54 protein-coding genes (1 of these 54 only partly in view) are annotated in these 56,556 nt (G+C 64.3%); 28 read left to right on the top strand and 26 right to left on the bottom strand.

Features of this window, described 5'->3' with window-relative positions; translation table 11 throughout:
- A protein-coding gene (locus BM374_RS34025) for a DUF4112 domain-containing protein (protein WP_092302847.1) crosses the window boundary here: on the bottom strand, window positions 1–307 show its 5' portion. 224 nt of this gene lie to the left of the window's left edge; only the first 307 of its 531 coding nucleotides appear in the window; it begins with the start codon at window positions 305–307; its stop codon lies beyond the left edge, outside the window.
- Between the two features lie 60 nt (window positions 308–367).
- A complete protein-coding gene (locus BM374_RS34020) occupies window positions 368–793 on the bottom strand; it encodes a DUF5413 family protein (RefSeq protein ID WP_092302845.1) in 426 nt (141 codons plus the stop codon).
- A gap of 139 nt (window positions 794–932) precedes the next feature.
- Between BM374_RS34020 and BM374_RS34015 the strand changes: the two genes are divergently transcribed.
- The 3 genes from BM374_RS34015 to BM374_RS34005 all read left to right on the top strand — a co-directional run bounded on the left by BM374_RS34015 (window position 933) and on the right by BM374_RS34005 (window position 1,977).
- Window positions 933–1,178, top strand: a complete 246-nt coding sequence (locus tag BM374_RS34015; RefSeq protein WP_092302923.1) for a cysteine rich repeat-containing protein — start codon at window positions 933–935, stop codon at window positions 1,176–1,178.
- 35 nt (window positions 1,179–1,213) lie between these two features.
- The gene (locus BM374_RS34010) at window positions 1,214–1,444 is read left to right on the top strand and encodes a hypothetical protein (RefSeq protein WP_177248728.1); all 231 of its coding nucleotides are present in this window, start codon (window positions 1,214–1,216) and stop codon (window positions 1,442–1,444) included.
- A 257-nt stretch (window positions 1,445–1,701) separates the two neighbouring features.
- Window positions 1,702–1,977, top strand: coding sequence for a hypothetical protein (locus BM374_RS34005; RefSeq protein WP_244552795.1), 276 nt, complete (start codon window positions 1,702–1,704; stop codon window positions 1,975–1,977).
- A 128-nt stretch (window positions 1,978–2,105) separates the two neighbouring features.
- On the opposite strand, the gene BM374_RS34000 is transcribed toward BM374_RS34005, so the two are convergent.
- The 5 genes from BM374_RS34000 to BM374_RS33980 all read right to left on the bottom strand — a co-directional run bounded on the left by BM374_RS34000 (window position 2,106) and on the right by BM374_RS33980 (window position 8,380).
- Window positions 2,106–3,683 carry a hypothetical protein gene (locus BM374_RS34000; protein WP_092302843.1) on the bottom strand — a complete coding sequence of 526 codons (1,578 nt, stop codon included), beginning with the start codon at window positions 3,681–3,683 and terminating at the stop codon, window positions 2,106–2,108.
- 37 nt (window positions 3,684–3,720) lie between these two features.
- The gene (locus tag BM374_RS33995) at window positions 3,721–5,013 is read right to left on the bottom strand and encodes an adenylosuccinate synthase (RefSeq protein ID WP_092302841.1); all 1,293 of its coding nucleotides are present in this window, start codon (window positions 5,011–5,013) and stop codon (window positions 3,721–3,723) included.
- Window positions 5,014–5,212: 199 nt separating this feature from the next.
- Window positions 5,213–5,896 (bottom strand): ABC transporter ATP-binding protein, encoded by a 684-nt coding sequence (locus BM374_RS33990; protein WP_092302839.1) that lies wholly within the window; start codon window positions 5,894–5,896, stop codon window positions 5,213–5,215.
- On the bottom strand, window positions 5,889–7,115 hold the full coding sequence (locus BM374_RS33985) for an ABC transporter permease (protein WP_092302837.1): 1,227 nt from the start codon (window positions 7,113–7,115) through the stop codon (window positions 5,889–5,891). The genes BM374_RS33990 and BM374_RS33985 overlap by 8 nt, the downstream gene beginning before the upstream one ends.
- Entirely contained in the window at window positions 7,112–8,380 is a 1,269-nt protein-coding gene (locus BM374_RS33980; RefSeq protein ID WP_092302835.1) for an efflux RND transporter periplasmic adaptor subunit, read from the bottom strand. Before BM374_RS33980 ends, BM374_RS33985 begins: the two co-directional genes overlap by 4 nt.
- Window positions 8,381–8,571: 191 nt before the next feature.
- On the opposite strand from BM374_RS33980, the gene mgtA reads away from it, so the two are divergent.
- On the top strand, window positions 8,572–11,070 hold the full coding sequence (mgtA, locus tag BM374_RS33975) for a magnesium-translocating P-type ATPase (protein ID WP_092302833.1): 2,499 nt from the start codon (window positions 8,572–8,574) through the stop codon (window positions 11,068–11,070).
- A 155-nt stretch (window positions 11,071–11,225) separates the two neighbouring features.
- A complete protein-coding gene (locus BM374_RS33970; protein WP_092302831.1) occupies window positions 11,226–12,158 on the top strand; it encodes a DMT family transporter in 933 nt (310 codons plus the stop codon).
- Here the strand turns inward: BM374_RS33970 and BM374_RS33965 are convergent.
- Window positions 12,155–12,544, bottom strand: coding sequence for a DUF1330 domain-containing protein (locus tag BM374_RS33965; protein WP_177248726.1), 390 nt, complete (start codon window positions 12,542–12,544; stop codon window positions 12,155–12,157). The two genes, BM374_RS33970 and BM374_RS33965, sit on opposite strands and share 4 nt — an antisense overlap.
- A 105-nt stretch (window positions 12,545–12,649) precedes the next feature.
- Between BM374_RS33965 and BM374_RS33960 the strand changes: the two genes are divergently transcribed.
- Window positions 12,650–13,585: a DMT family transporter gene (locus tag BM374_RS33960; RefSeq protein ID WP_177248725.1), complete on the top strand. Its 936-nt coding sequence runs from the start codon at window positions 12,650–12,652 to the stop codon at window positions 13,583–13,585.
- 162 nt (window positions 13,586–13,747) lie between these two features.
- Complete coding sequence (locus BM374_RS33955) at window positions 13,748–14,725, top strand: Bug family tripartite tricarboxylate transporter substrate binding protein (protein ID WP_092302827.1); 978 nt, start codon at window positions 13,748–13,750, stop codon at window positions 14,723–14,725.
- A 132-nt stretch (window positions 14,726–14,857) separates the two neighbouring features.
- Here BM374_RS33955 and BM374_RS33950 read toward each other — a convergent pair whose 3' ends face one another.
- Window positions 14,858–16,543 carry a methyl-accepting chemotaxis protein gene (locus tag BM374_RS33950; RefSeq protein ID WP_092302825.1) on the bottom strand — a complete coding sequence of 562 codons (1,686 nt, stop codon included), beginning with the start codon at window positions 16,541–16,543 and terminating at the stop codon, window positions 14,858–14,860.
- 260 nt (window positions 16,544–16,803) lie between these two features.
- On the opposite strand from BM374_RS33950, the gene BM374_RS33945 reads away from it, so the two are divergent.
- The 4 genes from BM374_RS33945 to BM374_RS33930 all read left to right on the top strand — a co-directional run bounded on the left by BM374_RS33945 (window position 16,804) and on the right by BM374_RS33930 (window position 21,289).
- A complete protein-coding gene (locus tag BM374_RS33945; RefSeq protein WP_092302823.1) occupies window positions 16,804–17,847 on the top strand; it encodes a C-terminal binding protein in 1,044 nt (347 codons plus the stop codon).
- Window positions 17,848–17,937: 90 nt separating this feature from the next.
- The gene (locus BM374_RS33940) at window positions 17,938–19,281 is read left to right on the top strand and encodes an ABC transporter substrate-binding protein (RefSeq protein WP_092302821.1); all 1,344 of its coding nucleotides are present in this window, start codon (window positions 17,938–17,940) and stop codon (window positions 19,279–19,281) included.
- A gap of 156 nt (window positions 19,282–19,437) precedes the next feature.
- A complete protein-coding gene (locus BM374_RS33935; protein WP_092302819.1) occupies window positions 19,438–20,394 on the top strand; it encodes a carbohydrate ABC transporter permease in 957 nt (318 codons plus the stop codon).
- Window positions 20,395–20,446: 52 nt separating this feature from the next.
- Window positions 20,447–21,289 carry a carbohydrate ABC transporter permease gene (locus BM374_RS33930; protein WP_502689484.1) on the top strand — a complete coding sequence of 281 codons (843 nt, stop codon included), beginning with the start codon at window positions 20,447–20,449 and terminating at the stop codon, window positions 21,287–21,289.
- Between the two features lie 211 nt (window positions 21,290–21,500).
- Here BM374_RS33930 and BM374_RS33925 read toward each other — a convergent pair whose 3' ends face one another.
- Complete coding sequence (locus BM374_RS33925; protein WP_092302919.1) at window positions 21,501–23,183, bottom strand: mucoidy inhibitor MuiA family protein; 1,683 nt, start codon at window positions 23,181–23,183, stop codon at window positions 21,501–21,503.
- 182 nt (window positions 23,184–23,365) lie between these two features.
- Entirely contained in the window at window positions 23,366–23,986 is a 621-nt protein-coding gene (locus BM374_RS33920) for a response regulator transcription factor (protein WP_092302815.1), read from the bottom strand.
- Between the two features lie 202 nt (window positions 23,987–24,188).
- Here BM374_RS33920 and BM374_RS33915 point away from each other — a divergent pair, with 202 nt between their 5' ends.
- Window positions 24,189–25,229 (top strand): AraC family transcriptional regulator, encoded by a 1,041-nt coding sequence (locus tag BM374_RS33915; RefSeq protein WP_092302813.1) that lies wholly within the window; start codon window positions 24,189–24,191, stop codon window positions 25,227–25,229.
- Here the strand turns inward: BM374_RS33915 and BM374_RS33910 are convergent.
- The gene (locus BM374_RS33910) at window positions 25,201–26,412 is read right to left on the bottom strand and encodes an NnrS family protein (protein WP_092302811.1); all 1,212 of its coding nucleotides are present in this window, start codon (window positions 26,410–26,412) and stop codon (window positions 25,201–25,203) included. The two genes, BM374_RS33915 and BM374_RS33910, sit on opposite strands and share 29 nt — an antisense overlap.
- A gap of 128 nt (window positions 26,413–26,540) precedes the next feature.
- On the opposite strand from BM374_RS33910, the gene BM374_RS33905 reads away from it, so the two are divergent.
- Complete coding sequence (locus BM374_RS33905) at window positions 26,541–27,251, top strand: Crp/Fnr family transcriptional regulator (RefSeq protein ID WP_092302809.1); 711 nt, start codon at window positions 26,541–26,543, stop codon at window positions 27,249–27,251.
- Window positions 27,252–27,339: 88 nt separating this feature from the next.
- Here BM374_RS33905 and BM374_RS33900 read toward each other — a convergent pair whose 3' ends face one another.
- Together BM374_RS33900 and hemN are read right to left on the bottom strand one after the other, a co-directional pair.
- Window positions 27,340–27,537, bottom strand: coding sequence for a DUF1858 domain-containing protein (locus tag BM374_RS33900; protein ID WP_092302807.1), 198 nt, complete (start codon window positions 27,535–27,537; stop codon window positions 27,340–27,342).
- Between the two features lie 130 nt (window positions 27,538–27,667).
- The gene (hemN, locus tag BM374_RS33895; protein ID WP_092302805.1) at window positions 27,668–29,020 is read right to left on the bottom strand and encodes an oxygen-independent coproporphyrinogen III oxidase; all 1,353 of its coding nucleotides are present in this window, start codon (window positions 29,018–29,020) and stop codon (window positions 27,668–27,670) included.
- A 157-nt stretch (window positions 29,021–29,177) separates the two neighbouring features.
- On the opposite strand from hemN, the gene BM374_RS33890 reads away from it, so the two are divergent.
- The 3 genes from BM374_RS33890 (at window position 29,178) to BM374_RS33880 (ending at window position 31,655) form a co-directional block, all read left to right on the top strand.
- Window positions 29,178–29,384 carry a hypothetical protein gene (locus tag BM374_RS33890; protein ID WP_092302803.1) on the top strand — a complete coding sequence of 69 codons (207 nt, stop codon included), beginning with the start codon at window positions 29,178–29,180 and terminating at the stop codon, window positions 29,382–29,384.
- A 242-nt stretch (window positions 29,385–29,626) separates the two neighbouring features.
- Window positions 29,627–30,724: a copper-containing nitrite reductase gene (nirK, locus tag BM374_RS33885; RefSeq protein WP_092302801.1), complete on the top strand. Its 1,098-nt coding sequence runs from the start codon at window positions 29,627–29,629 to the stop codon at window positions 30,722–30,724.
- A 52-nt stretch (window positions 30,725–30,776) separates the two neighbouring features.
- Window positions 30,777–31,655: an SUMF1/EgtB/PvdO family nonheme iron enzyme gene (locus BM374_RS33880; RefSeq protein ID WP_092302799.1), complete on the top strand. Its 879-nt coding sequence runs from the start codon at window positions 30,777–30,779 to the stop codon at window positions 31,653–31,655.
- 242 nt (window positions 31,656–31,897) lie between these two features.
- On the opposite strand, the gene BM374_RS33875 is transcribed toward BM374_RS33880, so the two are convergent.
- Window positions 31,898–32,548 carry a CoA transferase subunit B gene (locus BM374_RS33875; RefSeq protein ID WP_092302797.1) on the bottom strand — a complete coding sequence of 217 codons (651 nt, stop codon included), beginning with the start codon at window positions 32,546–32,548 and terminating at the stop codon, window positions 31,898–31,900.
- Complete coding sequence (locus BM374_RS33870; RefSeq protein ID WP_092302795.1) at window positions 32,548–33,276, bottom strand: CoA transferase subunit A; 729 nt, start codon at window positions 33,274–33,276, stop codon at window positions 32,548–32,550. Before BM374_RS33870 ends, BM374_RS33875 begins: the two co-directional genes overlap by 1 nt.
- Window positions 33,277–33,539: 263 nt before the next feature.
- Here BM374_RS33870 and BM374_RS33865 point away from each other — a divergent pair, with 263 nt between their 5' ends.
- Complete coding sequence (locus BM374_RS33865; RefSeq protein ID WP_092302793.1) at window positions 33,540–35,429, top strand: AsmA family protein; 1,890 nt, start codon at window positions 33,540–33,542, stop codon at window positions 35,427–35,429.
- 33 nt (window positions 35,430–35,462) lie between these two features.
- Here the strand turns inward: BM374_RS33865 and dctA are convergent, their stop codons facing one another.
- Together dctA and BM374_RS33855 are read right to left on the bottom strand one after the other, a co-directional pair.
- Window positions 35,463–36,845, bottom strand: coding sequence for a C4-dicarboxylate transporter DctA (gene dctA, locus BM374_RS33860; protein WP_092302791.1), 1,383 nt, complete (start codon window positions 36,843–36,845; stop codon window positions 35,463–35,465).
- A gap of 54 nt (window positions 36,846–36,899) precedes the next feature.
- Complete coding sequence (locus BM374_RS33855) at window positions 36,900–37,973, bottom strand: 4-oxalomesaconate tautomerase (RefSeq protein ID WP_092302789.1); 1,074 nt, start codon at window positions 37,971–37,973, stop codon at window positions 36,900–36,902.
- Between the two features lie 119 nt (window positions 37,974–38,092).
- Here BM374_RS33855 and BM374_RS33850 point away from each other — a divergent pair, with 119 nt between their 5' ends.
- The 4 genes from BM374_RS33850 (at window position 38,093) to BM374_RS33835 (ending at window position 42,487) form a co-directional block, all read left to right on the top strand.
- A complete protein-coding gene (locus tag BM374_RS33850; protein WP_092302786.1) occupies window positions 38,093–39,031 on the top strand; it encodes a LysR family transcriptional regulator in 939 nt (312 codons plus the stop codon).
- A 242-nt stretch (window positions 39,032–39,273) separates the two neighbouring features.
- Entirely contained in the window at window positions 39,274–40,659 is a 1,386-nt protein-coding gene (locus BM374_RS33845) for an ABC transporter substrate-binding protein (RefSeq protein ID WP_092302784.1), read from the top strand.
- Between the two features lie 92 nt (window positions 40,660–40,751).
- Window positions 40,752–41,624, top strand: coding sequence for a carbohydrate ABC transporter permease (locus BM374_RS33840; protein WP_092302782.1), 873 nt, complete (start codon window positions 40,752–40,754; stop codon window positions 41,622–41,624).
- A complete protein-coding gene (locus BM374_RS33835; RefSeq protein WP_092302780.1) occupies window positions 41,621–42,487 on the top strand; it encodes a carbohydrate ABC transporter permease in 867 nt (288 codons plus the stop codon). The genes BM374_RS33840 and BM374_RS33835 overlap by 4 nt, the downstream gene beginning before the upstream one ends.
- On the opposite strand, the gene BM374_RS33830 is transcribed toward BM374_RS33835, so the two are convergent.
- From BM374_RS33830 to BM374_RS33805, 6 genes are read right to left on the bottom strand one after another with little or no spacing between them, the layout of a single operon-like run.
- Window positions 42,484–42,984, bottom strand: a complete 501-nt coding sequence (locus tag BM374_RS33830) for a DUF6622 family protein (protein ID WP_092302778.1) — start codon at window positions 42,982–42,984, stop codon at window positions 42,484–42,486. The two genes, BM374_RS33835 and BM374_RS33830, sit on opposite strands and share 4 nt — an antisense overlap.
- Window positions 42,985–42,998: 14 nt before the next feature.
- Window positions 42,999–43,811: an ABC transporter permease gene (locus BM374_RS33825; RefSeq protein WP_092302776.1), complete on the bottom strand. Its 813-nt coding sequence runs from the start codon at window positions 43,809–43,811 to the stop codon at window positions 42,999–43,001.
- A gap of 1 nt (window position 43,812) precedes the next feature.
- Window positions 43,813–44,724, bottom strand: coding sequence for an ABC transporter permease (locus BM374_RS33820; RefSeq protein ID WP_092302774.1), 912 nt, complete (start codon window positions 44,722–44,724; stop codon window positions 43,813–43,815).
- A complete protein-coding gene (locus tag BM374_RS33815; protein WP_092302772.1) occupies window positions 44,721–45,890 on the bottom strand; it encodes an ABC transporter ATP-binding protein in 1,170 nt (389 codons plus the stop codon). The genes BM374_RS33820 and BM374_RS33815 overlap by 4 nt, the downstream gene beginning before the upstream one ends.
- Window positions 45,891–45,943: 53 nt before the next feature.
- Window positions 45,944–47,413, bottom strand: a complete 1,470-nt coding sequence (locus tag BM374_RS33810) for a glycerol-3-phosphate dehydrogenase (protein WP_092302770.1) — start codon at window positions 47,411–47,413, stop codon at window positions 45,944–45,946.
- Between the two features lie 38 nt (window positions 47,414–47,451).
- Window positions 47,452–50,130 (bottom strand): sensor domain-containing protein, encoded by a 2,679-nt coding sequence (locus BM374_RS33805; protein WP_092302768.1) that lies wholly within the window; start codon window positions 50,128–50,130, stop codon window positions 47,452–47,454.
- 205 nt (window positions 50,131–50,335) lie between these two features.
- Here BM374_RS33805 and BM374_RS33800 point away from each other — a divergent pair, with 205 nt between their 5' ends.
- Window positions 50,336–51,439, top strand: coding sequence for an NAD(P)/FAD-dependent oxidoreductase (locus BM374_RS33800; protein ID WP_092302766.1), 1,104 nt, complete (start codon window positions 50,336–50,338; stop codon window positions 51,437–51,439).
- A gap of 112 nt (window positions 51,440–51,551) precedes the next feature.
- Here the strand turns inward: BM374_RS33800 and BM374_RS33795 are convergent, their stop codons facing one another.
- Window positions 51,552–51,734 carry a YdcH family protein gene (locus BM374_RS33795; protein ID WP_092302764.1) on the bottom strand — a complete coding sequence of 61 codons (183 nt, stop codon included), beginning with the start codon at window positions 51,732–51,734 and terminating at the stop codon, window positions 51,552–51,554.
- A 328-nt stretch (window positions 51,735–52,062) separates the two neighbouring features.
- On the opposite strand from BM374_RS33795, the gene BM374_RS33790 reads away from it, so the two are divergent.
- The 3 genes from BM374_RS33790 (at window position 52,063) to BM374_RS33780 (ending at window position 52,905) form a co-directional block, all read left to right on the top strand.
- Window positions 52,063–52,269, top strand: coding sequence for a YdcH family protein (locus tag BM374_RS33790; protein WP_018641547.1), 207 nt, complete (start codon window positions 52,063–52,065; stop codon window positions 52,267–52,269).
- Between the two features lie 143 nt (window positions 52,270–52,412).
- Window positions 52,413–52,631, top strand: a complete 219-nt coding sequence (locus tag BM374_RS33785) for a hypothetical protein (RefSeq protein WP_092302762.1) — start codon at window positions 52,413–52,415, stop codon at window positions 52,629–52,631.
- Window positions 52,632–52,653: 22 nt separating this feature from the next.
- Complete coding sequence (locus BM374_RS33780; RefSeq protein ID WP_092302760.1) at window positions 52,654–52,905, top strand: hypothetical protein; 252 nt, start codon at window positions 52,654–52,656, stop codon at window positions 52,903–52,905.
- Between the two features lie 109 nt (window positions 52,906–53,014).
- Here the strand turns inward: BM374_RS33780 and BM374_RS33775 are convergent, their stop codons facing one another.
- Window positions 53,015–53,734: a GGDEF domain-containing protein gene (locus tag BM374_RS33775; protein ID WP_177248724.1), complete on the bottom strand. Its 720-nt coding sequence runs from the start codon at window positions 53,732–53,734 to the stop codon at window positions 53,015–53,017.
- Window positions 53,735–53,875: 141 nt separating this feature from the next.
- On the opposite strand from BM374_RS33775, the gene purE reads away from it, so the two are divergent.
- The 3 genes from purE (at window position 53,876) to BM374_RS33760 (ending at window position 56,546) form a co-directional block, all read left to right on the top strand.
- Window positions 53,876–54,364: a 5-(carboxyamino)imidazole ribonucleotide mutase gene (purE, locus tag BM374_RS33770; protein ID WP_092302756.1), complete on the top strand. Its 489-nt coding sequence runs from the start codon at window positions 53,876–53,878 to the stop codon at window positions 54,362–54,364.
- A complete protein-coding gene (locus BM374_RS33765) occupies window positions 54,361–55,467 on the top strand; it encodes a 5-(carboxyamino)imidazole ribonucleotide synthase (RefSeq protein WP_092302754.1) in 1,107 nt (368 codons plus the stop codon). The genes purE and BM374_RS33765 overlap by 4 nt, the downstream gene beginning before the upstream one ends.
- 130 nt (window positions 55,468–55,597) lie before the next feature.
- Window positions 55,598–56,546 (top strand): IS630 family transposase gene (locus tag BM374_RS33760; RefSeq protein ID WP_092299871.1). Its coding sequence is split into 2 segments (ribosomal slippage): window positions 55,598–55,933 and window positions 55,935–56,546, totalling 948 coding nucleotides; the frame shifts between segments, so codons are not numbered across the junction.
- The last annotated feature ends 10 nt before the right edge of the window (window positions 56,547–56,556 follow it).

Raw genomic sequence — 56,556 nt, 5'->3', positions numbered from 1 at the left:
TCACAGGGATCAGGCCGATCAGCCCGTCGATGCCGTAGCGGATATTGGTGCCCGGCAGGATGAAGGCGACGTCGAGCAGTCTGGCGATCGCCTCGAAGCGCGCGATGCGCTGCTCGCGCGTCAGATTGCCGAACGGATTTCCTTGCCCGAACTCGAAGCGAAACTCGCGAAAGCCCTGCTCCAACGTCTCGGGGCGGATCTCATGACCTTCCTGGTCGATGATCGGTCCCGTGGAAAAATCAGAGCGCGAATGCGGCCCGGAACGGAACTTGCGTGGTGCGAGAATATCGTCGTCTGGCATGGTCATGGCCATTGGGGAACGCACGAGCGCAGCAGAAGGTTGCTGCGCCGCGTCTGACGGTCGCGCTCAGCTCGCAGCCGCTGCCGGCTGCGGCTCCTCGACATAGTGATGCACGAGCCAGGATGAAATCACCGTCGGAATGAAGCCGACCATGCCAAACAGGATGAACTGCACCGCGCCCGAATCCGACCCGCGCGAACCGTAGGTGAACGCGGCGAGGATGAAGGCAAACAGACCCACCAGCAGCATCCGTAAGCCCGGCCGGATCCGCCGGACATGGGCCAGGATGTCGTCGACAGCACCGATCATCAGCGAGGGCAGGAAGCCGAACAGATAGCTGTATTGCAGGCTCTTGAAGAACACGACGAACAGCTTGCCGACCTCATTGAGGCTGGTCTGGGACCAGTAGCCGGACTGGTAGGTGGTGGTCAGCAGCAGCAGGAAGCCGCCCACGAAGGGACCAACGAGCGCGAACACCAGATAGCGTTTCATCACGGACTCCTCATAGCCGCGAGCTTTTATAGCAGCGCGGCGGGAACCTTGGATAGCGGTTACGGCCTTCAAGGGAACAAGTGGCAAAGCGACGAGTTCTGACAGCACCTGAAATTGACCTGGCAGATTGGAGCGGCCGATGTCTCGTAAAGTGTTCTTGCTGGCGACGATCACCCTCCTGTCCCTTGGCGGCCTGTCCAGCGCACCCGCCTTCGCACAAGGTCATATGGGCACGCCACAGGAGCAGAACGCCTGCTCGCGCGACGCCTCTCGGCTGTGCCGCAAGGATCTCGGCAACGATGGTGCGGTGCAGAGCTGTCTGCAAGCCCACCGCGCCAAGCTGTCGCGATCCTGCAGCAAGGTATTTCAGAGCCACGGCATGTGAGGATCCGGCGATCCCGGCGAATGGAGGACGAAGCGATGTTGCGGGATGAACAGCTTTCGATCCTCAAGGACATCAGCCAGTCCGTCGCCTTCGCCGACGATCGTCACGGCAAGATCGGCGAACTGATCGCGGACGGCTACGTGATGAAGGACGGCGATCTGTTCGAGCTCACGGCGAAGGGCATCACCGCTGTCGAGGAACACGCCGCTGCGCTTGCGGCTGATGACATGGAACAGGCCGACGCATCCTGCGATCGACCGATCTGAGCGCTTGCCCAAAGCGTTTTGCGTGACGCTCGCGCAACAGCTGCGAATTCCTTCGCGTCTCCCATTGAAGCTTCGCGACTTTGGCGCATACTCGAATCGGGCGGCGCAGCACTTTTCGATTCGAACATCAGGAAATCGAGCGACCACACACGGGATTGAGCTCCCGGCGTGAAGGCTGTGACATGCGGCAGATCAAGCCACGTGCGGCGCCCCAAAACCAAGTGGTTCAATCCACGGAACTCGGGGACGCATTGTTCATGACACGCTACCACACCATCGCTTCACTACTGGCCTTCACCGCCACCGCCTTCACGCTCCAGACATCACCCGGTCTCGCCTTTTCGCCCGAAGCCCAGCAGATGTGCTCGGGCGATGCGATGCGGCTGTGCTCCAATGAAATCCCCGACATCCCGCGCATCACCGCCTGCATGGTCCGCAACCGGTCGCAGGTCAGCCCCGGCTGCCGCGCCGTAATGGACCGCGAGCACGCCGCCGCAGCAGCGGCCCGCAAGCGGGAAGCGGCGGCGCAGTAGATCAGCCCTTCAGGATGTCATTCCGGGGGGGTGCGCAGCACCGAACCCGGAATCCATTTCTCTACGTCACGTGCTGCGCAATGGATTCCGGGTTCGCGCTTCGCGCGCCCCGGAATGACACAAGCGGGCTAATCGCCCCACTGCGCGAAGGCGTCGTTGAAGGCGCGCTCGCCGGGAGCGCCCTTCTCAATGGCGATGATGGCGCGGCGCTGATTGGCGTAGACCAGCGGCACGTCGAACCACGAGCGCTCCTTCAGGAGCTGGACGTTGCGGCTGCGGTCGGCATCGACGTTGGAGAGGCCGACCAGGAAGAAGCCGTCGGTGACCTTGACCGCGAGGCCGGCGAGCGGCGTGCCGCGCGCCTGCTCGTTCGACTTCATCAGGATGCCCGGCACGTTGGAGACACTGCCACCCGGAAAGTCCGGCGGCAGAACGAAGGTCAGCTCGGCCGTATGGCTCGCCGGCAGCGACGAGTCGGTGTTACGGCGGAACGACATCGTCATCTTGAACTTGCGATCGGGGATCTCGATGTCGGCGCGCACCGCGACGTCGGCCTTCTGGTTGCCCGACGCCTTGATCGGCTCGAGCCGCCACACCACCGAGCCGACATATTGCTTGCCCTTCGGATCGGACGGATCCTCGTCATAGAGCACGACCTTCTGCGCTACCGGCGCGACCGGCTGGTCGCTCGCCGAGGGCTGGCCGACGCGATCCGGAATCTTCGGCTTGGTCTGCGGCTGCGACGTATCCTTCGGCGCCTCCACCACCTGGGTGGGCGAGGGTTTGAGCAGATTGGTCGCAGTCTTGACCAGCGGCTCGCGCGCGACGATTCCGACGCCAACCAGGATCAGGATGATGCCAAGGGCGATCGCGCTCTTGAACGGGAACATCGAGCCTCTACCGGCGCGCTTCTTGACGTCACGGTCGGGCGCAATGCGCGGACGCGGCGACGGCGGCTGCGGCGTGTAACGCTCGGCCTCCTCGATCGACTCGTCATAGGAATAGGGCGCCTCACCTTCGGCGGCGCGGTTCTCCAGGCTCGGCTCGAGCCGGTCGAATTCCGGCGAGGGCGAGGGCACGTTGGCGTAGGTGCGGCGCGCGGCACGATTGGCCTGCGCGGCAGCGCCGCCGAGATCGTTGGCGTCGGCGGTGATGTCGCGGAAGCCGCGGACGCCCGGCGCCGGCGGCATCGGCGGCGGCAATCCGCCCTCCGGCGGACGGCGTGGAGCGGAGCGATCGCGCGCCGCCGGCGGCTCCGGCGGGCGCGGCACATCGAAACGCGGGGCGCGCGGCGGACGCGGGGCATCGCCCTGGTCGTCACCGCCGAGCGGCGGGCGATCGTTGCGCGGCGGCGGTGCGGCGGGACGAGCCCGCGGCGCGGCCGGCTGAGCGGATGCGTTGCCCTCGGCCGCCCGGGTGCTTGCCCTTCGGAACGCATCGCCGCTGCCACCAGCCTTGGCGCCGCCACCGGGGCGCGACGCCTCGCGGGCACGCTGGGCGGCCTCCGATTCGACCTTGCGGACGGCCTCTTCCAACGACAGCCGTTCGCGGGTGATTTCGGATTCGGAGAGCGGCGGCTGCACGCTGCGCAGCTGCGCGATCAAGGCCGTGCGCGCCCGTTCATAGAGCGCGCGCCGGCTTTCGCCGGGAGCGTTGGGGTCCAGGGCGGCAATAGCGCGGGCGATCAGCGGATAGTAATCAGCCATTTCTACTCAACTATACCCGCGTCCTAGTAAGAGATCGTTAAGCCTCAAACGGATTTTGCACCAGGATAGTATCCTCGCGTTCGGGGCTGGTGGAAAGCAGCGCGACCGGGCACCCCACCAATTCCTCGATCCGACGAACATATTTGATGGCCTGGGCCGGCAGGTCGGCCCAGGATCGCGCGTTGGCGGTCGGCTCCTTCCAGCCCTCGATGGTCTCGTAAATGGCCTCGACCCTGGCCTGGGCGCCCTCGCCGGCCGGGAAATGGTCGATCTCCTTGCCGTCGAGCTTGTAAGCAGTGCAGACCTCGATCGTGTCGAAGCCGTCGAGGATGTCGAGCTTGGTCAGCGCCAACCCGTTGATGCCGCAGGTCCGGACCGCCTGGCGGACCAGCACGGCGTCGAACCAGCCGCAGCGGCGCGGACGGCCGGTGTTGGTGCCGAATTCGCGGCCGCGCTCGCCGATCTTGCGGCCGGTCGCGTTGTCCTGCTCGGTCGGGAACGGGCCCTGGCCGACCCGGGTCGTATAGGCCTTGCAGAGACCCAGCACGTAACCGACCGCGCCCGGACCGAGGCCGGCGCCGGTCGCGGCCTGCGCCGCCACCGTGTTGGACGAGGTGACGTAAGGATAGGTGCCGTGATCGACGTCGAGCAGCGCGCCCTGCGCGCCCTCGAACAGCATGCGCTTGCCGGCGCGCCGCTCGATGTCGAGCAGGCGCCACACGGTCTCGGCGTAAGGCAAGAGCTGCGGCGCCAGCGCGCTCAGCTCCTTCAGGATCTCCTTGCCGTCGAATTCCGGCAGATTGAGACCGCGACGCAGCGCGTTGTGGTGGGCCAGGAGGCGATCGATCTTGTGCGGGAGCGTGCTGAGGTCGGCGAGGTCCATCAGGCGGATGGCACGGCGGCCGACCTTGTCCTCATAGGCCGGCCCGATGCCGCGGCGCGTGGTCCCGATCGCGGTCGCCGCATTGGAGGACTCGCGCAAGGCGTCGAGCTCACGATGCAGCGGCAGGATCAGGGTGACGTTCTCGGCGACCCGCAAGTTTTCCGGCGACACCGCGACGCCCTGCGCGCGCAGCTTGGCGACCTCGTCGAGGAAGGCGGCGGGATCGAACACCACGCCGTTGCCGATCACCGACAGCTTGCCTTCGCGCAGCACGCCGGAGGGCAGCAGCGCCAGCTTGTAGGTCTTGCCGTTGATGACCAGCGTATGGCCGGCGTTATGGCCGCCCTGGAAGCGGACGACGATGTCCGCCTGCTCCGACAACCAGTCGACGATCTTGCCCTTTCCTTCGTCGCCCCACTGGGCGCCGACGACGACAACATTGGCCATTCGCGGGGATTCCCTTCGAAGATTTTAGATGCGCCCAGCCAATCCACAGCCCAAGGCCGCTCGCACGCGAGGCAGCCAACCGGATAAAGGATGCAGCCCCTCTAGGCAAGCAAGAACGGGGCTTTTTTCGGGCCCATTACGCGATCCAAGCCTTTGATATCCCCTAAAAATCCGTCCTGCCGGGCCGGCGTCTACGACGTTAGGCGCGGATGCGGCCGTCGATCACTTCGATGATGCGGTCGCAGCGCTGCGCCAGGTCCATATTATGGGTCACGAGCAGGAAGCTCGTTCCGCTGACGCGATTGACCTGCCGCATCAGCTCGAACACGGCATCGGCCGATCGGGTGTCGAGATTGCCGGTCGGCTCGTCCGCCAGCACGAGGTCCGGACCCATCGCCAGCGCGCGCGCCACGGCCACCCGTTGCTGCTGGCCGCCCGACATGTTGTTGGCGAGGTTGCCGGCGAATCTCTCCAGCCCCACCTGCGCCAGCAAGCGATCGGCCCGCGCCTCGATCTCCGCGCTCGCAAAGCCGCGATCGACCAGCATCGGCATCATGACGTTCTCCCGCGCCGTGAAGGCCGAGATCAGGAGGTGATACTGGAACACGAAGCCGATGGTATGGCCGCGCAGGCGGGTGATTTCGGCGTCACCAAGCGAGGCGGTGTCGTGGCCCTTGATCGAGAGCCGGCCCGATGTCGGCTGATCGAGCAGGCCCACGATATTGAGCAGCGTGCTCTTGCCGGAGCCCGATGGGCCGATCAAAGCGAGAAACTCGCCATGGTCGAGCTCGAGATCGATGTCATGCAGCACTTCAGTCTCGGTCGGCAGGCCGACATTATAGGCCTTGCACACACGTTCGAGCTTCAGGATCTCATTAGCCACGGATCGCCACCACCGGGTCGAGTTTGGCCGCACGGATCGCCGGCGCCATCGCGGCCAGGATGCCGGTGCCGGTCGCAAGCAATGCCGTGTAGATGAACAGGGATCGCTCCAGGATCAGCGGAAACAATTCGGTGCCGTCGGCCTGGCGGGCCACCGAGTGCCAATAGACCAACGCAAATGCGCCCATGGCGGCGCCGACCAGCGAACCGACGAAGCCGAGCAGGCCGCCCTGAACCAGGAAGACGCGCAGGATCTTAGCTCGCGAGGTTCCCATCGCGCGCAGGATGCCGATGTCCTTGGAGCGCTGGATCACCGAGACGATGAGCACCGCCGCGATGCCGAACGCCACGGAGAGTCCGACGAACAGGCGGATCAGTGTGTTGGTATTCTGCTGCGCCTGCACCGCGGTGAAGAACTGCGCATTGGTCTTGATCCAGCTGTCGGCTTCGACCACGTTGGCGGCCTGGATGCGCTGGGCGATCTCCTCGGCCGCATAGATGTCGGCGACGGTGATGTCGATCGTGGTGACGCCGCCGATCATGCCGAGCAGCGACTGCGCGGTCCGGAGCGCGGCATAGCAGACGCGCTGGTTGACGCCCTTGTTGCCGAGATCGACGATGCCCGAGATCGTGAGCACGCGCGTGGCGCCGGTCGCGGCGCGAACGTTGAGCTTGTCGCCGACGGTCGCACCGAGATCCTTCGCCAGCTCGGTGCCGATGATGATGTCCTCGCTGGTCAGGCGAGGCTCGCCGGCGACGATATAGTCCGGCACCTTCACGATCTTGAAGTAGGAGTCCGGCTCGACACCCGACAGGTTCACCGAGCGGCTGGCATCGCCGCGCACCGCGAGCACCGAGCCCAGGATCGTCGGGGATACCGTGACCACTTCCGGCATCGCCTGCATCTGCGCCCTGATCTTCGGCCACTGATCGATCGAGATCACCCGCTGGCTCGGGCGCTGGACAATTGCATCTTCGATCTCGCCTGCACTGTTGCGCAGCAGGCGCGCGATCTGGTCCGGCGAGAGCAGCTGGATCTGCGGCTGCGAGGTCAAGACTCGCTTGATGAAATTCGCCTGAAGCCCGGCGAGCATCGCCGACATGAAGACGATGACGCCGACCCCGATCGAGATGCCGCCGATGATGAAGATGGTCTGCAGCCGGCCTTCGCGCAGGAAACGCACGGCCATGACCCATTCGATCGGCAGCCAGCGGTTCATTGCAGCACAGGCCGCACGCGCTGCCCGGTCAGGACGCCGGAACTCTGCGGGATCGCAACGTCGCGGGCGGCAAGGCCGTTGGTGATCTCGACCTGGCTGTTGCCGTGCAGCCCGATCTTCACCGGTCGCTGACTGGCGCGTCCATCCTTGATACCGAGCACCCAGGGATTTCCCGACAGGACGTCGTGCACCGAGCGCAGCGGCAGGATCAGCGCATCGTCGCGTGCGGCGACCTCGACATCGACCGAGACGGTCATGTCCTGGCGCAGATAGTCCGGCGGATCGGCGACGGTCAGCTTGACCTCGACGGAGGCGCGCGAAATATCGATACCGGGATTGATATAGGTGATCGTCGCGGGGAAACGCCGGTCCGGATAGGCATCGGCAGACGCAAGCGCCTTCTGCCCGAGCGAGATCTTGCCAAGATTGCGTTCGTCGATCTGCAAGACGAGCTGCACGTCGCCGGCCGGCGCCAGCACCAGCAAGGTCTTGCCGGGCTGCACCACCGTGCCGCGCTCGACACTGCGCGAGATCAGGACACCGTCGCGAGGAGCCATGATCGTCGCATAGCCGAGCCGCGACTCCGCGGTGTCGAGATTGGCGCGCGCCTGGTTGGCCTGGGTCTGCGCCATCACATAGTCGCTGCCGCCGGGACTGGCCGTATAGACCTGGAATTGCACCGAGCGCATCGCCGCGCGCGCGACGTCGAGAGTCTTCTGGGCATCATCGAGCGCGGCCCGTGTCGCATAGCCGTTGCGTTCGAGCTGGGCGGTGCGGTCATAAGTCTGCTGGGCATTGAGCAGCGTCGCCTGCGCCTGCGTCAGCGCCTCCCTGGCCGAAGGCAAGGTCAGCTCCTCGAGCTGCTTGATGCGGGCCTCTGCCTGCGCCACCGCGCCCTGCGCCTGCACCATGGTCGCCCTCAGCTCGCGGGACTCCAGGGAGATCAGAGGCTGGCCCTTGGCGACCTTTTGCCCTTCCTGGACCAGCACGTCCTCGACCGTGCCCGTGATCTGGCTGCCGATCTCCACGCGATATGGCGTTTCGACATGGCCGCTTGCCACGACCGTCTCGACGAGGCGGCCGAGCTTGACCTGGTCCACCACAATCGCGGGCCCGAGCAGCACCCGCGCCCCCTGCCAGGCGCCGAGCCCGAGCAGCGCCGTCACCGCGAGAATGAACCATTTGTGACTGAGAAATCCCGACCACAGCCTGGTGACGGAAAACCATCGCCTGTGCTGTGTCAGGACGATAGCTTGTTCGGCCATGACATCGTCCCGCAACGCGCGCAGCGCCGGCCGCTGAATCCGGATCCCAGCCCCCGAGAACACGGCGCAACCCGACTGATTGGCCGCGACGCTAACGTGCGGTCGAAAATCGAGATTGTCCTAGGTCAAGAGGTTACGCCGAATTTAGATGCATCTGCCGACATGAGACGCCCTGACACCGGGAGCTGTGTTTGCTGGAAAATCCAAACCGTCCTGACACCCATTTCTGGCGTCTGACCCCTCCCGATCTCTGCAGCCGCCTCGGCTGCGGGCTGACGGGCCTGACCGCGGCCGAGGCGGCCGAACGGCTCGACCGGTTCGGGCCGAACAGCGATGCGCCGCCGCGCATCGAAGGCGCGGCGCGCGCGATCCTGCGCCGGCTGCTCGAGCCGCTGTCGCTGATCCTGCTGGTCGCCGGCATCATCTCGATGCTGACCGGCGACGACATCGGCGGGCTCATCATCGTGCTGATTCTCGCGCTCTCGATCGGGCTCGACACCGTCCAGGAAGGCCACGCGGTCCGCGCCGCCGAGATCCTGCGCCGCTCCGTCGCGCTCAAGGCCGAGGTCAGGCGCGATGGCGGCTTTCGCGAGGTGGAGGTGGATCAGGTCGTGCCCGGCGACATCCTGCGCGTCCGCGCCGGCGACATCATTCCCGCCGACGCGCTGATCCTGGAAGCTACGGCCTTCACCGCGGGCGAAGCCGCGCTTACCGGCGAACCCTATCCCGTGCAGAAGCAGGCCGGCGCCGCCAGCGGGCCCGACGACACATCGAATGCGCTGTTCCGCGGCGCCGTGGCGCAGACCGGCGAAGCGATCGCACTCGTGGTCCGGACCGGTCGCGACACGGTGTTCGGAGCGGCGGCCTCCGCGCTTGCCGAAACGCAGGCGCCCTCGCCCTTCGAGCGCGACTTGCGCGAATTCGGCCTCGTGATCGCGCGCGCCACGCTGGCGCTGGTGCTGGTCGTGCTCACCATCCGCGTCGTGTTCGGCCGACCCGTGCTCGATTCCCTGCTGTTTGCCGTCGCGCTCGCGGTCGGGCTGACGCCCGAACTGCTGCCGATGATCACCACGGTGACGCTGTCGCGCGGGGCGCTGCGCATGGCCGGGCGCAAGGTGATCGTGAAGCGGCTTGCCGCGATCCACGATCTCGGCGCCATGACCGTGCTCTGCACGGACAAAACGGGCACGCTGACCTCGGCCGAGATCACGCTTGCAAGAAGCCTCGATGCCGCCGGCAAGGACGACGCTCGCGCCGCGCAGCTCGGAGCCATCGCGGCATCGCTCGGCGGCGACCGCGGCGCGCTCGATGCCGCGCTCGTCGCCGGCCGGCCGGACGCCCCCCAAGGCTGGTCGCTGGCCGGACGACAGGCGTTCGACTTCTCGCGCCGCTTGGGATCGGTGCTCGCAACCGGTCCCGAAGGCGCGCTCCTGATCGTCAAAGGCGCGCCGGAGGCCGTGCTCGCATTGTGTGCGATCGACGAGCAGGCGCGCGACGCAGCGACGGCTCGCGTGCATGAGCTCGCGACCGCGGGCCTGCGCGCCGTGGCCGTTGCTTCCCGGCCTTGGAACGGCGCGCTCCGCGACGTCGAAACGGACGACGAAACCGACCTCGTCTTCGACGGTTTTTGCGCCTTCGCCGATCCACCGAAGCCCACGGCGGCAGCCGCAATCGCCCGCCTCGCGGCGAGCGGCATCAGCCTCAAGATCCTGTCGGGTGATGATCCCGTGGTGGTGAAGCGGCTTGCCGGTCTGGTCGGCCTCAACGCCGAACGCGTGCTGTCGGGTGCCGAGATTGCCGAGCTGAGCGACGAGGCGCTCATCGTGCAGGTGCGTTCCACCGATGCGTTCGGCCGGCTCGCGCCAGACCAGAAGTCGCGCATCGTCAAGGCGCTGCAGGCGGGCAAGGAGGTGGTCGGCTTCCTGGGCGACGGCATCAACGACGCGCCGGCCCTGAAGGTCGCCGATGTCGGCCTGTCGGTCGACGGCGCAACCGGCGTGGCGCAGGCCGCCGCAGACATGATCCTGCTCGCGTCGGATCTCGAGGTCGTCGCCGACGGCGTCGAGGAAGGACGGCGGACCTTCGCCAACATACTCAAATATGTCCGCATGGGCGCGAGCTCGAATTTCGGCAATATGCTGTCGATGGCGGCCGCCTCGATCGCCCTGCCGTTCCTGCCGATGCTGCCGACGCAGATCCTGCTCAACAACCTGCTCTACGATCTCTCCGAACTCGGCATTCCCTTCGACCGCGTCGCGGCCCAAGCGACCGCGCAGCCGCAGGTGTGGAGCATGTCGCGACTGGTGCGCTTCGCCGCGATCATGGGACCGCTGTCGTCGCTGTTCGACTTCCTGACCTTCGGCGCGCTGCTGTACCTGTTCAAGGCTTCGCCGGACGAATTCCGCACCGCCTGGTTCGTCGAATCCATGGCGACGCAGATCCTGGTCATCTTCGTCATCCGCACCAACGGGCGGCCATGGCGCAACTGGCCGGATCCCGCGCTCGCGGCCTCCTCGCTGGTCGCACTGCTCGTCGCGATGGTCCTGCCATTCACGCCGCTCGGAGCCTGGTTCGGCTTCGTCGCACCGCCACCGATCATGACGGCAGGCATTGCTGTTCTCGTCGTCGTCTATCTCGCCTGCGCCGAGCTCTTGAAGCCGTTCGCGATGCGCGCGGGGCGGAGTGGTTGAAGTTCCCCGGCTCGCCCAACGCATGGAGGCGATGCGCCCCGCCCCATTGATATCAGGCCGATTTCCGTGTCTTTGGATCCTGCCGGGCCATGGGACGGCCCGAACATCCGCCGGGCCGAAGGCTCGGCGCATGACGCGGGGCCACAACAATCACAATGTCCGCCACCGGCCAGACCACGAACGCCGAAACATCCGGCCAGCACTGGATTGCCAACCAGCCATATCTCCTGCTCAGCATCACCGCGCTGTGCTGGGCCGGCAATGCAATCGTCGGGCGGCTCGCCGCCGGCCACATCCCGCCGGTGACGCTCTCGTTCCTGCGCTGGTTCTTCGCCTTCCTGCTGGTGCTGCCGTTCGCCTGGAAACATCTCGCGGAGGACTGGCCTGCGATCCGTGACAAGCTCGGTCTGATGATCGTGCTGTCGATCACCGGCATCGGCGCCTTCAATACCCTGCAATATTGGGCGCTGGAGCACACCCAGGCGCTGAACACCCTGCTGCTGCAGTCGGCCGCGCCCCTGATCGTGGCGCTGTGGTCGCTGGTCATCCTCGGCATCCGCCTCACCGCCGCGCAGGCCTTTGGCGTAGCTCTGTCGATGTGCGGCGTGCTGATCATCCTGCTGCACGGCGATATCACCACGCTGTCGAACATCGCCTTCAACAAGGGCGACCTGATCTTCATCGTCGCGCTGATCATCTTCGCGCTCTATTCGGTGCTAACCTTGAAGCGGCCGCCGATCCACGGCCTGTCGTTCCTCGCCTTCACCTTCGGCGCCGGCGCGGCCTGCCTCATTCCGCTGGAGATATGGGAGATATCGGCCCGCCCCGTCATGAAGCTGGACGGGCCGAACCTGCTCACTTTGTTCTACGTCTCGGTGTTCCCCTCGACGCTCGCCTATCTCTGCTTCAACCGCGGCGTCCGGCTGATCGGCGCCAACCGCGCCGCGCCGTTCTTCCACGTCACGCCGATGTTCGGCTCGATCATGGCGATGGTGTTCCTCGGCGAGCTGCCGCAAGTCTTCCACTTCATCGGCTTCGCGCTGGTGCTGTCGGGCGTGATCGTGGCGTCAAGGAAGCAGACGAGCTAGGTCGTCCTGAATTTGCTGTACGCCTCGCTCGTCGCGATGATGACATGCTCGGCACAGCCGTTGAGGCGATGCGGATCTGCCTCTCGCTCGTAAGCCTCCGACGTCATCATGTCGAGGAACGCCGCGGCCGAGGGATAGTAGACCAGCGCGACGAAATCCCAGTTGTTGCCGCCATGCGGGCCGAGTGCGATGGCCTTGGCCTCGCCGGTCCACAGCAGGGTGCCGCCGCGCGCCTTGATCATGGGCACGGTGATCGCGCTGTAGCGCAAATAGGCGTCCCAGCCGGAGCCGTCACCGTCACGCGAGCGCGCGTGGAAACGCATCAGATTCAGCATCACCACCGGCGCATGCCGATCGAGCGCCTCGAGCCCCTGAATGTTCAACATATTGACCGCCAATGGCACCTCCTCTGGTCGCACCTGCATTGTAGCATTGCGGCGGCGTGACTTGTGTCGCGGCGGCAATCCAGCGCAAGGTCGCAACCGACGCCCATGACGATCGCTTCGCCCGCGCCACCGGCCACGAATCCCGCCAGTTGGCTCAACAACCAGCCTTATCTGCTGCTCAGCCTCAGTTCGCTCTTCTGGGCCGGCAACATCGTGCTCGCGCGCCATGTCGGCGCACACGTGCCGCCGCTGACGATCACCACCATCCGCTGGTTCGGCGTGTTCCTGATCCTGCTGCCGTTTTCCTGGCCGCATCTGAAGCGTGACTGGCCGGCGTTGCGCAAGAGCCTGCCCTTGATGCTGTTTCTGTCGCTGGTCGGCTTTGCCTTCAACAACGCGATCTCGTACTGGGCGATGCAGTATACGGAGGCGCTGAACGCGCTCCTGATCCAGTCGGCAGGTCCCCTGTTCGTGGCGCTATGGTCGCTGGTGCTGTTCGGCGTGCGGCTGACCGCCGCGCAGCTTGCCGGGATCGCGATCTCGCTGGTCGGCGTGCTCATCATCATCCTGCGCGGCGATCTCGCGGCGCTGGCCAGCATCTCGTTCAACAGGGGCGACATCATGTTCGCCTCCTCGCTGGTGGCATTCGGCCTCTACTCCGCCTTCATCCCGCGCCGGCCGAAGGTCCACCAGCTGTCGTTCCTGTCCTTCACGACCTGCTGCGGCGCCACGATGCTGCTGCCGACGGCGGTCTGGGAGACCTTGCACGGCAATGTCATTCAATTCGACGCCGTGACGCTGATGACGCTCGGCTACATCCTGGTCTTCCCCTCGACGCTGGCCTATCTCTTCTTCAACCGCGGCGTCGCGTTGATCGGGCCGAACCGTGCGGCGCCGTTCTTCCATCTGGTGCCGGTGTTCGGCTCGGCGATGGCGATCCTGCTGCTTGGTGAACAACTGCAGCCGTTCCATTTGATCGGCTACGCGCTGGTGCTCGCCGGCGTCGTCATCGCCTCGCGCCAGGGCTCGGCGGTGAAGTAATTCCGCGTTGCGGACGAAGGTGAGTCTCGTGTCCCGGGCGCAGCGCAGCACGCAGTGATGCGCTGCGTCCGGGGCACGAGAGCGAGCGACAACTCGCGCCTTTCGATTCTCATATGAACCGGCTAGGTTCCCCGCCAACGAAAAAAAAGGGAACGTCCAACCATGCTGTCATCACTTGTGCGCGCGCTGCGCACCGTCGGCGCCGCTGTGCTGTGTCTTGCCGCCGCATCCACCGCGCAGGCCGATTCCTGGCCGAGCCGCAACATTACGCTGGTGCTTCCCTTTGCGGCCGGGAGCGGCACCGACACCACGACGCGGTTGATCTCGCAGCACCTGTCGCAGGCGCTGGGCGTCGGTATCGTGATCGAGAACAAGGCCGGCGCAAATGGAATGATCGCGGCGACCTACGTCGCGAAGGCCGCCCCGGACGGCTACACGCTGCTGGTGACGACCAATACGACCCATTCGGCCAATCCCTATCTGCTCAAGAGCCTCACTTACGATCCGGTGAAGGATTTCACCCCGATCGCGCGGACCGGCGATTTGCCCTTCATGCTGGTCGTCAATCCGGACGTGCCCGCCAAGACCGTCGCCGAGCTCGTCGCCTACGGCAAGGCCAATCCGGGCAAGCTGAGCTATGCCTCGGGCTCGTCTTCGGCGATCGTGTCGGGCGCGACCTTCGCGCACAATGCCGGGCTCGACCTGTTGCACGTGCCCTACAAGAGCTCGCCGCCCGCTCTCAACGACGTCATGGGCGGGCGGGTCTCGATGATGTTCGTCGACATCCTGACCGGCCTGCCTCATGTCCAGGGCAACGCATTGCGGGCGCTCGCCGTCACGACCAAGGACCGCTCGCCGCTGGTGCCCAGTCTTCCTTCGATGCAGGAGGCGGGCGTGCCTGACTTCGATATCTCGTCATGGCAGGGCTATTTCGGCCCCGCCGGCCTGCCGAAGGAGATCGTGACCCGGCTCAACGCCGAGATCCGCAAGATCGTCGAGAAGCCGGAGATCAAGACCCAGCTCGCAACACTCGGCATGGACGCGTTTTCCGGCACGCCCGAGGAGCTCGGCACGTTCGTGAATGAGCAGCTGGTGCTGTGGGAGAGGCTGATCAGGGACGCGGGGATCGAGAAGCAGTAGGAGCGCGTGAGCCGGGACACAAAAGCTGTAAGGTGGGTTAGCCGAAGGCGTAACCCACCTCTTTAATCTCCGCGGCGACAGAAGTGGTGGGTTACGCTGCGCTAACCCACCCTACGAATTCAGTGCAAGAATTTAGGCCGCGCGCACCTTGGCGAGGAAGCCGTCCACCGCGCTGCGCAGCGCGCCGGACTGGTGGTCCAGCTCGCGGGCATTGGTCAGCACGTCGCCGGCGGCGGTGCCGGTCGCTTCCGCGGCCGAGGCGACGCTGCCGATATGGGCATTGATCTCGCTCGAGCCGGTCGCGACCGACTGGATGTTGCGGGCGATCTCGCGCGTCGCTTCGCCCTGCTGCTCGATCGAGGCGGAAATGCCGGCGGTGATCTCGCTCATCTCGGCGATGGTCTGGGTGATGCCGCCGATCGCAGCGACCGCGTCGCTGGTCGAGGTCTGCATCGCTGCGACTTGCGCGGAGATTTCCTCGGTCGCCTTGGCGGTCTGGTTGGCCAGCGCCTTGACCTCGGAGGCGACGACGGCGAAGCCGCGGCCGGATTCACCGGCACGCGCCGCCTCGATGGTGGCGTTGAGCGCAAGCAGATTGGTCTGCGCCGCGATCGAATGAATCAGCTTGACCACCTCGCCGATCTTCTCGGCGCCGGTCGAGAGCTCCTGCACCGTGGCGTTGGTACGCTCGGCGTCGCTGACGGCGCGGCTCGCCACTTCCGTCGAGCGCGTCACCTGGCGGGAGATTTCCGCAACCGAGCTCGAAAGCTCTTCCGCGGCGGCTGCAACCGTGCCGACATTGCCGGACGCCTTCTGCGAGGCAGCACCAACAGTTGCCGCGCGCGACGAGGCGTCGCTGGCGGTGGCCGTCATCGACTGCGCCGTGGTTTGCATGCCGGCGGCGGCCGTGGAGACCGAGCGGACGATGCCGTTGACGCTGCGTTCGAAATCGTTGGCAATATCTTCCATCGCGCGGCGACGTTCCGCTGCGGCGCGCTCCTTCGCCGCAGCTTCGGTCTGCTCGAGGTCGCGGATGCGGACCGCGTTGTCCTTGAAGATCTGTACGGTCGCCGCCATCGCACCGACCTCGTCGCCACGGCCGACGCCGGGGATGTCGCCGTCGAGCTTGCCGTCAGCGAGATCCTTCATACGGCCACCAAGCAGCCCCAGCGGCCGGCTGATGCTGCGACCGAGCATCCAGGCGACACTGCCGGCAATGATGACGATGCCGAGCATCGCAAAGCCGAGCAGCCAATAGACCGGAACCATCTTGGTGTCGATGTCCTCGAGATAGCCGCCGGTGCCGAGATACATGTCGAAGCCAGGAACGGCCACGGCATAGCCGATCTTGCGGATCGGCGTTTCCTGGCCGGGCTTCATATATTCGTAGAACAACAGCATCTCGCCGTTGGCCTTTACACCATCCATCCATTCCTTGGAGAGGTTGCGGCCGTTAGTGAGAGTGTTCATGCGGTTCTGGCCGACCTGCTTCGGGTCCGGCGCAAGCTGGGTGATGCCGTCATACGAGGTGCCGAACAGATATCCCGCCCCCTTGTCGTATGTCATGGCGTTGCCGAGCAGGCGAAACTCGGCCATCGCCGCGTCCTTGGTCATCTCGCCGGCATCGACCTTCTTCTTCAAGGCGAGCGCCATGTTGCGGGCCAGCTCGACGATCGCCTTGGTCTGATCGATGCGCGCGTTCACCATCTCGCGCTTCATCACGTAACCGGCCAGGACTCCGGAGATGCACAGGCCGAACAAGGTGACGCCGACAAGGATGCCAAGCTTGGGGGCGATCTTCAGATTGCTCAACTTCACGAGATGGCTCCGGAGAAAAAGGGATGCGGGCACGCGACTGAATCGATCGAAGTTGAATCAACTTTAGTCGGATATCCCTTAGCAAGTTCCTTACACAGCCTCGTAGAAGCCCGTACGCTGCCGGGAAAAACGGTAAATAATCGCCGTTGCGGCAACCGGGAATTGTACGCGGTCGCGTCGATTTCGCGTAAAAGACGCAAAGGCCCGTCCAGAAGGCCGGGCCCGCAACAAGAACCGACAAACCAAATCGGGAGCAGGAAATGCCGAAATACAAGGTGGTGACGCCGAAGGGCGCAAGCTTCACGGTCGCCGGCAGCGACTATTCCTACGAGCGCGAGGCGCTCGATCCGATCGATGCCGAGATCGTCGAGGCGCCGGCCAACGAGGCCGAGTTCATCGCCGCCGCGAAGCACGCCGATGCGATCTACGCCAAAGGCATCCCGATCACCAAGACCATCATCGACGCGCTTGAGAACTGCAAGGTCATCACGCTCGGCTCGGTCGGCGTCGACAGCGTCGACGTCAAGGCTGCGACCGCGCGCGGCATTCCCGTGACCAACATCCCCGACACCTTCATCGAGGAAGTCGCCGACCACGCCATGATGCTGCTGCTGTCGGGCTTCCGCCGCCTGGTCGAGCAGGACAGGATGGTGCGCACCGGGCGCTGGGCCGAGGGCCGGCCGGCGCTGCTCAAGATCCCGCGGCTGATGGGCCAGACGCTCGGATTCATTTCGTTCGGCCGCGTCGCGCGCGCGGTTGCGAAGCGTGCAGCACCGTTTGGCCTGCGCATGATGGCCTATGATCCCTTCATCCAGGAAACACTGATGTGGGACCACGGCGTAATCCCGGCGACGCTGAACGAGGTGCTGTCGCAATCCGACTTCGTCTCGATGCACGCGCCCGCGCGGCCCGAAGTGCATCACATGCTGACCGAGAAGCATTTTCGGCAGATGAAGAAGGGTTCGATCTTCATCAACACGGGACGCGGCGCCACTGTGGACGAGGAAGGCCTGATCAAGGCGCTCCAGGAGGGCTGGATCGCGCATGCCGCGCTCGACGTGCTGGAGAAGGAGCCGCCTTCGCACAACAACCCGATTCTGAGCATGGAGAACGTGACCCTGACCGCCCACGTCGCCTCGGCCTCGGCACGGTTCGACGAGGCGCGCAAGCGCCGGGTGGGCTACGAATTGTCACTGGTGCTTCAGGGCATGTGGCCGGTAAGCTGCGTCAACCCGTCGGTGCTGCAAGACACCGCGCTCCGCCGCTGGCAGCCGGTCGGCATGGACCGCGGTCCGAACAGCTAAGGCGGTCCCGCGCGGCAACCGCGCAGGGAAACCGAACGGCCCTTCACCGGCGATCAACGCCGGGAAGGGAGACAACATAGGGAGGAACTAATGAGGAACGACATCACACGTCGTGATGCCTTGGCGCTGGGTCTGTCAGCTGCAACGGTCGCTGCCACGGGTGTTGCAGCGCACGCTCAATCCGCGATCAAGGCCGCGGACGTGCCCGCACCGAAACTGCCGATCGAGAAGGGCGCAAGCTTGCGCATGCTGCGGCCGGTGCGCTTCGTCCAGGCCGACGAGGACGTGTTCCGCGCCAATGCAGCCAAATTCACCAAGGAGACCGGCGTCGAGGTCAAGGTCGATTTCGTCGGCTGGGAGGACATCAGCCAGCAGACCGCGGTCACCGCCAATTCCGGCGCAGGCCCCGACATCATCATCGGCTTCTCGGACGCACCGCACATTTATATCGACAAGCTGATCGAACTGACTGACGTCGCCGACTATGTCGGCAAGCGCTATGGCGGCTGGCTGCCGCTGGCACAGCGCTACGGCAAGAAGAACAAGAGCGACACCTGGATCGGCCTGCCGTTCGGCGCCTCAGGCGGGCCGCTGGTCTACCGCAAATCGATCCTGCAGTCGGTCGGCTTCGACAAGGTGCCCGAGGACCACGCCGGCATTCTCGACCTCTGCCAGAAGCTGCAAAAGGCCGGCAAGCCCGCGGGCTTCGCGCTCGGCAACGCCAAAGGCGACGGCAACGGATTTGCCAACTGGGCGCTGTGGTCACACAACGCAGCCCTGCTGGACGAAGAGGGCAATGTCACCATCAACAGCAAGGAGACGATCGCCGCGCTAAACTGGGTCAAGCAGCTCTACCCGACCTTCATCGCCGGCACGACGTCCTGGAATGACGTCAGCAACAACCGCGCCTATGCCGCACAGGAGATTTCGCTGACCGCCAACGGCGTCTCGCTCTATTTCGCGCTGAAGAACGATCCGGCGACCAAGGCGATCGCCGACGACACCGAGCATCAATTCCTTCCAAAGGGCGTGGCGAAGATCTCGCCGATGGCGGGCCTGACGCTGAACGCCATGGTGTTCAAGCACAGCCAGTACCCCAATGCCGCAAAGGCCTTCCTGCAATACATGCTGGAGAAGGACCAGTACGAGCCGTGGTTGAATGCCAATTCCGGCTATTGGGCGCAGCCGCTCGCCGCCTATGCGGAGGCCGCCGTGTGGAAAGGTGATTCCAAGGTCGCCATCTTCAAGGACACCATGAACAGCAGCTATTACGACGGCTACAAAGGTCCGATCTCGACGGCGACCGGTGCCGTCAGCGCCGACTACGTGCTGATCCAGATGTTCGCTTCCGTTGCGACCGGCGCGGCCACGCCGGAGGCCGCGGCCGCAGAAGCCGAGCAGCGTTGCAAGCGGTATTTCAGGCGGCAGAGGTGACGGCCGGACACAAACGGCCGTCATTCCGGGATGGTGCGCGAGCACCAGACCCGGAATCTCGGGATTCTCAGGTGCGCGAGAGCGCACCGTAGTTCGATGCTGCGCATCGAACCGGAATGACGATGTGGTAACAGCCGAGAACAGGACAACGACCAAATGTCCGTGACGACGCTTCCCGCTCCCGCCCTGATCCACCGCCAACCCAACTGGCTCGTTCGCCTGTTCGACTACAAGCCGTTCCTGATCGCGATGTGCCTTGCACCCGCGATCGGGCTGCTGACGGTGTTCCTGACCTACCCGCTCGGCCTCGGAATCTGGCTCGCCTTCACCGACACCACGATCGGCCAGAAGGGCATTTTCGTCGGCCTGGATAACTTCCAGTATCTGCTCAGCGATCCACTATGGTGGGGCGCGGTGTCCTACAGCGTGATCTACACGGGCATCGCGACCTTCGGGAAGTTCGCGCTCGGCTTCTGGCTGGCGCTGCTGCTGAACAACCATTTTCCGTTCAAGAGCCTCTTGCGCGCAATCATCCTGTTGCCCTGGATCGTGCCGACGGTGCTGTCGGCGCTGGCGTTCTGGTGGATCTACGATCCGCAATTCTCGATCATCTCCTATCTGCTGGTCGACGTGCTGCACTGGAAGTCGAGCAATATCGACTTCCTCGGCTCGCCCTGGCCGGCGCGGTTCTCGCTGATCGCCGCCAACATCTGGCGCGGCATTCCCTTCGTCGCGATCTCGCTGCTGGCGGGCCTGCAGACCATCTCGCCCTCGCTCTACGAGGCCGCGATGCTGGACGGCGCCAGCGCCTGGCAGCGCTTCCGCTACATTACCTTCCCGATGATGATGCCGATCCTCGCCATCGTCATGACCTTCTCGATCATCTTCACCTTCACCGACTTCCAGCTGGTCTACGCCATCACCCGCGGCGGGCCGGGCAACTCGACCCATCTGCTGGCGACGCTGGCGTTCCAGCGCGGCATCGCCGGTGGCGAGCTAGGCGAAGGCGCCGCGATCGCGGTATCCATGATCCCGTTCCTGGTGTTCGCGACGCTGTTCTCCTATTTCGGCCTGGCGCGCCGCAAATGGCAGCAGGGAGAGGCCAATGACTGACAGCGTCGCGCAAGCCTCCACCATCGCCAACGCCAAAGCCGCGCCAGAAGCCATGGCGTGGGATTCCGGGTTGCGGCGGCTGATGATGATCTATCTGCCGCTCGGCTGCTTCGTGCTGATCCTGCTGTTTCCGTTCTACTGGATGGCGATCACCTCGTTCAAGCCGAACGCAGAGCTGATGAATTACCGGGAGCACAACCCGTTCTGGATCTCTTCGCCGACGCTGGCGCACGTCAAGCACCTGTTGTTCGACACCGCCTATCCGCGCTGGCTGTGGACGACGATGATGGTCGCGATCGGGGCGACCACGCTGTCGCTGATCGCGAGCACGCTGGCCGCTTACGCGATCGAGCGCCTGCGGTTCCGCGGCAGTCCTTATGTCGGCCTCGGCATTTATCTGGCCTATCTCGTGCCGCCGTCGATCCTGTTCATTCCGCTCGCGACCGTCGTGGTGCAGTTCGGCCTGTTCGATAGTCCGCTGGCGCTGATCCTGGTCTATCCGACCTTCCTGGTGCCGTTCTGCACCTGGCTATTGATCGGCTATTTCAAGTCGATCCCCTACGAGCTCGAGGAATGCGCGCTGGTCGACGGCGCGACGCGGCTGCAGATCCTGCGCCGGATCACGCTGCCGCTGGCGGTGCCCGGCCTGATCTCGGCCGGCATCTTCTCCTTCACGCTGTCCTGGAACGAGTTCATCTACGCGCTCGCCTTCATCCAGAGCGGCGCCAACAAGACCGTGCCGGTCGCGATCCTGACCGAGCTCGTCACCGGCGACGTCTACCAGTGGGGCGCCCTGATGGCGGGCTCGCTGCTCGGCTCGCTGCCGGTTGCGGTCTTCTACTCGCTGTTCGTGGACTATTACGTCTCTTCTCTCACCGGCGCGGTCAAGGAGTAGCTTTCTCGTTCTCCCGGCGAATGGCCGTCAGAACAGTCAGACTGGCTCAAAACATTAACCAGGAAGACGGTCCTCTCCCTCCCCGCTTGCGGGGGAGGGTTGGGGAGAGGGTCTCTCGACAACGAAGACTCCCCAAGAGGAAAGAGCCCTCACCCCTGCCCGCTCCCGCAAGCGGGAGAGGGAGCGCACGTCCTTTGCGGCGCGATCGCCGCTAGCCCGAGGGCACGATCACCATGGTCTTGTCTTTGGGCCAGCGGACACGCCAGGCGAAGTTGATGTCCTTGACCTCACCAGGCTTGGCGTCGAACGACCATTCCAGCACGCCGCGCTTGTCGCGGATATCCTTTGCCGTGGGCGGCGTGGTCGCGGGCAGCATCTCGACCACGATGTCCTCGACCTCACTCACCGGCAGCTGATCCTCGATCGTGACGTGGATGGGGAAGTCGTGGCCGTTGCGTACGGTGGTCTTGAAGGCTCGCTCGTCGGTTTTAGAGGTCGTGACCAGAAGACCGGCCGAGCCCTCGTTGCGCTTGATCACCGCGCGTTCGATCTTGACCTTGTCGTCGGCGCCGAAGCCGAGCCGCACGATATCGTCCTTGACTGATGCCGACAGCTTGCCACGGCCGACGAAGATGCCATCACGATAGATCGCGACCTTGCCTGGCAACAACGTCGTGTCGTCGGTCTGCCTGAAGCTGGCTTCGAGGAAAGCGGTGGGGTCCTGCACCGGCGCGGCACGGACCGCGAGATCGGCGGGCACGCTCGTCGAGGCAATGCGCAGGCTCTTGGCGCCTTCGGCGGCGCCGAGACTGACGCGGCCGGGAATCCTGAACGTGGCCTGGAAGTCGCCGATCTCGGCAATTGCCTGCTGTTCATCGGCGCGTTCGCGCGGCTCGACTGCTTCCGCGACCTTGGCCGCGAAGGCCGGAGCCTGCATCTGACGCGATACGGGAGCAGGCCTTGCCAGATCCGAGGCCGCACCGAGGGCCATTGGCTTAGGCACTTGCGGATATTGCGCCACCAGCGAACCCAGCTCCGGCGCGCTGCCGCCACGGGCGATGCGCACGGTAGAAACGCCGAGCGTGACGTTCGACCAGTCCTCGCCGGTCGACTGCGTCACCTCGGCGCGGCGGACCAACTCGAGCTGCGGCTTGCGGTCCTTGCCGCCGGTATCGAGCCGGGCGTCATAGAGCGGGAGCCAGCGCGCGTTGCGGACGGCGTAAGTCACGCGCAGCGTGGCCTTGGTCGCGGCTGCGGAGGCGACATCGATGCGCACCTCGAGCTTGCTCGGCGGCTTGGCGGATCGGTCGGATTCGAGCTGCGCGATCTGGCGATCGACCTCGCGCTGTTTTCGCGCGGCGTCACGTATCGCGGTGTCGGCGGCCGCGACTTCCTCGGCCACGGCGGTAAAGGCCGCGCGCCACTCGGTGATCGGGCGCGCCTCGCCTTTCTCGCCGAGGCCGGCGGGGGAAGCTTCGGCAAAGCGCTCCGCGAATTTGCGCCGGGCGGTGGCCGCATCGATCTCGCCTTGCAGATCGGCGCGCTGGTCCTTGAGCGCTTCGATGCGCTTGTCGAGCTCGGTCAGATTGACAGGTGCCATCGCGCGCGGCGGGCGCGCATCGATGGTGCCGATGGTGAGTTTTGCGCCCGCCTCACCCTCGACCCGGAGGGAGGACGGATCGAGCGAGAGCGGAAAATCCTTCACAACAAGAGTGCTGTCCCCGGAGGCCAGATCAATCGCGATCACACGGGTGACGGTCGCACCGTCAGGGTAGACCGTGACGGCATCGATGGCCGATGTGGCGTCCACGTCAGTGGCCCATGAGGGCGAGGCGAGCGTCGCGGTCACCAGCACAAGGCTCGTCGTCACCAGACATATTGCGATCGTGCGCATCAAATTTCTCCCTGCCGATATCGCCGCGCCGCCAGCCGGACGCGCGAACACATGCCACGCCATCGTGATGAGACGCGGCGGGGAAGGAACCGGTTCGATTGGGGTTTCCGTTGGGCGCCGCTGCGGCAGCACCATGGCCGCGGAACGCCTCGCTGGCCGCGGCGGGAATCAACGTCGGGCGGTCAGAGCTGGCTGGGCGAACCCTGGCCGTAGATGCGGCGGAGCAGGTCGGTCACGTTCTTGGCGCCGGCTTTCTTCAAGATGCTGGCGCGATAACCCTCGACCGTGCGTGCGCTCAGATGCATGCGCCGGGCGATCCCCTTGTTGGTGAGGCCAGCCGCGAGAAGTGCGAGCACATCGCCTTCGCGCGCGGTCAGGGGGTCGCAACCCGGCAACCAGCGCTGACGCCTCGAAGCGGGCTGGGCGGATTCGTCGATCGCGGCATTGATCCTGCCGACGATATCGTGGGTCCGAAACGGCTTCTCGATGAAATCGGCAGCTCCGCTCTTGATGGCATCGACTGCCATGGCGATGCTGCCGTTCGCCGAGGTCACCAGCACCGGCACCATGCAGTTTTCCTCGCGCAGACGCCTGAGCACATCGAGGGCCGAGCGATCCGGCGGCATCTCCAGCAGCACACAGGCCGGCATCCGCGCCTTCGCTTGCGACAGCAGCGATGCGCCGTCGGCAAAGCAGATCACGTCATAGGCGCTCTGCTGAAGCGCCGTCGAAAGTTGTTCGCGCGAGGTGGCGTCGGTGTCGATGACGAATACCTCGCCCTTGGAAAGCATGTTCCCCGGCATAATCCCGATCCAGCAATGTCTTGGTCAAATGATGCGAGACGGCTGGGGGCCTCATCGCGCCCCGCTGTCACGAGCATGGCATTCGCGCCAGTGCATCGCTTTCCTCTTATGTACGGTCCGCCGTGTTCCCGGATTTGACGGATCGGGACAGAAACTTTACATTTCGGGACATCTGCGGGAATGACCGGCAGGATCTGGTCGCATGGCCGACCTCATTCGCAGCGCAAGCTTGAGCTATTACCCGGAGGTGGCCCGGTCGGTCGGGCTCGACCCCAAACAGCTGATGCGCAAGGCCAGGCTGCCCCTGTCCGTGCTCGACAAGCCCGATACTCCCATCGCCGTCGCAAGCCTGCGCCGCTTGCTCGAGATATCGGCGGAGGCCTCGGGCGCCGAAGATTTCGGCTTACGGCTGGCCGAGCGCGGGGGCCTGACCAATTTCGGCTCGGTCGGCCTCATCGTGCGCGAACAGGCGACCGTGGGCGAGGCCATCGAAGCTTTCTCCCGCTTCATCCATGTCCATCACGACGGCATGAAGCTCGACATCATCAGGGACAAGCAAACCGTGACCGTCAGGTTGCATCTGCGGGGACGGCGACCGACCGCGCCGCGTCAGTCGATCGATACCGCGCTGGGCAGCATTCACCGCATCATCCAGTCCCTGTTCGGCAGCGATTGGCGGCCGCAGGAAGTTCACCTGCACTACCCGCCGCCGCGCGACCGCCAAAGTTACCGCGACTTCTTCGGCTGCCGCGTGATCTTCAACGCGGATGACGATGCAATCCTGCTCTCGGCGCACGACATGGAGCGGCGGATTCCGAGCGCGCATCCCCTGATCGCGAACTATCTGCGCAAGCGGATCGAGGCGATCGAGAACCGGCCGGCAAGCTGGGAAGAGAAGGTCGAGGACGTCGTGCGCAGCCTGCTCGCCGGCGGCGACTGCACGGTCGAGCGGGCCGCCGAGCATCTCGCCTGCACCCGCCGCACTGTCCACCGGCACCTGGCCGCATCGGGCACCAGCTTCTCGGCCATCCTTGACGCGCAGCGCGCCGATCTCGTGATCCAGCTGATCGAGGACCCCGGCCGGCCGCTGGCCGATGTCGCCGCACAGCTCGGCTTCTCCGCGCAGAGCGCCATGGCCCGCTGGTTCCGCGGCCGCTTCGGCTGCACCATCACCGACTGGCGCAAGGGCACACGCCCGCTGGCGCAGCCCGATTTCAGCGTGCCGGAGCCGGCACGCCCATGATGGCAATCGCGCGCCGGGGATTGCCGGCGAGTAGTGGTCCGAACGCGGCGGCAAAGCCGAGGAACGCCACGATCCAGCCGCAGGCGGCAATGTGCAAGAGCAGATCGCCATGGACGGGCAGCAACACCGCCGACACCCGCGCCAGCGCCGCAATGATGATCGCGGCATAGATGCCTTGCGTCACGGGCGAAGCCGTCAGCGCCTGCCCGGTGTGGCCGAGGCTCGCGCGCGTCATCACCGCAAGCGTCATGATCCCGGCCGCTCCCGCCATCCAGGCATGAATGCCCGCGCTCGGCGGCAGCACGCCGAAACCGGCCAAGGCGTTCAAGAGGAAACCAAGCGGCACGAAGGCGTAACCGACGTGAAGGATCACGAGCAGCCGCTCGCGCCAGGTGCGATCACCGGCCCAACGCGCGAGCCGCACCAGGTGCAATGCGCCGACGAAGCCCATGACCACACCGGTGATCATGGTCAGCGGTGCCGCGATCCACGCGATCAGCCCGAGCGCACTCAGCCCGATCACCGCACCGTCAAACCGCGCGAACGGCACCGGCCGGCGGCCCGGATTGAACTTGACCAGCCAGTTGCGGGTGAAGCTCGGGATGATCCGGCCCCCGATCAGCGAGATCAGCAGTATGACCACGCCGATGCCGACGCGAATGCTGACATCGGCCGCACCCTCGCAATGCGCCTCGAGATGGAAGGCGATATTGCCTGATAGCAGCACCAGCACGAGCACCACCACCGGCAAATTGCGCCAGTTGCGGCCCGCGATGATCTCCCGCGTTGCGGCCGCGACGACCAGCGTCAGGAAAGCGGCGTCGATGAGAAGCGCGAATGCCCAGCCGATCTCGGCCGACAGCGCCACCGCGGCACGCCCGGCGAGCCAGACCACCAGCAGCGCTCCCAGCGACTTGCCCTGGATCGGCAGCCGCCCGGTCCAGTTCGGGATCGCCGTGAACAGGAATCCGGTGATAACTGCGGGCAGGAACCCATAGAGCATTTCGTGGACGTGCCAGTCCCGTGGCGCGAAGGCTGACGTCACCGACAACTCGCCATAGAACATCGGCAGCCAGACCAGGATCGATAGCCCGGCCTGGATCGCTGCGGCCAGGAAGAAGGGCCGGAAACTGTTCGCAAACAACGGCCAGCCCGCAAACTTGCGGGATCGGGCACCAGCCATGGCGCAACTCCTGTGAGTTCAGACGGTTGTCTGGAAAAATACTGCCGCACGGCCAGCCTGGTTTGCGCTATCGCAAACTGTCCGACGATTGCAGGTGCCATCACACTCCCAAGCGCGGAGGAGGCAGAATGGCCAAGGTCGACACATCGCTGGTTGCGCATTTGCCGCTGTTCGCCGGCGTCAAGCCGGAGGAACTCGATGAGATCCTGCGCGAGGCCCGCTCGGCGCGCTATCCCAAGAACACCGCCATTTTCGAGCAAGGCGCGGACGCGCAGTCCTTCTTCCTGCTGCTGCACGGCCATGTCCGCGCGGCCAAGACCACGCCGACCGGCGAGCAGATCGTGGTGCGCTATGTCGCGCCCGGAGAGACCTTCGGGCTCGCGATGGCGATTGGCTCCGCCCATTATCCCGCCACCGCGATGGCGGTCGACGACAGCGTTGTGCTGATCTGGCCGACCTCGGCCTGGCCGCGGCTGATCGAGCGGTTTCCCGCGCTTGCCGCCAACACGATGCAGACCGTCGGCAAGCGGCTGCAGGAAAGCCATACCCGCATCCTGGAAATGTCGACCCAGCAGGTCGAGCAGCGCGTCGCGCATGCATTGCTGCGGCTCGCCAACCAATCCGGCAAGAAGCTCGACCGCGGTATCGAGATCGACTTCCCGATCAGCCGGCAGGACATTGCACAGATGACCGGCACCACGCTGCACACCGTGAGCCGCATCCTCAGCGGCTGGGAAAGCCAAGGACTTGTCGAGAGCGGCCGGCAACGCATCATCCTGCGCGAGCCGCACCGGATCGTCGTGCTGGCAGAGCGAAACCCGGATAGCGGGGCGGCCTGAAGATACGGGTGAGGGCACTCTCGCTTGCGGCGAAAGCTCGCCCTCACCCTGGAATCCCCGTGCCCTCCGCGCAGACTCCGATCCGCCCTCACGCCGGCACGCAATCGCCCAGCGCGGCCAGGAATTTGTCTCGGTCGATACCGTGCTCGCGGCAGGCGTCATCCACGGTGTGGAAGGTCGCGATCGGACAGCCAACACAGGCCATCTTGAAGGCGAGGAACACGCGGATCGTGTGCGGCGCCATACGCATGATGTCATCGACCAAATCGTCAGATCGGAAAGGCATGGACAACTCCGTTCCGAAATCACGATAGCGGAGGTGGCCATAGCTTCTTTGTGGAAGCGCAAGCTGGTGGTTGCTTCTCTGCCGTCATTCCGGAGCGCGCGAAGCGCGAGCCAGGAATGACAGCGAGCGTTTACACCGCCCGGCTATGCAGTTGCTTGCCCGGGTCAAGATGCGCATCGAACGCGGCAGCGACGCTGCGGACCAGGAAGCGCGAGTCGTTCGCAACCGCGAGACGGTTACCATCCAACTTCACCACACCGTCAGAGATCAGTGACTTCAGCCGCGGTGCAGACTGCAACATCGCCTCCGGCTCTGCGCCATGTCGCGCGCAGATGTCAGCGAGATTGGCGCCGAACTCGCACATGATCCGCTCGATGATGTCGGCGCGCAACCGGTCGTCTTCAGTGAGCCTGTAGCCCTTCGCCGTGGCGAGGCGGCCCTCCGCGATGCCGTGCTGATAAGCACCGATTTGCACCTCGTTCTGGACGTAGCCCTGCGGCAGATGCCCGATCGCGCTGGCACCGAAGCCGAGCAACACCTCACTTTGGTCGGTGGTATAGCCCTGAAAATTTCGCCGCAGCGTCCCCTGCTCGAAGGCCACCGCCATGGCATCATCGGGGCGGGCGAAATGGTCGAGGCCGATCTGGACATAGCCGGCCTCCTTCAAGGCATTGGCGATGGCGCAGGCCTGATCGTGGCGCGCAAGACCGTCAGGCAGACGGCTCTCATTGATCATGCGTTGGTGCTTCTTGAAATCAGGCACATGCGCGTAGCCGAACACCGAGAAACGGGCCGGTGCGAGCGCGAGCGAACGCCGCACCGTATCCAGGCAGGATGCGATGGTCTGGTGCGGCAGGCCATAGATCAGGTCGAAATTCAGTCCCTTGATTCCGGCCCCTCGGAGCATTTCGACGACGGAGGCGGTTTGCTCGTAGCTCTGCACACGGTTGATCGCGCGCTGCACGACCGGATCGAAACTCTGCACGCCGAGGCTGGCGCGGTTGACGCCGGAAAGCTGCATGGCCTCCACCATCTCCGCGGTCAATGTGCGCGGGTCGATCTCGACTGCGATCTCGGCCGAGGGCAGCACGAAGAAAGCGTGACGCATCGCCGCCATCAACTCGGCAAAGGCGTCCGGCGCCATGATCGTCGGCGTGCCGCCGCCGAAATGGATGTGCTCGACCTTGATGCGGCGGCCAATGGTGTCGGCAACCTCAGTGATCTCGCTCAGCAGCGTCCGCTGATAGGCTGCAATCAGTCCGTCACGACGAACGATCTGGGTATGACAACCGCAATACCAGCACATCTCCCGGCAAAACGGCACATGAAGGTAGAGTGACGCGCTGGCGCTCGAGGGAAGCTCGGCCAGCCAGCGTGCATAGCTATCGGCACCGATCGCGGGCGAAAAATGCGGCGCGGTCGGATAACTCGTGTAGCGCGGCAATCTTTCTTCGCCGTAGCTCGCAGCGAGATCAGTCCTCATCTCTTGCCCATTCGTAAATTCTTGTCGCTTGCCGGTGAATGCAAGCTCCGGATGGCATTAGATTACCCGCTTTCGCGGGGATCACCTTGCGCTCGCTCAAAGTCCGAGCGCCGGATTGAGACCATGATAACGATCATTGCCCATTGGGAGACAGGCCATGGCGTCGTTCGCGCTCGATCTCGTTCTCTGGATTGCCGGTATTCGCGGCCATATCCCGCGCTTCGACGATTTTCGTCCCGTCCCCGTCACGCCGGCCGCCGGCGGAGGCCATATCCTGCGCGTGCTGGCCATCGTGATCGCCGCGCTCGCCGTGCTCTCGCTCGCAGTCTGGGGCACAGTCTGGATCGCGATCGAGCTTCTCTGATCGGCGCATCAGACATTCGCGATAGAATGCCATTGAACATGCGAGCGAGTTGCCGCTGGCGCGACTGATAGCGCGAGTGTGTCGCGTGATTTGCCGTCGCGCTCTTCATACCGCCGGCAACCTCTTAAGGAGTTTACCGGAGGCGAATCCGGCGAAAGCTTGTCGCAGCGCAAACACACCTGCCATAACAGGCGCACACTGCATCCGTCATCAAAACCCTTTCACATGAAGGATGCTTTACGATGTTCACCCGCAGAGCCGCATTGATCAGCGCCGCCGCGACCGCCCTCATGCTGGCAGCCCCTGCCATCGCGGCCAACGATCTCAACCTGCCGCGCCAGAAGATCGATCTGGTCGCACCGCCCTTCGTGCATGCGCACGAGCAGGCGACCAAGCAGGGTCCCAAGATCCTCGAGTTCACGCTCACGATCCAGGAGAAGAAGGTCGTGATCGACGAGAAGGGCACCACGTTCCAGGCCATGACCTTCAATGGCTCGATGCCGGGCCCGCTGATGGTCGCGCATGAGGGTGACTACGTCGAGGTGACGCTGGTCAATCCCGAGACCAACACGATGGCGCACAACATCGACTTCCATGCCGCGACCGGTGCACTCGGCGGCGGCGCGCTCACCCTGATCAATCCCGGCGAGCAGGTCGTGCTGCGCTGGAAGGCGACACGGACCGGTGTGTTCGTCTACCACTGCGCGCCCGGCGGCCCGATGATCCCCTGGCATGTCGTCTCCGGCATGAACGGCGCGGTGATGGTGCTGCCGCGTGATGGCCTCAACGATGGCAAGGGCCACGCGCTGAAATACGACAAGATCTACTATATCGGCGAGCAGGACATGTATGTGCCGCGCGACGAGAAGGGCAACTTCAAGTCCTACGACTCACCGGGTGAAGCCTTCACCGACACCGAAGAGGTGATGAAGAAGTTGATCCCCACTCACGTCGTGTTCAACGGCAAGGTCGGCGCACTCACCGGCAAGAACGCGCTGACCGCCAACGTCGGCGAGAACGTGCTGATCGTGCATTCGCAGGCCAATCGCGACAGCCGTCCGCATCTGATCGGCGGCCACGGCGACTATGTCTGGGAAACGGGCAAGTTCTCCAATCCGCCTGAGACCGGGCTCGAGACCTGGTTCATCCGCGGCGGCTCGGCGGGAGCGGCGATGTACAAGTTCCTGCAACCCGGCATCTACGCCTACGTCACGCATAATCTGATCGAGGCGGCCGATCTCGGTGCCACCGCGCACTTCAAGGTCGAAGGCAAGTGGAACGACGATCTGATGACCCAGGTGAAAGCGCCTGCGGAAATCCCTCCTGCTACGACCAACTAGACGCGACGAGGGGCCGGCGAACAACCGGCCCCTTCTTCCTTCGGGGGTGACCATGCTGATCGCACTCAAGCTTAAACTGGCGCTCGCCTGCGCGGCCGGATTCGCCGGACCGCTCGCCGTTGCGCCGCTGGTTTCCGAGATGACGGCCCACGGCTCGCAAAGCGAGCCCGTGATCGTCGAGATCGCCGCCGGCAGTTTCGCGTATCGCGAGGCCGGGGATTTCACCCGCGGCGGGCAGCAGGCCGAAGCGCCGTTGCGCGCATTGCAATTCGACAGGCCGCTTCACATCATGCGCGAGCAGGTCTCTTCCGCCGACTACCAGCTTTGCGTGGCGGATGGCGCCTGCCGTGCGCTGGACAAGGACGTCGTGATCGCGCCCGACCGCCCCGTGGTGCAGGTGAACTGGCACGATGCGGAAGCCTATGCGGTCTGGCTGTCGCGCAAGACGAGTCAACATTATCGCCTGCCGAGCGATGAGGAATGGGCCTTCGCCGCGGGCAGCAAATTCGCCGATGACGGGTTGGCAGTCGATCCTGACGATCCGGCCAAACGCCTGATCTCCCGCTATGAACGGGAATCGGATCGCGATCTCGCGGACACCGCGGCCTACCCGTTCGGCAAGTTCGGCATCAACGAGCACGGCGTGCTCGACCTCGCCGGCAACGTCTGGGAATGGACGTCGACCTGCTTCGTGCGCAGTGCGCTCGACCAGCACGGCAGCATCGGGCGCCACAATGCCAATTGCGGCGTGCGCATCGCCGAAGGTGCTCACCGCGCCTATGTCACCGACTTCATCCGTGACGCCCGGGCCGGCGGCTGCGCCACCGGCGTGCCGCCAGCCAATCTCGGCTTCCGCCTGGTGCGGGAGGAGAGGACCTGGATGGCGAGCGTGTCGGCGCGGTGGAGCAAGGTCTGGACGGCGTGGTCTTAGCGGCATTCCGTTAGGGTGCGCGTACCACACATTCGGTGTCATCGCCCGACTTGATCGGGCGATCCAGTGCTCCGAGACGGCGGCGATAGACTGGAGAAGCCGCGACGTACTGGATGCCCCGGTCAAGGCCGGGGCATGACAACGTCATGTGGGGAGCGCTCAGCGTCAAACCCATAAGGCGTTCCGCAAACAAAAATGGCCGGGACGAAGCCCGGCCATTCACATCATTCGCGACTGCCGTCTTACGTATTCTTCAGCGCGACGCGGAATTCGGCCTCGGTCTTGGCCTTGACCTCATCGAGCGTGACGCCGTCGGCAAGCTCGATCAGGGCCATGCCGCCGCTGCCGTGCTTGTCGATGGTGAAGACGGCAAGATCGGTGACCACCATGTCGACGACGCGCTCACCGGTCAGCGGCAGATTGCACTTCTTCAGGAGCTTGGCGCCATCCTTGGCGGAGTGCTCCATCACCACGATGACGCGCTTGACGCCGGCGACGAGATCCATCGCGCCGCCCATGCCCTTGACCATCTTGCCCGGAATCATCCAGTTGGCGAGATCGCCGTTCTGGGCCACCTGCATGGCGCCCAGGATCGACAGGTCCATGTGGCCGCCGCGGATCATGCCGAAGGAATCCGCGCTGGAAAAATAGCTGGTCGACGGCAACTCGCTCACGGTCTGCTTGCCGGCGTTGATCAAGTCCGGATCGACCTCGTCCTCGTACGGGAACGGGCCCATGCCGAGCATCCCGTTCTCGCTCTGCAGGGAGACGTCCATCCCGTCGGGAATGTAGTTCGAGACCAGCGTCGGGATGCCGATGCCGAGATTGACGTAGTAGCCGTCGCGCAGCTCCTTGGCGGCACGCGCCGCCATCTGTTCGCGGGTCCAGGCCATCAGACTTCTTCTCCCGTTGCAGCCGCAGTGGGACGCGGCCGGGTGTTGCGGAACTCGATACGCTTCTTGGCCGTGCCGACCTCGACGATGCGCTTCACGAAGATACCGGGGGTGTGGATGTGATCGGGATTGAGCTGGCCCGCCGGAACCAGATGCTCGACCTCGGCGACCGTGATCTTGGCCGCGGTTGCCATCATCGGGTTAAAGTTGCGCGCGGTCTTGCGGTAGATGAGGTTTCCGGCGGTATCGCCCATCCAGGCGTGCACGATGGCGAGATCGGCGAACAGGCCCCGCTCCATCAGGTACTTCTCGCCGTCGAACTCCTTCACTTCCTTGCCTTCGGCGATCAGCGTGCCGACGCCGGTCTTGGTGTAGAAGGCCGGAATGCCGGCGCCGCCGGCGCGGATGCGCTCGGCCAGCGTGCCCTGCGGATTGAATTCGAGCTCCAGCTCGCCGGCGAGGAATTGCTGGGCGAACAGCTTGTTCTCGCCGACATAGGACGAGATCATCTTCTTGATCTGCCGGGTTTCCAGCAGGCGGCTGAGGCCGATACCGTCAACGCCGGCATTGTTGGAAACCACCGTCAGGCCCTTGACGCCGGACTCGCGGATCGCGTCGGACAGCTCCTCGGCGATGCCGCAGAGGCCGAAGCCGCCCGACATGATCATCATGTTGTCTTTCAGAATGCCATCGAGGGCCGACTTAGCGTCGGGATAGACCTTATTCATGCAGGAAACCTTCGGCTTGCAGGCGTCGCGCCCTATTGGCGGCGATTATTAGGCGAAATCGTCCGAAGCCGTCAATGATACGGGGTTCTCCGCATCGCAGGGCGGTGCTAGAAGCTGCCCACGCCGTGGGCAGACCCGTCCGCGGCCTTGAAAGCGACAAGAAAACCCATCAAGTTGCGGGGGTTGGGCGTGGGGGCGCGCAGGTTTCCCGCCCCGCCCTTTCTGGCTCCAGCGACCAACCCGATCAGGACATGCCATTGACCATGGCCCAAGGAATGAAGCGCCTCGGGACGCCGATCGCGGCGCTGCTCGGCGTTGCGCTGATCGCCCTGATCGCGACCTCCTGGCTCATCAACCGCGACGCGCTGCGCACGGCGGTGGAAGCACAAATCCGCGACGTCACCGGGCTCGAACTCAGCGTCGCAGGCAGCATCGACATTTCCGTACTGCCGGCAAGCTATATCTCCTTCCACGACGTGGGTCTCAAGGGCGGCGGCACCGCCGATCCTGCACTCCATGTCGACGTGCTCACCGCCAATCTGCGCCTGTTGCCGCTTTTGCTGCAACGGTTCGAGATCGCCGACCTGACGCTGCTGCGGCCGCACATCCATGTCAGCCTGAAGCCGGATGGCGAGAGCAACTGGACACCTTTCATCCAAACCATTGCGCGCACGATGAAGCCCGGCGCCGAAAACCAGGTCTCGTTCTCCGAAATCAGGATCCAGGACGGCGTGCTCAATTACGAAGACGCGGCAACGCACGCCACCGAGAAGCTCGAGGATATCGACCTGTCGCTGGCCTGGCCCTCGATCTCGCGCTCCTTCGCCGCGACGGGGCAGTTCGATTGGCGCGGCGAGCGCGTCGACGGCTCGATCAGTTTTGCCGACTTCGTCGCCGCCCTGTCCGGCGACCGTTCCGGCCTGAAAGCGAGGATCGCGAGCGCGCCGCTCAAGCTCGCCTTTGACGGCAGCGTCGCCAACCGCACCAGCCCCATGATGGAAGGCACCCTCACCATCGACAGCCCGTCCTTGCGTAACGCGCTGCGATGGGCCGGGCAGCCGCAGCCGGGCAGCGGCGGCTTCGGCCGCTTCGCGCTGAAGGCGCGCGCCAACGTCGTCGGCGCCTCGGTCGCGCTCACCAATGTCAATGTCGAGCTCGACGGCAACGCCGCCGAGGGCGTGATGACCTACGCCAATAACGGCCGGCAGACATTGCAGGCGACGCTCGCCGCCGACGCGCTCGACTTCACGCCCTATATCTCGACCTTCCGCCTGCTCGCGAGCGGCGCGCGCGACTGGAACAGGCAGCTGTTCGATCTCAATGGATTGTCGAGCACCGACCTCGACATGCGTCTGTCGGCAGCCAAGCTGACGGTCGGCCCGACCAGGCTCGGCCGCACGGCGATCGGCGCCAATCTGCGCAATGGCACGCTGGCGCTCTCGGTCGGCGAGGCGCAGGTCTATGGCGGCATCGCCAAGGGCTCGTTCGGCATCTCGCGCGCTGACAACGTCGCCGACATCAAGGCGCAGTTCCAGTTCACCGACGTCGACCTCCAGGCCTGTGCCACCGAGCTATTCGGTCTCACCAAGCTGTCCGGCCACGGCAACATCAACGTATCCCTGCTCGCCTCCGGCTCGAGCCCGTTCGGCCTGGTGCAGTCGCTCGACGGTACCGCCACGGTGACCGGCCATGACGGCGCGATCTCGGGCTTCAATGCCGAGCAGCTCTTGAAGCGACTCGAGCGCCGGCCGCTGTCCGGCGGCGGCAATTTCCGCAACGGCTCGACGCCCTATGACAACCTCACCATTGCGGTGAAGTTCGCCGACGGTATCGCCACGGCCGAGGACATCCGCATCGAGGGGCCTTCGGCGAAGATCACGCTGACCGGCACCGCGTCGGTGCCGACGCGCGAATACGATATGAAGGGGGTGGCAAGCCTCAACACGACCTCCGGCTTTCAATTGCCTTTCATGGTGCAGGGTCCCTGGGACGATCCGCTGATCTTCCCCGACCCCGAGGCCCTGATCCGCCAGTCCCCCGCAGCGTCTCCTTTCCTCGACCTCCTGAAGCAGCGTATTATCGGCGGAAAGCGGCAAGCGCCCGAGGGATCGCCGACGGCGGAGAACGCCAAAGAGGGCGCCAAGTCCAACTAGCACGCTGCGATCGGAGTGTTTCCAACGCGGGCGTCAGGCCGCCGATCGCGTGGTTGCGATCCAGCTCTGATCCTCACCCAACGTCGTCTCACCGATGCTCGTCCCGGCCGCGGTTTCGAGTGCGCCGCTCTGCCCGAGTTCACGGGCCAGCACCTCGCGGTCACAGGCGTTCTCCCACAGCGAAACGGTGATCGCCGCGACGCAGTTGCTGATCATGCTGGTCAGGGCCCGCGCTTCCGACATGAAACGGTCGATGCCGACCAGCAGCGCCACGCCGGTGACGGGTAGATCCGGCATCACCGAGAGCGTTGCGACCAGGGCGACGAAGCCGCTGCCGGTGACGCCGGCCGCCCCTTTGGACGTCAGCAGCATCAGCCCGAGCATCGACGCGATCTGGCCCCACGACAGGTGAATGTCGCAGGCCTGTGCGATGAAGATGGACGCCAGGGTCAGGTAGATGGCACTGCCGTCCAGATTGAAGGAATAGCCCATCGGCAGCACGAGCCCCGACACGCCTTTGCGGCATCCGAGCTGCTCCAGTTTGCGCAGCGCGCCAGGCAGCGCCGGCTCCGACGAGGACGTGCCGAGCACGATCAGCAATTCTTCCCTGAAGTAGCGGATCGTCTTCCACAGGCTGAAACCGTTCAGCCGCGCCAGGGTCCCGAGCACGATGACCACGAAGACGGAGCATGCGATGTAGAAAGTCAGGATCAGCAGTCCGAGCGAGCCAATCGAACGGACGCCGTAGCGGCCGACCGTGAACGCCATGGCGCCGAAGGCCCCAAGCGGCGCGAGCTTCATGATGAAGCCGAACGACACGAACAGAACGTGCGAGAACGAGGCGACCGCCTTGGTCACCGCAACGCCTTCGTCGCCGGCACGGCTGAGGCCAAAGGCGATCAGGATGGAGACCAGCAGGACCGGCAGCACCTCGCCATCGGCAAAAGCGCCAAAGAACGAATGCGGGATGATGTGCAGCATGAAATCCGCAAATCCGCTCGCAGCTGCCTGCTTGGTGAATTTCGCGGCGACCGACGGATCCAGCGTGGCGACTGAAACATGCATGCCCGCGCCCGGCTGGATCAACGAGACAGCCATCAGCCCGGCCAGCAGCGCGAGCACGGTCAGCAGATAGAACAGCGCCATGGATTTCACGAGCGTGCGACCGACCTCGCGGGAATCGCTGATGCTGTTGATGCCGCTCACGATGGTGCAGAACACGATCGGTGCGATCATCATCTTGACCAGCTTGACGAAGCCGTCGCCGAAGGGCTTCAGCGCTGCGCCGAATTCAGGCCAGACATGGCCCGTGAGGACGCCCAGCACGAGGCCGATCAGGACCTGGACGTAGAGAATCCGGTAGAACGGCTTTCGCGCCTCGGAGGCCTCGTGTGCAACCCGCGCTTCCTTGTGCATTCTCGCTTCTCCCATGGCACTGATTTTTCTTGATGGCTGCGAAAGCGGCGGGCCTCAGGCGGCCAGGACCGCTTGAGGCGCGTGCGACCGGCGGGCGAAGACTTGGCCCTCGAATATTCGCCGTGCTGTCCGCTGCACCCGGGCGACCGGCCCGGGCTCCAGCCAAACCAGGAGCTGGCCGGAGGGATGGGCGAGCGTGATCGGGACCGGCGGCTCCAGCGCTCCAACCATCTCCGCGGCGATCGTTCCGGGCGTGAGGCACGCAGTCGCAATCGCGACGGCGCCGGTCACCGCCAGCGCGCTATGGCAGTCGTGCGGCATGAAGTATCTGACGTTCAACGTCGCCCCGCTTGCGGGTGCAATCAGAACCGGCTTCGGAATCACCATGTTCGCGGCATCTCGAAAGCCCATCAGGCGCCCAGCCTCGACGCGCAGGGTTTCGAGGCGCGCGCGAAAGCTGCCGTCAGTGAAGTCCGAGGGCGCCTCACGGCCGGTCCATCCCAGATCCGCCGCGCGGACCAGCATGACCGGCATCGCCGCGTCGATGCAGCTCACATCGATCCCCTCGATGCGGTCGACCGGCCGTCCCGTCGGCAGCAGGCGACCGGTGCGTGCGCCGGCCGCATTGGGAAAAGACAGTTCGATCGGCGCGGCCGTTCCGGGGACACCGTCGATCCGCGCCTCGCCCTCGTAAGTCACCCGCCCGAAGGGGGTGTCGACGGTCGCATCGATCAGCTTGCCGGTATTGACGTTGTGAATGCGCACATGGGTGCGATCTGCTGTCGCGGCGACCAGGCCGGCTTCGATTGCGAACGGCGCCACAGCCGCCAGCATGTTTCCGCAGTTCGGCGACGTGTCGACGATACCTTCACGGACACGGACCTGGGCAAACAGGTAGTCGACATCGGCGCCCGGCACTGATGCCGGCCCAACGATCGCGACCTTGTTGATGACGGCATTGCCGCCGCCGATCCCGTCGATCCCGAGATCGTGCCCACCTCCCATCACCGACAACAGCAGCGCATCGCGCAAGCCGGGATCGGCCGGGAGATCGCGGGACAGGAAAAACGGCCCGCGCGAAGTACCTCCGCGCATGACCACACAGGGAATGGCAATCTGATCGTTCATGGCGCTGTTCCGTTCGGCAACCTCTTCGCCCCGGCCCAGAACATCCTCCCTCTCAACTCTTTTGTGAAATGCAAATATCTGATGTATTATTTCGTATATCGGTATAATGGAGTCCCGCCATGAACGCAGAACTGCTCGACCTCAAGGCGTTCATCACCGTCGCCGAGACGGGAAGCTTCGTCCGGACCGCCAAGGTGCTGAACTTGTCTCAACCAGCGCTCAGTCGCCGCATTCAGAAGCTGGAGGAAAGCCTCGGCGCACCATTGCTCGAGCGATCGACGCGCCACGTCAATCTCACCATGACCGGCCGCGACTTCCTGCCGAAGGTGCGGCGCCTCATCGACGAGTTCGAGACCTCGGTGCTCGCCATCCAGGATATCGGCGCGCGAAGTTCAGGCCTGGTCTCGGTGGCCGCGGTGCCGACCGCTGTGTTCTACTTCCTGCCGCGTGCGATCGGCCGGTTTGCCGAAGCGTATCCGCGCATTCGCATCCGGATTCTGGACATCGGGGCCAACGAGGGGCTGGAAGCGGTCGCGCGCGGAGAAGTCGACTTCGGCATCAATTTCATCGGGGCTTCGCATGCCGAGATCGAATTCGAGAAACTGGCTGAGGATCCTTTCGTGCTGGCCTGCCGCCATGATCATCCGTTGGTATCGCGCAAGCAGGTCAGCTGGCCGGATATCGTACCGCACCGGGTCATCACCGTCGGTCGCAACAGCGGCAATCGCGCCTTGATCGACAATGCGCTGGCGCGACACGGCCTCCAGCTCAACTGGTCCTACGAGGTCGCTCACCTCTCCGGCTCGCTTGGCCTCGTCGAAGCGGGCCTCGGCATCGCCGTGCTCCCGAAGCTGGCGACGCCCGCCGCCGGCCATCCGATCATTCACACCATTCGCTTGACCGAGCCGGAAGTGTCGCGGACGATCGGCATCGTGCGCAGGCGCGGGGCGACACTATCCCCTCATGCCAGCCAATTCCTCAAGATGCTGCTCGAGGCATGGCGCTCTCCTCCCCGGACCGGCGGGCAAGGCAAGCCGCGGTCACACCGCCTGAAATAAGCGCTCGCTGGCAGCGAGCAGGTGCGTGGAGCTGCGCTTGGTCGGGCCCAGCGACACCACACAGCGCGAATTGATTGCCACGAATTGATGCGGCGATTGGATCGATGCGCGCGCGTTAAGCATCTCCCCGGAGCTCTGTCCCCACGACATTGGTCTGACAAGATGGCGCTAGATCGGACTTCCGCCATGCGCTAGTGTTTTATCCGACCGGTTAAAACACCGGCCGTTTGAGGGAGAAAAACGTGAAATCCAAGGTTATTGGCGCAGTTTCATTGGCGGTCGCTGCGGTTGGGCTGTTTGCAGCCGCCGCACCCGCCCTTGCGCAGCAGAAGACGATCACGGTGTGGTGGGGCAAGGGCTTCTATCGCTCCGAAGACGACGCGCTGCTCGAGACGATCAAGAAGTTCGAGGCCAAGACCGGCATCAAGGTCGAATTGTCGCAGTACGCGATCCAGGACATGATTCCGAAGACGGTCGCCGCGCTCGACGCCGGTACGGTGCCCGATGTCGCCTATTCCGATACGTACGACGTCCAGGTGCAGGGTAAATGGGCCTATGAGGGCAAGCTCGAGGACCTCACCGACGTCATGGAGCCGATCAAGGACCGGTTCGTGCAGAACACGCTGGACGCCTCGATCCTCTATAACGACGTCACCAAGAAGAAGGCCTATTACGGCTTTCCGCTGAAGCAGCAGAGCATGCACGTCCAGATCTGGAACGACATGCTGGAGAAGGCCGGCTTCAAGCAGAGCGACATTCCGAACGACTGGAATGGCTATTGGTCGTTCTGGTGCGACAAGGTGCAGCCGGCGATCCGCAAGGCGACCGGCCAGCGCATCTATGCTGTCGGCCAGCCGATGGGCGTGGAATCCACCGACTCGTTCCAGTCGTTCTACACTTTCATGGATGCCTATCACGTCAAGCTGGTCGACGATGACGGCAAGCTGCTCGTCGACGATCCCAAGGTCCGCGATGGCCTGATCAAGGCGATGAAGGACTACACCGACACCTACATCAAGGGCTGCACACCGCCGTCCTCGACGACCTGGAAGGATCCGGACAACAACGTCGCCTTCCACAACAAGACCATCGTGATGACCCACAACTTCACGATCTCGATCGCGGCGAAGTGGTACGAGGACTCGCAGAACCAGGCGCTCACCCAGGAGCAGCGTGACGCCGGCAAGAAGGCCTATGAGCAGGACATCATCACGGCGTCCTTCCCCAAGGCTCCGGATGGTTCGACGATCAAGTATCGTTCCGACGTCAAGACCGGGCTGATCTTCACGTCGGCCAAGAACAAGGCCGAAGCCAAGCAGTTCATCAGCTTCCTGCTTCAGGAAGAGAACGTCCGTCCCTATATCGAGGGCGCGCTCGGCCGCTGGTTCCCGGTGACCAAGGAAAGCCAGGCAAGCCCGTTCTGGCAGGCTGACAAGCACCGCAAGGCGGTCTATGCCCAGTTCACCGGCGGCACCGCGCCGTTCGACTTCACCAAGAACTGGAAGTTCACGATCCTGAACAACGAGAACGCGTGGGCCAAGGCGATGAACCGGGTGGTCAGCGAGAAGGTTCCGGTCGACAAGGCCGTCGACGAACTGATCGCCCGCATCAAGCAGGTCGCGGGTTAAGTCATCCCCCCCTCCCCGCCTCGCGTGGAGAGGTGTAAGAACAACACCGGCCGCGTTTCGCGGCCGGCTTCTCTTTGAAGAGTCCGAAAAGAATGGCCATTACGCTCTCTGGCGATCAGGCAATCCCCGGCCCGCCCCTGTCGTCGCGGCTGACCCCGGCGCAGATTTGGGGCATCGTGCTGCTCGCACCCTATCTGCTCGTCTTCCTTGCCTTCGTCGTCTACCCCGTCTGCTACGGGCTGTGGCTGGCGCGGGAGCCGTCGAACTATGTCGCGCTTTATAACGACCCCATTTTCGCGCGCGCCGCGGTCAACACGCTGATCTTCCTGGTCATCGGCATCAACATCAAGATGCTGATCGCGCTGTTCCTGTCCGGCTTTTTCGCCCAGCAGCGCACCTGGATCAAATGGCTGTCGGTCATCTTCATCCTGCCCTGGGCCGTGCCGTCGATCCCGACCATCCTGTCGGTGCGGTTCATGCTCAACCCCGAATGGGGCATGGTGAACCATTTCATCTTTACCTTCACCGGTGACGACGGTCCGAACTGGCTGAACGACCCGACAGTCGCGCTGACCATGGCGATCGCCGTGCACATCTGGAAGTCGCTGCCGTTCTGGACGATGATCCTGATCACCGGCCGCCTTGCGATCTCGCACGATCTGTTCGAGGCCGCCGAGGTCGATGGCGCCAGCTGGTGGCAGAAATTCCGCTTCATTACCTGGCCGTCGATGCAGACGCTCTATGTGACCTGCACGCTGCTTTCGATGATCTGGACGTTGGGGGACTTCAACAGCGTCTATCTTCTTACCGGCGGTGGTCCGGCCGACCTCACGCATGTGCTGTCGACGCTCGGCATCCGCTATCTCCGGCTCGACCAGCTTTCGCTGGCGATGGCTTCCATCGTCTGCGCGATGCCGTTTGTCCTGCCGCTCGTGTACTTCATGATGAAACGGTTGTCGCGATGAAGCTTCCCGGCGTGAGCGAATTTTCCTGGCGTGACGTCGCGACGGAAGCGCGGCTGCTCCTGATCGGCATTCCCGTCTTCCTGTGGACGATGATTCCGATCTACCACATGTTCCTGTTCGCGATCTCCCCGAAGGAGGACGCGTTTTCGGGCAAGCTGTGGCCGGATCATCCGACGCTGCACAATTTCGAAATCGTGTTCAAGCAGCAGCACTATTTCCTGCGCGACTTCTATGTCCAGTTCTGGAATTCGACGCTGATCGCAGCTGCCGTCGGCGTGCTCACGCTGTTCGTCGCCACGGCCGCGGCCTTCTCGATCTCGCGGCTGAAGGTACCGGGCGGGCGCATGGTGCTGAACCTTGCGCTGTTCACCTATTTCATTCCCGCGGCGTTCCTCGCCGTGCCGATGTACCGCACCATGGGCAATTACGGCCTGCTCAACAATCACTGGTCGCTGATCCTGGCCATGGTGACGATCGCCTCGCCTTACGCGATCTGGGTGCTCAAGCAGGCCTCGGACAAGCTGCCGGTCGAGTTGGATGAAGCCGCGGTGATGGACGGCGCCACCACGCTGCAGATCTTCCGCCTGGTCTATCTGCCGCTGATGATGCCCTCGCTGGTCGCGATCGGCACTTATGCGGTGCTGCTCGCCTGGAACGAATATCTCTACGCGTTCCTGCTGCTCTCGAACGACCAGGAGATCACCCTTCCTGTCGCGCTCGGCAACTTCCTCGCCGCCGACGATTCGCCCTGGGAGCTGTTGATGACCACCGGCTTCATCTACGCGCTGCCGCCGGCCGCGGTCTACTACGCTTTCCGCCGCTACATGGTGGGCGGGCTCACGGCGGGCGCGGTGAAGTCCTAAACATCGGCCGCGCGCTTCCTGCGATAAGCAATCAGCAGCGCGATCATCGAGCCAAAGAAATAGCCGGCGGTCGCGCCCGAGATGGCGCGGCCGACGATGATGGCCATCGCGCGATCGCCGGCGTCGATCGCCGAGATCACGCTCACCGTATACTGTAGAAAAAACACGACGAGATTGCGGATCAGCCCGAACGCGCTGCCCGGACGGATGATCTCTCCCGTCTTGTGATCGACATCGAACGGACGCGGTGTCAGCACGCCGAGCGGCAGCAGCACGAGCGCCGCGACGATCCAAGCGATCAGCGGCCATTGGCTGTCCTGATGTCCGAAACCTATCCTCGAAACGCCCCAGGCGATGAAGACGACAGGGACAATCAATGCACGCCAGATCGGCGCCTTGCGCGGCTGCATCGACTTGATGCCTTGCCAGACCAGATAGGCCAGCAGGATCCAGACCCAGGGCGGGGTATGGATCAGGACTTGATAGACGAATATCATGACCCATTCCTCATCTAGAGAGGCGCTGCGCTCTCGCCCTGCGAGCTCGACAGTTTTGAAGCAAGCGAGGCGATGACGATGACCACCGCGATCAGGGCGATCACCAGCGTGCAGATCGCGTTGATCTCAGGCTTCACGCCAAGCCGCACCTCTGAATAGATCCGGATCGGCAGGGTTGCCGAGCCGGGGCCGGTGGTGAAGCTCGCGATCACGAGATCGTCGAGGGAGAGCGTGAAGGCGAGCATCCATCCGGCGACGATTGCTGGCGCGATCAGCGGCAACGTCACGAGAACGAAAGCGCGGACAGGGGCGCAGCCGAGGTCCATCGCCGCCTCCTCAAGCGAGCGGTCGAGCGAGCCGAGGCGCGACTGAACGACCACGGCGACGAAACACATCGTCAGCGTGGTGTGGGCGATCGTCACCGTCCAGAAACCGCGCTCGGCGTTCAGCGCAACGAACAGCAAGAGCAGCGACAGGCCGGTGATCACCTCGGGCATCACCAGGGGTGCATAGAGCATGCCGGAGAACAACGTGCGGCCGCGAAAGCGCTCGGCTCGCGACAGCGCCACCGCGGCCAGCGTGCCGAGCACCGTGGCGAGCGTCGCGGATGAGACCGCGACCCGCAGGCTCATCCAGGACGCCTCGATCATGGCGCGATCGGCAAAGAACTCGTGATACCAGCGCAGCGACCAGCCGCCCCACACCGTCACCAGCCGCGAGGCGTTAAAGGAATAGATCACAAGAATGAGGATCGGCAGATAGAGGAAGGCGAGCCCTAATGCCAGCGAAGCGACGTTGAAGCGAGAGAGGCGGGAGAATTTGCGCATCTCAACGCTCCTCCAGCTGCCGCCGCTGCAGCCGCTCGTAGAGCAGAAGCGGCAACAGCAACACCACGAGCAGCACGATCGCCGCGGCAGAAGCCACCGGCCAATCCTTGTTGGTGAAGAATTCAAGCCACAGGGTCTGGCCGATCATAAGCGCATTGGAGCCGGCGAGAAGGTCCGGGATCACGAACTCGCCGACGATTGGGATGAAGCAGAGCAGCACGCCGGCGCCGACGCCGGGCAGCGACAGCGGAAACGTCACCAGCCAGAACACCTGCCACGGCGGCGCGCCGAGATCGCTGGCGGCCTCCTCCAGCGTCGGCTCCATCTTGGCGAGCGTGGCATAGAGCGGCAGAATCATGAACGGCAGATAGGAATAGACGATGCCGATATACATCGCCGTGTCGGTGGAGAGCCAAACCACGGGCTGGCTGACCAGATGCAGCCTCAGCAGGATCTGATTGAGCACGCCGTCATGCTGGAGGATGTTGATCCAGGCATAGATGCGGATCAGGAACGAGGTCCAGAACGGCACGATAACCAGCACCATCGCCACCGCCTGCCAACGCTTCGGCAGCCGCGCCATGCCATAGGCGATGGGATAGCCGATCAGCAGCAGCAACGCGGTCGCCGTCGCGGCGACCGTCAGGCTGCGCAAATAAGCCAACACATAGAGATCGTCGGAGGCGAGCAGCCGGAAATTGTCGATCGAGAGCGCGGCAAAAGCTGCCTGGATTGCCGCCCACCCTGCCGTCAGGTCGAACACCGGCTCGTAAGGCGGCTGCGCGATCACCGTCTGCGACAGGCTGATCTTCAGCACGAAGCCGAACGGCACCAGGAAGAACAGCACCATCCAGACATAGGGCGCGATCGCGGCAAAGCGCGCCGGCCGCGCAAAAATCCGGCGCGCGCTCATGACGGAAGCACCACGCAATCGTCGGGCGTGAACCAGGCGACGACATGCTGGTTCAGGCTATAGGCATCGACATCGAGGCGCGCGCTGTTGGCGACGGACGCCTCCACGATTCCGCCGGCATCGAGCTTGACCTTGTACGTGGTGGTGCCGCCGAGATAGCAGATGTCGGCGATCACGCCGTCCAGGGCGTTGATCGCGGTTTCACGACCAGCCTCGCTCGCGGGACCGCGACGCGACAGCTTGATCTTTTCGGGGCGGATCGCGACCGAGAATTTGACATCACCGAGCGGTTGGCGCGGCTCGGCCACCACCAGCGTGCCCGCATCACGCGTGCCAACGACCAGGCGATGACCATCGCGCAATTTGGACTCGGCGTCGAACAGATTGATGTCGCCGACGAACTCCGCGATCCAGCGCGAGCGCGGTGCCTCGTAGAGCTCGCGCGGGGACGCGACCTGGGCGAGCTTGCCTGACTTCATCACGCCGATCCGGCTGGCCATCGTCATCGCCTCTTCCTGGTCGTGGGTGACGACGATGAAGGTCATGCCGAGCCGGCGCTGGAGCTCCATCAACTCGACTTGCGTATTTTCGCGCAGCTTCTTGTCGAGCGCTGCGAGCGGCTCGTCGAGCAGCAACAATTGCGGCCGGCGCGCCAATGCGCGGGCCAGCGCGACGCGCTGTCGCTGGCCGCCGGAGAGCTGGTCGGGTTTGCGCTTCTCCAGCCCCTCGAGCTTCACCAGCGCAACCATCTCCGCGACACGGGGGACGATGTCGGCGCGCGACATGCCGGCGCGCTTGAGGCCAAAGGCGATGTTGTCGCGCACCGACAGATGCGGAAACAACGCGTAGTTCTGGAACATCATGTTGATGGGGCGCTCGTGCGGCAGCGCCTGCGCGATATCCTTGCCGCCGAGCAGGATGCGCCCTTCGTCCGGGGCCTCAAAGCCCGCGAGCATACGCAGCAGCGTGGTCTTGCCGCAGCCGCTCGGTCCAAGCAGCGCAAAGAATTCGCCGGCCTTGATGTCGAGCGACACGCCGTCCACTGCACGAAATGTTCCAAACGTCTTGGCAACGCCCTCGATGCGCAGCAGCGGCTCGCTTGCGCCCGGATACGCATCTCCAGCCGCATTGGCTGCGGCGCCTGTTCTCGGTGACTCGTCAGTCATGGTCCCTGCCAACCCCAAGTGCCGCCGCACGCTAGCGGCGGATCCGGCTTTCCTCAACCGGTTCGCAGTGGATTTGCCATGAACACAGCCAGCGCATCGCGGTCCGCCACGGGCATGGTCAGGCCGAGCTTAGAGCGGCGCCAGAGGATGTCCTCGGGGAAGCGCGCCCATTCGCGGGCCATGAGATAACGCACCTCGGCACCCGTCAATTCAGGACCGAAGGCCTGGCCGAGCTCTTCGCGTGTCTTCGCCTCGCCCAGCACATCGGGCAGCCGCGTGCCGTAGGCCGCAACGAGCCGCCGGGCCTGCGGCTCCGAGAGAAACTGCCAGCGGTGGCAGGCGAGATCGACTTCGGTCTCGAATCGGTCCCAGGGGAAATCGCCGCCAGGCAATGTTGCGCCTGAGGTCCAGGGCCGCGACATGGGATAGAACGGCGTCAGCCGCGTCACCGCCCGCTCTGCGCGCAGCCGCGACGTCGTGACATCGCCGCCAAAGATCGTGAGCAGCGGCGCTTTGCGCCGGCGCGCGTGGAACAGCATCGTAAGGTCTCGTCGTCCTGCGGCTGCGAGCGTCAAATTGACGCCGGAGACCGTGCGAACCACGTCGGTCGGGGTGACGCGCTCGCGGAAGTAACGGCTCACGGCCTCGCAGAGGTAGCTGACATCGGCGCTTGGCATGGCAACAATCGCGGGATCTCCCGTGAAGCCGTGCGTGACCGTGCCGATCAGTGTGAAGTCGGGTTGGAACGGGCTGGCAAAAATCAGTCGCCCGTCAGTGTTCTGGAACACATAGACGTTGTCGGATTCGAACAACTTCGGCACGACGATCTGGCTCATCTGCACGGCCGCCATCGCCGGCACCGGCTGTCGCAGCACCGTTTCGGCGACCAACGACGTCCAGCCCCCGGTGGCATTGGCCAGCGCACGCGCGGTGATCACGCGGCGATGGCCGCGATCGATCAGCGCGAGCCGCCAGATGTCGGTCCTGTCGGCGCGCACGCAGCGCGCCCCGGTGCGGATCGCGGCACCACGTTCGGCGGCATCCAGCGCCGTGAGCACGACGAGGCGCGAATCGTCGACGATACAATCAGCATATTCAAATGCGATGCCGAACGGACGCTTCAGCGCGTTGCCGACCGGATGATGCGTGATGTCGAGGGTCGTCGCTGCAGGCAGGCCGCCGCGGTTCGCGAGCGCGTCGTAAACATACAATCCGGCCCGCAACAGCCATGGCGGACGCTCGTCGGCATGCGCCGGGATCACAAAACTCATCGGCCGCACCAGATGCGGCGCGATCCGCAGCCAGGTTCGGCGTTCGGCAAGAGCCCGGCGCACCCGCCGGAAGCCGCGACGCTCCAGCACCGACAGATCGCCATGGATCAGCCGCGGCGTCGCTGATGAGGCTGCTCCACCGAGATCGCCCTGCTCGATCAGGATGACCCGCAGGCCGCGACCGGCCGCATCACGCGCGAGGCTGACGCCATTGAGGCCGCCGCCGATGATCGCGAGGTCGTAATCCGCCATGAAACCGTCGAAAGGGAGCGAGCCAAGTCAGCTCCTCACTAGCCGGTCTTGAGCGCAAGCTCCATGGCCTCGACGCGGCCGACGAAGCCGGCATATTGCCCGATCGGCAAGGGCTTGCCGAGCAGATAGCCCTGCACACCGTCGCAGCCTTCGCGAGCCAGGAAGGCGAGCTGATCGATCGTCTCGACGCCCTCGGCGATGATCGACATTTCGAGGCCGTGGCCGAGATCGATGACGGCGCGGACGATCGCGGCCGATTGCGGGTTGCGGCCGAGATTGATGATGAAGGCGCGGTCGATCTTGATCTTGTCGAATGGGAACGCCTGCAGATAGCTCAGTGAGGAATAACCGCTGCCGAAATCGTCCATCGAGATCCGCACCCCGAGAGCCTTCAGCCGGCGCAGCAGCGCCAGGCCGCGATCGAAATCCTCGATCAGCACGCCTTCGGTGATTTCCAGCTCGAGCCGGCCGGGCGCCAGTCCCGTCTCGATCAGGATCGAATGGACAAGCCTGACCACGTCGCCATGCATGAACTGCGCCGGCGACAGGTTGACCGCGACCTGGAGCGGCTTCGGCCACGACGCCGCCTCGCGGCAGGCCTCGCGCAGGATCCACTCGCCCATCTCGACGATCAGCCCGCTTTCCTCGGCGATGGGAATGAAGTCGGCGGGCGAGACCTGGCCGCGCACCGGGTGCTGCCAGCGCGCCAGCGCCTCGAAGCCGATGATCTCGCTCTCGGCGACGCTGTTGCGCGCGATGCCCTGCGGCTGGAAGGCCAGCGACAGCTCGCCGTTCTTGATCGCCATCGAGAGGTCCTGATGCAGCACGCGGCGGTCGCGGATCTGCTGGTCCATCTCGGGCTGATAGAGGCTGATCGTGCTGCGCGATTTCTGCTTGGCGCGGAACAGGGCCGCGCCGGCATTGGCGAGCAGCGCGGCACCATCAGGGCCATTGTGCGGGAAGATCGACATGCCGGTGGTGATGCCGGCACGAACCGCGCGGCCGTCGATGTGGAACTCCGGCGCCAGCACCTCGCCGAGTTGGTGCGCCAGCGCAAGGCCCGCATCGGGCTGCTTGCCGTCGATGATCAGGCCGAATTCGTCGCCGGACAGGCGCGCCACCAGGCCGCCACGAGCAGCGTCCTGGAGCCGCTGCGCCACCTCCACCAGCAGCTTGTCGCCAAGCGCGTGGCCGAACACGTCGTTGACTTCCTTGAGGCCGTCGAGATCGACGCAAAGGACCGCGAATTCCTCGTCGGTGCCCTCGCAGGCCTCGATCATCTGGTTGAGGGCCTGGAGGAAGGCGGCGCGGTTGGGCAGGTCGGTGAGGCCGTCGTGATAGGCCATGTGCGCCATGCGCGACTCGGTCTGCCGACGGTTGGTGACGTCCTCGTGGGTCTTGATCAGATATTGCGGCTCGCCGGCATCGTTGAGCACCGTGGCACGTCGGGTCAGGAACAGGCGCAGGCCGTCCTTGGTGGAGATCGGATGCTCCTCGGTGATCATCCCGCGCTTCTTGATCGCGGCCTCGTCGCGCGCGATGATCAGCTTGGCTTCCTTGGCATTGAAGATATCCGAGGCGGTCAGGCCGGTGGCTTCCTCGCGCCTGCGGTTGAGGATCGTCTCGGCACTGCGGTTGGCGAGCAGATAGCGGCCATCCTTGACCTGCTCCACGATCAGCGCCACCGGAATGTTGTCGACCACGAGCTCGAGGAACTTCTTGGTGCTCTCGAGCTCCTTGGACAACGATTGCCGATCGGTGATGTCCTCGAACACCACCAGCAGGAATTCCGGCTTGTTGCTCTCGTTGCGCACCACGATGCGGATCGAGGCAACCATGCGCCGCTCACCGGCACGATCGACCTCGAACTCGTTGCGGTACTGGCCATCGGCCGAAGCGAGCGCCGCCCGGTCGGCCGCCTCGATGCTCGCCGCCGAGCCGGGCTCGAACAGCTCCCGCGCATTTCTGCCGACGGCGAAGTCCCGCGACAATCCCCAGAACCGCTCATAGGCGCTGTTCGCGAAGATATAGCAGCCGTCCTCGATGTTCTTGGCGGCGACGCAGGCGGGCACGTGGTCCAGCACCGATTCCAGGAATTGCTTGGTCGCGGCAAGCTGCCGCGACAGCTTGCGCTGCTCGCTGACGTCAAGATGGGTCGCCACCGAGCCGCCGTTGGGCAGAATGAAATACTTGACCAGAATGGCGCGACCGTCGGGTAATTCGGTGATCAGGCCGTTGGGACTTGACGCTTTCTCGTAGAAGTCGTCGTCAGAGACGCCAAGGACTCCGCGCTTTCGCCTGAGCTCGAGGATGTCGTAGCCGGTCATGCCGGCCCAGAGGTCCGAGCGCGTCAAGCCGTAGATCTCGAGATAGCGGTCGTTGCAGAAGATGATGCGTCGCTGCGCATCCGTCATCACCACGCCCTGATTGAGGTTGTTCATGGCCGAGGAGATGAAGGCGTTGCGGCGCAGCTGCGCACGCCTGTTCCGACGCAGCGCGGAATGGATCCACAGCGCGATAGCGACCGCGAACGCGCAGACGACGATGCCCCCGATCAGGGCTTCCCAGATCAGATTGGGGTCGAGATCGCCGAGACGACTCGGCGCCGCGAGGCTGTCCGCATAGGCACGCGAAGGCGCGACCGCGCTGGTCAGGCACACGACGGCCTGCACAGCAATCGGAAGCATGCTGCCTTCCTGCCAGTTCTTCTCAGCCATCAGCCACCCGCAATTTCAACTGCGGATTGTCTGGCTTCACGGGTTTGGATCGGGTAAACGCCTGTACGCCCAACAGAAAAATGTGACGTGAATTACGGCAATTGCCCTGACATGATAAATGCTTCCTTAACGGAAACCGGCCGCATGGCAGGCCTGCAAGGCAAACCGGCGCCATCGGCCTCTTCAACGGGACGCCAGCACAACCATGGATAGGGTCGATTGCGTCGTCGTCGGAGCCGGCGTGGTCGGGCTCGCGGTGGCAAGGCGGCTGGCACAGGCCGGCCGCGAGGTGATCGTCCTCGAGGAAGCCGATGCTATCGGCACCGTGACCTCCTCGCGCAACAGCGAGGTGATCCATGCCGGAATCTATTACCGTGCCGGAAGCTGGATGGCCCGCATGTGCGTCAGCGGCAAGCACGCGCTGTACCGCTATTGCGGCGAGCGCGGCATCCCGCACAAGAACTGCGGCAAGCTGATCGTCGCGACGAATCCGAAGGAAACCGAGAAGCTGCAATCGATCAAGGCGCATGCCGAGGCCAATGGCGTGCTCGACATGCAGTTGCTCCCGGGCGAGGCCGCGCGCGCGCTGGAGCCGGCGCTGGCCTGCGACGCCGCCCTGCTGTCGCCGTCGACCGGCATCATCGACAGCCATGCCTACATGCTCTCGCTGCGCGGCGAGGCCGAGGAAGCGGGTGCGGCCTTTGCGTTTCACACGCCGCTGATCCGCGCCAAGGCTGACGGCGGAATGATCGAGATCGAAGCCGGCGGCGAAGCGCCGATGACGCTGCAATGTGGCCTGCTCGTCAATGCCGCCGGACTTTCGGCAACGACCGTGGCACGTCACATCGATGGCATGCCGATCGACCGGATTCCGCCGGCCTATCTCGCCAAGGGCAATTATTTCAGCTGCAACGCGCGCGCGCCGTTCTCCCACCTGATTTATCCGGTGCCCGAGCCCGGCGGGCTGGGGGTGCATTTGACGCTGGATATGGCGGGACAGGCGCGCTTCGGCCCCGACGTCGAATGGATCGAGACGATCGACTATGAAGTCGACCCTTCACGCGCCGAGCGCTTCTATCCCGCGATCCGCAAATACTGGCCGACACTGCCCGACGGCGCACTGATGCCGAGCTATTCGGGCATCCGTCCGAAGATCGTGCCGCCGGCGGTGGCGACGCAGGATTTTCTGATGCAGGGTCCGCGCGACCATGGCGTTGCAGGCCTGGTCAATCTGTTCGGCATCGAATCGCCGGGCCTGACGTCGTCGCTCGCGATTGCGGACCACGTCGCCGAGCTCGCAGACATCTAACCGCCGACACGACCATCGTCGCGCGGTGCGCACCTCACAAGCAGGGATCAGCTCGAAGGCTCTCGTCCCTGCCTGAAAGGAATGATCAAACTTGACGCTATTACGGGGGTTACTAGTGAAGCGTGTCGCCGGACTGCTTCAGACGCTCGATCTGGTCCTTGACCAGCAACTTACGGCGCTTCAACTCAACAATTTGCAGGTCGTCTGTTGAAAGGTGCACGAGAGCTTCGTGCAATTCGTTTTCGAGAGTTTTGTGCTTCCGTTCCAATTCAACCAGATGTGCCTGAATTGTCATTCGAAACCTCCTCGGTAGGGGTGAACCTTGGATTCGATCCGGACGCCGAAGTGTACATCACCGATTCGTTCTGTCGATGGGTATCCGTCGTCGCACCGTCATTTTTGAAAATTCATATGTAATGAAGCGTGAGTAAGGAACCACGCGGCGAAAAATCCATGATATCAATGCGCTTGCACGACGCGCTTCTCGAATCGTCGAAATATCTTGCGGGAGAGCGGTGCGTGAAGCCGCAGATCGCTTGCGATCACGGCGCTCAAGGACGATAATTTCCACAGGGCATCCACAGCCTTGATCTCAAGCCCATCGGTTTTCGGCCACCGCAGACATGACCCATGAAGACGAGCGTGAGCTCGAAGCCGAGCTCACCCGGTTGCAGCAGGAACACCGAGATCTCGATGCGGCGATCGATGCACTGCATCAATCGCCCGCCCCCGACCTGTTGCGGCTACAGCGGCTGAAGAAACGCAAGCTGTTGTTGCGCGACCGTATCGCCTTCATCGAAGACCAGATCACGCCTGACATCATCGCCTGATCCGCAGCAGCGGCTCTTATTTGGCTTCGCCGGCGAATTGCCGCGCGTGAATCCGCTTGACTCAAAAAGAACAAAAGAGGAACATAAATACTGCCCCCCGGCCCCCAGGAAACGCCCAACGACAACCCGCAAGGACGCTGCCGATGTCAGTCCCAGCCCTTCTCGACAATAGCCATTATGAACAGGCCTGCGATCAGGCGATCGCGATGTGCGACGGCAATCTGCGCAGCACCATCAAGGCGCTGATCATGGCCAACGAATATCTGGAAGCCGCGCTGGAAGAATTGCAAGCGGCGATTTCGGCCGGCTGCATCCCCGAGACCTCGCGCAGCAAGATGCGAGGCAAGAGCAGCGCCGCCTAGTTCTGATCACTGGAGCAACGCCATGTCTGACGTGACCTATTACGTTGCAATGCCCTTCCTGATCGATGCCGACGGATCGCCGGTCGCGGGCACCGCCGAGGAATGCCAGAGCTCGACGGCGGCGCTGCGGCGCGCCGAGGCCCTGTCGCACGGTGCCGGTCACATCGGCGCGGTCGCATTCAGCCGCAGCGGCGATCCCATGACCGGCGAATTCGGCGATGCCACGCTGCTGCGCAAATTCGGCAACGTGCCGGAAGATCTCGCCACGCTGTAGAGGATTATTGTTTGAGCATGATCTCCGCGCAAACGCGTTCCGCTGATGTCGCGAGGGAAAACCGCTACACACTTTGCGCTAACGCGGCCCTTCCGGGTCCGGATCATGCTCAGCTGCTCACGAGGCTGATCCGCGGCTCGTGCCGCCGATGGGCCTTGCGCACATACATGGCTGCATCGGCCTCCTCGAGCGCACGGGCGGCATCAGAGTGCGCACCGAGCAGCACGACACCGGTGGAGGCACCCGCAGTCACGTACTCGCCGCGAAAGGTGAATGACAATTCGTCGATCGCCTGCTCGAAGATGGCGGCCTTCGCCTTGGCATCGGTCTCACTGAGATTCCACAACAGCAGGGCAAACTCATCGCCACCGAGACGACCGACCACGTCGGAGGCGCGGATCTGCCGCGTCAGTGTCGTGGCGATCGCCTTCAGCACCTCGTCTCCCGCAGCATGACCGAAGGAATCGTTGATCGGCTTCAGCCGGTCGACGTCGAGCACGATCAGCGCGCCGCTGGCGCGGTAGCGCTTCATGTAGGCGATGGCGCGCTGGAGCTCACGCTCGAAGCCGCGCCGGTTGGGGATGTCGAGCAGGAAATCGGTGTCGGCCGCAGCCTCGAGCTCGGCAACGCGACGCAGCGCCTGGGCCAGTTTGGTCCGCAGGCCACGGATGGTCGCCTTGCTGGTGTCCTTGCTTGTTGTCCTGCCAGCGTCGACACCGGACACGAGGCGCGGCGCCGCAGCCCGCCTGGGTGCAGTTTTGGTTCGGCCCCCGCTGGTGTTCCGGCCCTTTTTGGCCTTCGCAGCGGTCGCCCTTTTTGGTTTCTTCATGGGCATCCTGCTCAATGAAGGCTTGCGGGGATTCACCAAGACAGGATAGTGCATTCCCTTCTCCTTGCCACCGCCTTGCGAGCCGCCGGCCGGAACCGTAAATCTGGCCTATCTTTCTGTTTTCCGAGCACAATTGACGTCATGACCGCGCCGATCGCCATCATCATGGGAAGCCAGTCGGACTGGGAGACGATGCGGCATGCTGCCGATACGCTCGCAGCGCTCGGCGTCGCCTCCGACTCCCGCATCGTTTCGGCACACCGCACTCCCGACCGGCTGTTCAGTTTCGCCAAGGGCGCCAAGGCTGAAGGCTTCAAGGTCATCATTGCCGGCGCCGGCGGCGCCGCGCATCTGCCCGGCATGGCCGCGGCGCTGACGGAACTGCCAGTGTTCGGCGTGCCGGTCGAGTCGAGGACACTCAAGGGCATCGATTCGCTCTATTCGATCGTCCAGATGCCCGCCGGCATTCCGGTCGGCACGCTCGCGATCGGCAAGGCCGGCGCCATCAACGCGGCGCTGCTCGCGGCATCCGTGCTGGCGCTGTCCGATCCTGCCCTGTCGGACCGCCTCGCCGCCTGGCGCAAGGCGCAGACCGAGGCGGTTGCCGAGCGCCCGGAGGACAAGGCGTGACTGACGCAAAGCAGGTGAAGCTGAAGCCCGGCGACACCATCGGAATCCTCGGCGGCGGACAACTCGGCCGAATGCTGGCGATGGCTGCGGCACGGCTCGGCCTGCGCTGCCAGGTGTTCTCGCCCGATCCGGATTCGCCGGCGTTCGATGTGGTGCTGAACGCGACCTGCGCCGAATATGCCGATGTCGAGGCGCTCGAGCTGTTCGCCCATGACGTCGACGTCATCACCTATGAATTCGAGAACGTGCCGGCCGCGGCCGCCATGGTGCTGGACGCGCGCCGCCCCGTGCTGCCCAACCGCAAGATCCTCGAGACCACCCAGGACCGGCTCGCCGAGAAGGATTTCGTGACACGGCTCGGCATCGGCACGGCCGCTTACGCCGATGTCACCTCGGTCGCATCGTTGCGCGAGGCGATCCTCAGAATCGGCCTTCCCGCGGTACTGAAGACCCGCCGCTTCGGCTATGACGGCAAGGGCCAGGCCATCATCCGCGAGGGCGACGACATCGCGAAGGTCTGGACCAGCCTCGCCACCAAAGCGGCGATCCTGGAAGCCTTCGTGCCATTCGAGCGCGAGATCTCCGTGATCGCCGCACGCTCGGCATCGGGCCAGGTCGAATGTTTCGACGTGACCGAGAACGAGCATCGCGACCATATTCTGAAGATCTCCCGCGCGCCTGCGCCGATCCCGGATGCGCTCGCCGAAGAGGCGCGCAGCATCGCCGGCAAGATCGCGACCGCGCTCGACTATGTCGGTGTGCTCGCCGTGGAGATGTTCGTGCTCGCCAATGGCGGCGGATCGAAGGTGCTGGTCAACGAGATTGCCCCGCGCGTGCACAATTCCGGACACTGGACGCTCGACGGCGCGTCCGTCTCCCAGTTCGAGCAGCACATCCGCGCCATCGCCGGCTGGCCGCTCGGCAAGCCGGTGCGTCACGGCGAGGTCGTCACCATGACCAATCTGATCGGCGACGAGATCAACGATTACGAAAAGTGGCTGAGCGTGCCGGGCGCGACCGTCCACATCTACGGCAAGGGCGCGCCGCGCCCTGGCCGGAAGATGGGCCACGTCACCGAAGTCCGCCCCTCCAAGAGCAAGTAAGGGGACCGCAGCACAAGCTGCGATCCCATTCTCGAACTAGAGCGGTTCATCGATTGATTGAATCGGGAGGGATTCCGTCGGGCGGCGGTTTGTGATTCAAGATGCTGGCTGGATCGGAGGCCAGCATCGGATGGTCCGACCTCTTTCGAATGATTTTCGTGAACGAGCCGTGAAAGCGGTGGAATCCGGCGAGAGTTGCCATGCTGTGGCGGCCCGGTTCGATGTTGCTGTGTCGTCCGTCGTGAAGTGGCGGCAGCGCTATCGCGCGACGGGGTCGGTGGCGCCGGGCAAGATGGGCGGTCACCGTAAGCCGGTTCTGGAGCCGCATCGAGCGTTCATCGTGGAGCGGATCAGGCAGACGCCACATCTCACGCTGCACGGGCTGAAGGACGAACTTGCCGCGCGAGGCGTGAAAGTCTCACACCACGCGGTCTGGACCTTCCTGCGACGCGAAGGTCTCAGCTTCAAAAAAAACACTGTTCGCCCTTGAGCAAGGCCGCGCCGACGTCGCGCGACGGCGGCAGCGCTGGCGCAGCTTGCAGGATCGCCTCGATCCAAGCCGCCTGGTGTTCATCGACGAGACCTGGATCAAGACCAACATGGCCCCGCTGCGCGGCTGGGGATCCAAGGGCGAGCGGTTGCGCGGCTTTGCGCCGCACGGTCACTGGCGAACCCTGACCTTCCTCGGCGCCCTACGCTCTGACCAGCTCACTGCGCCTTGCGTATTCGACGGACCGATCAACGGCGAAAGCTTCCGCGCCTATGTCGAACAGCAACTCGTCAAAGCGCTCAAACCGGGCGACATCGTTGTCATGGATAATCTCGGTAGCCACAAGTCGCCGACCGTCAGGCAGATGATCCGGAAAGCCGGCGCAAGGCTGTGGTACCTGCCGCCGTACTCACCCGACCTCAACCCGATCGAGCAAGTCTTCGCCAAGATCAAGCACTGGATGCGCGTCGCACAGAAACGCACGATCGACGAGGCCTGCGACCACATTGGCCACCTCGTCAGAAGCCTTCTGCCCGGCGAATGCAGCAACTACTTCGTTAATGCCGGATACGCTTCCATCAAAAAATGAAACGCTCTAG

Source organism: Bradyrhizobium sp. Ghvi (assembly GCF_900115265.1).
Lineage (GTDB): Bacteria > Pseudomonadota > Alphaproteobacteria > Rhizobiales > Xanthobacteraceae > Bradyrhizobium.
The sequence above is the reverse complement of the archived record's forward strand: the minus strand, read 5'-3'. Positions and strand labels throughout refer to the sequence as shown.

Coding starts and splice junctions, on each gene's coding strand:
- BM374_RS34020 (WP_092302845.1), bottom strand. CDS start 793: ATGAAACGCTATCTGGTGTTCGCGCTCGTTGGTCCCTTCGTGGGCGGC.
- BM374_RS34015 (WP_092302923.1), top strand. CDS start 933: ATGTCTCGTAAAGTGTTCTTGCTGGCGACGATCACCCTCCTGTCCCTT.
- BM374_RS34010 (WP_177248728.1), top strand. CDS start 1,214: ATGTTGCGGGATGAACAGCTTTCGATCCTCAAGGACATCAGCCAGTCC.
- BM374_RS34005 (WP_244552795.1), top strand. CDS start 1,702: ATGACACGCTACCACACCATCGCTTCACTACTGGCCTTCACCGCCACC.
- BM374_RS34000 (WP_092302843.1), bottom strand. CDS start 3,683: ATGGCTGATTACTATCCGCTGATCGCCCGCGCTATTGCCGCCCTGGAC.
- BM374_RS33995 (WP_092302841.1), bottom strand. CDS start 5,013: ATGGCCAATGTTGTCGTCGTCGGCGCCCAGTGGGGCGACGAAGGAAAG.
- BM374_RS33985 (WP_092302837.1), bottom strand. CDS start 7,115: ATGAACCGCTGGCTGCCGATCGAATGGGTCATGGCCGTGCGTTTCCTG.
- BM374_RS33980 (WP_092302835.1), bottom strand. CDS start 8,380: ATGGCCGAACAAGCTATCGTCCTGACACAGCACAGGCGATGGTTTTCC.
- BM374_RS33970 (WP_092302831.1), top strand. CDS start 11,226: ATGTCCGCCACCGGCCAGACCACGAACGCCGAAACATCCGGCCAGCAC.
- BM374_RS33965 (WP_177248726.1), bottom strand. CDS start 12,544: ATGTTGAACATTCAGGGGCTCGAGGCGCTCGATCGGCATGCGCCGGTG.
- BM374_RS33960 (WP_177248725.1), top strand. CDS start 12,650: ATGACGATCGCTTCGCCCGCGCCACCGGCCACGAATCCCGCCAGTTGG.
- BM374_RS33955 (WP_092302827.1), top strand. CDS start 13,748: ATGCTGTCATCACTTGTGCGCGCGCTGCGCACCGTCGGCGCCGCTGTG.
- BM374_RS33945 (WP_092302823.1), top strand. CDS start 16,804: ATGCCGAAATACAAGGTGGTGACGCCGAAGGGCGCAAGCTTCACGGTC.
- BM374_RS33940 (WP_092302821.1), top strand. CDS start 17,938: ATGAGGAACGACATCACACGTCGTGATGCCTTGGCGCTGGGTCTGTCA.
- BM374_RS33935 (WP_092302819.1), top strand. CDS start 19,438: ATGTCCGTGACGACGCTTCCCGCTCCCGCCCTGATCCACCGCCAACCC.
- BM374_RS33930 (WP_502689484.1), top strand. CDS start 20,447: ATGGCGTGGGATTCCGGGTTGCGGCGGCTGATGATGATCTATCTGCCG.
- BM374_RS33925 (WP_092302919.1), bottom strand. CDS start 23,183: ATGCGCACGATCGCAATATGTCTGGTGACGACGAGCCTTGTGCTGGTG.
- BM374_RS33920 (WP_092302815.1), bottom strand. CDS start 23,986: ATGCCGGGGAACATGCTTTCCAAGGGCGAGGTATTCGTCATCGACACC.
- BM374_RS33915 (WP_092302813.1), top strand. CDS start 24,189: ATGGCCGACCTCATTCGCAGCGCAAGCTTGAGCTATTACCCGGAGGTG.
- BM374_RS33910 (WP_092302811.1), bottom strand. CDS start 26,412: ATGGCTGGTGCCCGATCCCGCAAGTTTGCGGGCTGGCCGTTGTTTGCG.
- BM374_RS33905 (WP_092302809.1), top strand. CDS start 26,541: ATGGCCAAGGTCGACACATCGCTGGTTGCGCATTTGCCGCTGTTCGCC.
- BM374_RS33900 (WP_092302807.1), bottom strand. CDS start 27,537: ATGCCTTTCCGATCTGACGATTTGGTCGATGACATCATGCGTATGGCG.
- hemN (WP_092302805.1), bottom strand. CDS start 29,020: ATGAGGACTGATCTCGCTGCGAGCTACGGCGAAGAAAGATTGCCGCGC.
- BM374_RS33890 (WP_092302803.1), top strand. CDS start 29,178: ATGGCGTCGTTCGCGCTCGATCTCGTTCTCTGGATTGCCGGTATTCGC.
- nirK (WP_092302801.1), top strand. CDS start 29,627: ATGTTCACCCGCAGAGCCGCATTGATCAGCGCCGCCGCGACCGCCCTC.
- BM374_RS33880 (WP_092302799.1), top strand. CDS start 30,777: ATGCTGATCGCACTCAAGCTTAAACTGGCGCTCGCCTGCGCGGCCGGA.
- BM374_RS33875 (WP_092302797.1), bottom strand. CDS start 32,548: ATGGCCTGGACCCGCGAACAGATGGCGGCGCGTGCCGCCAAGGAGCTG.
- BM374_RS33870 (WP_092302795.1), bottom strand. CDS start 33,276: ATGAATAAGGTCTATCCCGACGCTAAGTCGGCCCTCGATGGCATTCTG.
- BM374_RS33865 (WP_092302793.1), top strand. CDS start 33,540: ATGGCCCAAGGAATGAAGCGCCTCGGGACGCCGATCGCGGCGCTGCTC.
- dctA (WP_092302791.1), bottom strand. CDS start 36,845: ATGCACAAGGAAGCGCGGGTTGCACACGAGGCCTCCGAGGCGCGAAAG.
- BM374_RS33855 (WP_092302789.1), bottom strand. CDS start 37,973: ATGAACGATCAGATTGCCATTCCCTGTGTGGTCATGCGCGGAGGTACT.
- BM374_RS33850 (WP_092302786.1), top strand. CDS start 38,093: ATGAACGCAGAACTGCTCGACCTCAAGGCGTTCATCACCGTCGCCGAG.
- BM374_RS33840 (WP_092302782.1), top strand. CDS start 40,752: ATGGCCATTACGCTCTCTGGCGATCAGGCAATCCCCGGCCCGCCCCTG.
- BM374_RS33835 (WP_092302780.1), top strand. CDS start 41,621: ATGAAGCTTCCCGGCGTGAGCGAATTTTCCTGGCGTGACGTCGCGACG.
- BM374_RS33830 (WP_092302778.1), bottom strand. CDS start 42,984: ATGATATTCGTCTATCAAGTCCTGATCCATACCCCGCCCTGGGTCTGG.
- BM374_RS33825 (WP_092302776.1), bottom strand. CDS start 43,811: ATGCGCAAATTCTCCCGCCTCTCTCGCTTCAACGTCGCTTCGCTGGCA.
- BM374_RS33820 (WP_092302774.1), bottom strand. CDS start 44,724: ATGAGCGCGCGCCGGATTTTTGCGCGGCCGGCGCGCTTTGCCGCGATC.
- BM374_RS33815 (WP_092302772.1), bottom strand. CDS start 45,890: ATGACTGACGAGTCACCGAGAACAGGCGCCGCAGCCAATGCGGCTGGA.
- BM374_RS33810 (WP_092302770.1), bottom strand. CDS start 47,413: ATGGCGGATTACGACCTCGCGATCATCGGCGGCGGCCTCAATGGCGTC.
- BM374_RS33805 (WP_092302768.1), bottom strand. CDS start 50,130: ATGGCTGAGAAGAACTGGCAGGAAGGCAGCATGCTTCCGATTGCTGTG.
- BM374_RS33800 (WP_092302766.1), top strand. CDS start 50,336: ATGGATAGGGTCGATTGCGTCGTCGTCGGAGCCGGCGTGGTCGGGCTC.
- BM374_RS33795 (WP_092302764.1), bottom strand. CDS start 51,734: ATGACAATTCAGGCACATCTGGTTGAATTGGAACGGAAGCACAAAACT.
- BM374_RS33790 (WP_018641547.1), top strand. CDS start 52,063: ATGACCCATGAAGACGAGCGTGAGCTCGAAGCCGAGCTCACCCGGTTG.
- BM374_RS33785 (WP_092302762.1), top strand. CDS start 52,413: ATGTCAGTCCCAGCCCTTCTCGACAATAGCCATTATGAACAGGCCTGC.
- BM374_RS33780 (WP_092302760.1), top strand. CDS start 52,654: ATGTCTGACGTGACCTATTACGTTGCAATGCCCTTCCTGATCGATGCC.
- BM374_RS33775 (WP_177248724.1), bottom strand. CDS start 53,734: ATGAAGAAACCAAAAAGGGCGACCGCTGCGAAGGCCAAAAAGGGCCGG.
- purE (WP_092302756.1), top strand. CDS start 53,876: ATGACCGCGCCGATCGCCATCATCATGGGAAGCCAGTCGGACTGGGAG.